This is a genomic window from Kribbella sp. NPDC050459, assembly GCF_040655315.1.
Lineage (GTDB): Bacteria > Actinomycetota > Actinomycetes > Propionibacteriales > Kribbellaceae > Kribbella.
Map to the genome: position 1 here is coordinate 337,350 of NZ_JBFAJQ010000003.1, position 54,477 is coordinate 391,826.

The window sequence follows — 54,477 nt, forward strand, 5'->3', positions numbered from 1 at the left end:
CGTCGCGCAGGGCGGCAGCGCCGGCGGCCTGCTGATGGGCGCGGTCGCGAACCTGGCCCCGCGGGCCTTCGGCGGAATCGTCGCCGAGGTCCCGTTCGTGGACGCGCTGACCACGATTCTGGACCCGTCCCTGCCGCTCACCGTGATCGAGTGGGAGGAATGGGGCAATCCGCTCGAGAACGCCGACGTCTACGCGTACATGAAGTCCTACTCGCCGTACGAGAACGTCACCGCGCAGCACTATCCGCGCATCCTCGCGATCACCAGCCTGAACGACACCCGGGTGTTCTTCGTCGAGCCGGCGAAGTGGGTGGCGAAACTCCGGGCGACCGCGGCCGGCGATCCCGACGTGCTGCTGAAGACCGAGATGGAGGCGGGCCACGGCGGCCGCAGCGGGCGGTACGACGCCTGGCGCGAGGTCGCTTTCTCGCTCGCCTGGGAGCTGGACACCCTCGGCCGGAGCTAAAAAAGCGGAATATCCGTCCCCGGACGTGTGTTGTGCAACACATCCAGGGCACCGGAACGGCGGATTTCTGTACGGATTCTCAGGTTGTGTCCCGGAGTGTTACGCCGAATAGGCCGTCAGCACCCCGGGACACCGGTTTCCACGGCGGATTCGCTGCCGGGAACTCTCAGGGAACCTTCAGGGTGTTTACACACTGGTACCGGAATCTTGAACCCTACTCGAGCGTTGCTCTCCATGTAACGACGAAGGGAGTTTCGGTGGCTCGCACGACTCGTGTCCGGAGCACGGACGACGGTATCGACGGCAAGGACAGTGTCGGTCTCTATCTCGAAGAGATCGCGCGTACACCCCTGCTGACGGCTGAGGAAGAGGTCGAGCTCGCTGAGACGGTCGAGGCAGGACTCCTCGCGGAGCAACTGCTGGCCGAGGGGCGGGTTGGACGCAAGAAGGGCGGAGCGCCCAAATATGCCACGGAAGAGGAGCTGGAGTGGCTGGCCGAAGAGGGCCGGCGCGCACAGCAGCGGTTCGTGACCGCGAACCTCCGGCTCGTGGTGTCGATCGCCCGCCGGTACGGACGTTCCCAGATGCCGCTGCTGGACCTGGTCCAGGAGGGCAACACGGGACTCATCCGGGCGGTGGAGAAGTTCGACTACCGGAAGGGTTTCAAGTTCTCGACGTACGCGACCTGGTGGGTGCGGCAGGCCATCACCCGCGGTATCGCGCAGCAGGCCCGCGTGGTCCGGCTGCCGGTGCACGTGGTGGAGCAGCTGAACCAGATCGGGTCCGCACGGCGCACGCTGGAGCGCAAGCTCGGGCGGGAGCCGGAGATCGACGAGATCGCAGCCGAGCTGAACCTGGACGCGGAGCGGGTCACCGAACTGATCCGCATCGGCCGGGACCACATCAGCCTGAACAGCCCGGTCGACGACGAGGGTGAGACCTCGCTGGGCGACCTGATCGCGGCCGAGACCGCGCCGGGTCCGGACCAGCTGGTCGCCGACGCGTCGGACCGCTCGGGACTGTTCAGTCTGGTCGACCAGCTCGACCCGCGGTCCGCGGACGTGATCCGGCGCCGTTACGGCCTGCACGACGGCCGCCAGGCCAAGCTGGCCGACATCGGCGCCGTGCACGGCATCTCGGCGGAGCGGGTGCGCCAGATCGAGCGTGAGGCGCTGGGCCGCCTGCGCCTGCTGGCCGACCCGACGCTCGCCGCGTAACACACCGACCGAAACCCCTCAGGACCCCCGGGCCACGATCTGGCCCGGGGGTCCTTCGGTTTTACCGGCCGAGCTCGATCCAGGACTCGACCGGCAGGTGGTCGCTCGGGAACTGGCCGTCCTTGCTGAAGGTGTTGATACTCGCCTTCGGGACCCGCAGGCCCGGTGTGGTGAGGATCCAGTCGATCCGGTCACCGTTGGGCGTCAGCGGCTTGTACCCGTGGAAGGTGGCGTAGAGCGCACTACGGCGCTCGGCGGTCAGCCAGGTGTCCTGGAAGGTCCCGCTCGTCACGAGCTTGTCGTAGACCGTCAGGCCGGGCTTCGCCGCCTCGTTGAAGTCGGCCGTCATGATCACCGGCAGGGCGGGGTCGAAGCCGGCGATCCGCTGCAGGATCAGGTCGGCGGACTTCGAGCGCGCCGTCGCGTCGTACGCCTCCAGGTGGGTGTTGACCGCGTAGAACTGCTTCGACGTCGCCTTGTCCTCGAACCGGACCCAGGTGACCATCCGCGGGCAGCACCCGCCCCAGGTCTTCGAACCGATCACGTCCCGGGTGTCCGACAGCCAGAAGTGGTCGAACTCGACCGGCCGGAGACGGCGCTGGTCGAAGAAGACCATCATGAACTCCCCCTTGCTGCCGCCCTCCCGCCCCAGGCCGATCGAGCCGTACGACGGACCGAGGTCCGCGGCGATGTCCTGGAGCTGGGAGTACAGCCCCTCCTGGGTCCCGAGCAGCTGCGGGCGCGCCTGCCGCAGCTGCTCCCGCATCACGGGACGCCGGTCCGCCCAGGTGTTCGGCGGGGTATTGCTCGCATACCGCAGGTTGTACGACATCACGTGCAGCGGGCCGCTGGTGGCAGCGGCCTGCTCCGAGGCTGGGGCGGCCTGCGACACCCCGCTGGCGAGCGTCAGGCCGGCAACGGCGGCCGCGACGAGCGCGGCGAGCCGACGGCGCGTGGTGAACATGTCAAAAACCTCCAAGGGCGGATGACAAGGAGGTTGGACGTTAACCAGATCCGGTGAACGGTTGCCAGCTGTAGCGCGTCGCGCACGTGAGGTCAGGCTGCCGCTTCGTTCCAGGAGTCGATCAGCGGGGGCAGCTCGGCCAGGCGCTGGACGGTCGCGTCCGGATTACCTTCGGTGTGCCCGATCTGCTCCTGCGGGATCGCGCTGTGCGGCAGGTGGGCGGCACGCATGCCGGCGTTCTGCGCGCCCCAGACATCGTCGAAGAGCCGGTCACCGACGAACAGGCACCGGGACGGCTCGGACACCCCGACCGCCCGCATCGCGGCCAGGAAGGCCTCCGGGTGCGGCTTGGTGTGCGCGATCTCGCTGGTGTAGACGGCGCCGTCGAGCAGGTCGAGCACGCCGTCGCGCGCGAACACCTCCTCGTGCCGTCGCCGCGGCCAGAGCGTGTTCGACAGGACGCCGACCTTCAGGCCGCGGTTGCGCAGCGCCCGCAGTGTGTCGACGGCGTCCGGCTCCAGCTCGGTGTGCGGGTCCCACTGCCGCTCATACTCCGCGAGGGCCGCCGGGGTCATCACGACCTCGGCCAGCGCGCACACCTCCTCGAGCGTGCTGCTGCGGTGCTCGTCGCGGGAACGCCGCCAGACCGTCCCCTCGGCCGCGACCAGCCGCGCCGCGAACTCGTCGGCGTTGCCGGGGTTGTCAGGGTGGAGCAGCGCAGTCACCGCCCGCCAGGTCTCGTACAGAGAAATGTCGTGCCAGGTCGCCAGCGTGCCGCCCCAGTCGAACAGGACGGCTTCGATCTTCGCGTTCGTCACCCGGCACAGCCTGCCAGAGCCGGCCGACAGTTCTCGCCTGCTTTTCAGCTCAGTCGGGCGATCTCCCGCCGGCGGGCCAGCCAGGCGACGGCGATCGCGTAGAACGCCAGGCACGGGATGTCCGCGACGAACAACGTCCACGGCGCGCCGCCCTGTACGTTCCACTGATCACCCCGGCCAGTTGCCGCGGGCAACAGAAAGGCGATCAGGTTGTTCAGCGCGTGCAGCGCGATCGCGGCCTCCAGTCCCCCGGTCCGGACCGTCAGCCAGCCGACCGTCACCGCGAACAAGAAGATGTCCGCCATCGCCCACCCGCTGTACCCGTGCGCCGACACGAACGCGGCGCCGCCGATCACGATCCCGGGCCACGGCGAGCGGAAGACGGTCCGCAGCCAGTGTGCCCGGCCGTTCGGGTCGTCAGGGCCGTACGCGCCGACCGCCTGGATCAGCCAGCCGCGGAACACGAACTCCTCCGCCGCCGACTGGAACGGCACCAGCAGCACGATCACCAGCGCCGGAACGACGAACGCGCTCCAGCCGATCCAGTCCCCGCCGCTGGCCCCGATCGCGTCCTCGGCCGGGAACACGGCGTCGACCAGGAACCCCATCGCGAGCGACAGCACGATGTACCCGAGCGCCGGCAGGCAGCACCACAGCAGCCAGCGCCAGCGGATCCGGTTCAGCACCGAGGCGACGCTCCAGAACGGCCGGCGCTGCACCACCCACGCGGTCAGGCCGACGAGCGGCGTCAGGACGGCGAGCATCACCAGCGTGACAGCGAGGTTCTCGGTGTCGCTCGGGAAGATGTCGGCGCCGCTCGGCGCCGGGAACGGACCGGCCAGCAAGCGGTGGGCGATCGCCCAGACGACCGCGACGAGCGACGTCACGAAGAAGCCGAGCGCGCCGAGCAGCAGCGTCCCGACGACAGGCCGCCACCAGGCGTGCTTCGGCGTCCGGGCGAGGCGGTGGAACGGCGTCCCCGCGGGCGCCGGGACGATGCGCGGCTCGCGGTACGCCGCCGGCGGGTAGCCGCCGTACGGCTGGGGGTACGGCGGCGGGTACTGCGGTGGGTACGGGGGCGGGTACTGCGCCGGATACTGGGGCGGCTGCTGACCCGGATCTTGGACCGGCCGGCCGTACGGACCCGGAGGTGGGTAGGGGCCAGGGTGGGGCGGCGGCGGTGGAGGCTGCCCCGGCTGGGAGTATGGGCCCGGTTGCGGAGACGGCCCGGGCTGCTGCGGGTCCATGACTGGACTCTAGAAGATCGGGCCAACTGGACGGAGGGAGAACACGGTGGTTACTGAACCGACGCCGGACACGAGCCGGGCGACGAGCGCGCTGCCGCAGTCCGTGCTGATGCCGTTGAGTGGATCCGCCATCTTCCTGGTAGTGCAGGTCGAGCCGGGCGGCGAGGAGCGCACCCGCGACCTGCTGGAGCGGTTGAGCGGCCTGGTCCGCTCGGTCGGCTTCCGGGTGCCGGCCGGCAACCTGTCCTGCGTCACCAGCATCGGATCGGAGGTCTGGGACCGGCTGTTCAGCGGCCCGCGCCCCGCCGAGCTGCACCCGTTCGCCGAGCTCAAGGGCGCCACCCACCACGCGCCGTCGACGCCCGGCGACCTGCTGTTCCACATCCGCGCCGCCCACCAGGACCAGTGCTTCGAGCTCGCCGCCCAGATCATGAACGCCCTGGACGGCGCCGCCACGGTCGTCGACGAGGTGCACGGCTTCAAGTACTTCGAGATGCGCGACCTGCTCGGGTTCGTCGACGGCACCGAGAACCCCGCCGGTGACGAGGCCCGCGACGCCGTACTGATCGGCGACGAGGACCCGGACTTCCGCGGCGGCAGCTACGTGATCGTGCAGAAGTACCTGCACGACCTGAAGGCCTGGAACGGGCTGACCGTCGAGCAGCAGGAGCTCGCCGTCGGGCGGACCAAGCTCGACGACATCGAGCTCGACGACGCCCGCAAGCCCGGCAACGCGCACATCGTGCTGAACGTGATCGAGGACGAGGACGGCAACGAGCTGCAGATCCTGCGCGACAACATGCCGTTCGGCACCGTCGGCACGCAGGAGTTCGGCACGTACTTCATCGGGTACGCCAAGACGCCGGCGGTGACCGAGCTGATGCTGCGGCGGATGTTCATCGGAGTGCCCGAGGGCAACCACGACCGGCTGCTCGACTTCTCGACCGCGGTCACCGGCGGCCTGTTCTTCACACCGCCGGCGGACTTCCTCGACGACCTGCCGCCGGCGCCCTGACCGCTACTCGCCGAACAAAGGCGCGTCGACGACACTGCCCCAGCTGAAGTCGACCGGGTCGCCGAAGGTCGCCGGCACCTTGCCGAGGCTGTTGATCACCGTCGCGGTTCCGTTGGCGTGCCCAACGGCGTACAGGTACCCGGAGCCGGAGTCCTTGTCGATGCCGAGCAGCAGCGTGCCGTACTGACCGCAGCGGCTCGCCATCAGCGTCTCGAACCCTTGCCAGGTGCTGGTCCGCAGCGGCTTCACGACGGGCTTCATCGGCTGACTGAGCGGAATGTGGATCGTGTAGAGCGCGCCGCCCCGCGTCGTCGCCAGCAAGGTGTCGTACGTCGACGTACGGCTGAGCAGGGTGACGGCCTTGACGGCGGAGAAGCCGGGATACGAACCGGCGGCCTCCCAGTGCTCGACGCCGTCGTTCGTCGGGTTGACGTGCCAGCGGAAGAGCGTGCCGTCGTTGCGAAGGGCGTACACCCGCCAGCTCGGATCGTCGAGCGACCAGGACTGCGTCAGCGTGCGGAACACGTCCCAGCCGCCGCCGATCCGGGTCATGCTGCTTCTGAGGACCTCGCCGCCGGTCCCCTTCTCGACCCACTGGTTCGCCTGGTACATCGCGCCGCCGCTCACGACATGGCCGTTCAGCGACATTTCGTCGCCGAAGTCGTCGTCCTACACCCACTGGCTGCTGAGCGAGATGCTGCGACCGCCGAAGGCCTGCTTGGCCATGACGGTGGCCGGACTCGCCGTGACCGGCGACGTCGCGACCACGTACCGGTTCACGGTGTCGCCGCCCGCTGTCAGCGCACCGGCCTGCACCTGACAGGTACTCGCCGTCGGTGCCGCTGACGCCGGAACCGCGCTCGTCAGGACCGGAACAGCCAGGGCCAGGCCCGCCGCTACTGCAATCATCCGCCGCATCTCGACTCCCCCTTCGACAACCGCTCTCCCAGACAACGATGCGCACCGCTCCGTGGAAGTTGCGTGATCGGGGATTGTCGGCGCGGTGCGACAGACTGGGAGCATGTTGCTCACCGAGGTGGTCCAGACGTCGGCCGCGCTGGCCGGGACCCGGTCGCGGCTGAAGAAGGCCGAGTTCATCGCCGACGTGTTGTCCAAGGCCACCGAGCCGGCCGAGATCGAGATCGTGGTCACGTACCTGTCCGGCGAGCTGCGGCAACGGCGGACCGGGGTGGGCTGGCGGACGCTGATGGAGGCGCCGGAGCCGGCCGCCGAGCCTTCGTTGACGGTCGAGGAGGTCGACGCGGCCTTCGCCGACCTCGCGGAGATGTCGGGGACGGGCGTGCAGGCTCGTCGCCGGGCGGCGGTCGACGCTCTGTTCGGGCGCGCGACGGCCGACGAGCAGCGGTTCCTGCGGCTCCTCGTGGGCGGCGAGCTACGGCAGGGGGCACTCGACGGCGTGATGGCGGACGCGGTCGCCCGCGCGACCGGCATTCCGCTGGCCGGGATCCGGGCCGCGACGATGTTGCGCGGAGCGGCTGCTCCGGTCGCCGTCGCCGTACTGACCGAGGGCGAGGCGGGGCTGGCACAGTTCGGGCTCGAGGTCGGGCGCGGCGTGCAGCCGATGCTGGCGCAGTCCGCGACGAGTGTCGCGGAGGCCCTGGCGAAGACGGGGACGCCGGCGGCGCTCGAGTGGAAGCTGGACGGGATCCGGATCCAGGCGCACCGCGACGGCGACCAGGTCGTCGTCTACACGCGGACGCTGGACGACATCACCTCCCGCGTGCCGGAGGTCGTCAGCGCCGTCCTCGCGCTCGACGCCCAGCAGGTCGTCCTCGACGGTGAGCTGATCGCGTTGCGGGCCGACGGTCGGCCGGAGCCGTTCCAGGTGACCGGTTCGCGGACGGCGACGCGCGCCGCGACGGGGCCGGATTCGGTGCCGCTGACGCCGTACTTCTTCGACATCCTGCACCAGGACGGGCAGGACCTGCTCGGGCTCGACGGGGCGGCGCGGCAGCAGTGGCTGGCGAAGCTCGTGCCCGAGGAGCGGCGGATTCCCCGGCTGGTGACCGAGGACGCCGAGGCCGGGCAGGCGTTCTTCGCCGACGCTGTGCGCCGCGGCCACGAAGGCGTGGTGGTGAAGTCGCTGACCGCGCCGTACGAGGCGGGCCGGCGCGGGTCGGGCTGGGTCAAGGTGAAGCAGACCCACACCCTCGACCTGCTCGTGCTCGCGGCGGAGTGGGGCCATGGACGGCGGACGGGCTGGCTGTCGAACCTGCATCTCGGCGCGCGGGACGAGGAGACCGGCGAGTTCGTGATGCTCGGGAAGACGTTCAAGGGGCTGACGGACGAGCTGCTGCGATGGCAGACCGAGCGGTTCCAGGAGCTCGCCGTCCGGCAGGACGACTGGGCCGTCTACCTCCGGCCGGAGGTCGTCGTGGAGATCGCGTTCGACGGCGTCCAGACCTCGCCGCGGTATCCGGCCGGGATGGCATTGCGGTTCGCCCGGGTGCTGCGATATCGCGAGGACAAGAAGCCCGCCGACATCGATACTGTCCAGACGGTGCGGGACATCCACCTGGGTACTGGGGAGAGCGTGGGCAACGATGAGTGAGGACCCCGATGTCGTCTCGCGGCGGATCGCGCGCGAGTCGCTGGACCGCGACGACCCGACCGGCTGGTTCGAGAACCTGTATGCCGCGGCCGCCGACGGCTCCGCGGTCGTCCCGTGGGATCGCGGGACGGCGCATCAGCTGCTGCGCGAGTGGATCGAGGAGTCCGAGCCCGACGGCGCCGACAAGACCGCGCTCGTCGTCGGCGCGGGCACCGGCTGGGACGCCGAGCTGGTCGCCGACCGCGGGTACGACACGACCGCGTTCGACATCTCCCCGAGCGCGATCGAGGCCGCGCATCGCAACCATCCGGATTCCAGGACGCACTATCGCGTCGCCGATCTCCTCGCGCCACCGGCAGCCTGGCACCACGCGTTCGACCTCGTCGTCGAGATCTACACCGTGCAGGCCCTGCCGATCACCCTGCAGCCCGAGGCGGTCAAGCAGGTGACGGAGTTCGTCGCCCCGGGCGGCACCCTGCTGGTGATCGCCGCGGCCCGCGCCGACGACCAGCCGGACGACGCGATCGAGGGCCCACCCTGGCCACTCACCCGAGCCACCATCGAGTCCTTCACCACCCCAGACCTGCACCGGATCCAACTGATCCAATCCCCCAGCCCTGCCGACCCCAGCGTCCTGCGGTGGCGTGCGGAGTACCTGCGCGACTGAGCCGCGGCATTACGGTGTGCCCGATGGGCGCACGCGGTCGCGATGCGCGAGGACCGACCTCGCTTGGGGGGAACAGTTGGTCAACTGGCTTACTGACGGCCGCGTGCCGGAGTGGCCCGCGCTGGTGATGCGTGCGCGGGAGGCGGCGGTCGCCGTCGGGATGTCGCTGACACGGGCCGGCGGCGGGCCTTCCTGTTGCTTGCCGGCGGTCGGGCAGTTCCTCGCGGTGCTGGCGGCCGGATGCAAGGGCGGATTGATAGGCGAGGCGGGTACAGGCGTCGGCTTCGGGACGGCATGGATGGCCGCGGCGATGCCCGCCGACTGCCGGCTCGTGACGGTTGAGCTCGACGAGACCAGGGCGGCTGCCGCACGGCAGGTCTTCGCGGACGAACCACGCGTCGAGGTGGTTAACGGGGACGCGTTCGAGGAACTGGCGCGCCGGGCGCCCTTCGACCTGCTGTTCGCGGACGGCGGCAGCCAGCCGGCGGAGATGGTCGACCTGATCCGGGTAGGCGGGCGACTGGTGAACGACGACGTGACGCCGGTGAGCCTGCTGCCGTCCGATTCGCCGTACCTGACGCACGATCCGAAGCGGGACTTCTTCTTCGACGATCCCCGGCTCATCTCGACCGAGGTGGTGCTCCCGGACCTGCGGAACTCGCTGCTGGTGGGGACCCGGGTGTGTGATGTCTCAGGACATCGGTGACACTCATGGCCGTCCACGGCATCTGCTCGGCCTGACCGGACGCGCTTGCTCAGCGGCAGATCCGGACATGTGGCGTCTCAGCACTGGTCGTTCGCCTCTGACCTCAACGCGGAAGCCGTTGAACGCTGGAGATTGAATGGAGGTGTAGGGACCATGTCATCTACGACGTCGTATCCGTCACGTGTCCAAGGCGATTCCCGGTCCGGCAACAGCGTGCGTGAGCACAGGGCTGCCGCCACGACAGCGGGAATCCTCTACATCATCGGAACAGTGGCCGGCATCCTCAGCAAGTTTGTCGCGACCTTCCCCGTGCGCAACGCGGACGACCCGCTCGCCTACGCCGCGAACCATTCCGGCACCGTCGCGACGGGGGCGCTGCTCGTGCTCGTCATGGGTCTGTCGCTCGCCATGGTCGCGGTGGTGCTGTTTCCCGTGCTGCGCCAGGTGGATGAAGTGCTGGCCACGGGCTACCTGATTATCCGAGGGGCGGTCGAGACAACCACCTACGTCATCATCGCCATCGCATTCCTGATCCTCGCGCCACTGGCCGAGACCATGGCGGCAGGACGGGGTACGGCCTCACCAGCCGGCGTGCGCATCGGCACCCTCGTGATCGACTCTGATGGCGCCAGCGTCATCCTGTCATTGGTGTTCTGCCTAGGGGCCGCCCTCTTCTACGTCCTGCTCTTCCGGTCGCGGATCGTCCCCCGCTGGATCACGGTGTGGGGCCTCGCGGGGATCCCGCTGTACGTCGCCGCCTATCTGCTGGCGATGTACGGAGTTGTCGGCACCAACTCGTCCGAGGTGAACCTGCTGTGCCTGCCGCTGGCCGTGCAGGAGATGGTGCTGGCGGTCTGGATGATCGCGCGCGGCTTCCGTCCGGCGGCCGTCTCGGAAGCGTCACCAATGTCTTGAGACATGACTGGGGCCCGGGTGAGCTGAGACTGCATGGGAACATTTGTTCGAAAATCATGTAGACTCGGGGTATGGCGGGGCGGAGTGTTGTGGGGCCGACGGCTCTGCGGATGATGTTGGGGGGTCATCTGCGGGAGCTGCGTGAGCGCGCCGGCGTCTCCCGGACCGACGCCGGCTGGGCGATTCGGGCCTCGGAGTCGAAGATCAGCCGGCTCGAGCTCGGCCGGGTCGGGTTCAAGGAGCGCGACGTCGCCGACCTCCTGACTCTGTACGGCGTGCAGGACGCGCGCGAGCGAGACCGCCTGCTGGCGCTCGCCCGCGAGGCCAACGACCCGGGGTGGTGGCATCGGTACGGCGACGTGACGCCGGAGTGGTTCGACGCGTATCTGGGGCTCGAGGCCACCGCCGAGCTGATCCGCACCTACGAGATCCAGTTCGTCCCGGGCCTGCTGCAGACCGCCGACTATGCGCGCGCCGTCGCGCAGCTCTCCCCCAGCGGCCCGCGCGCCGACAGCGAGATCGAGCGGCTCGTCGCCCTGCGCAGACGACGACAACGGGTGCTCGACCGCGAGCCGCCGCTCAAGCTCTGGGCCGTCATCGAAGAGGCCGTCCTGCACCGTCCGATCGGCGGCACCGAGGTGCTGCGCGACCAGCTCGACGCCCTGCGCCAAGCCATCACCCGGCCGAACGTGACCGTCCAGATCATCCCGCTGGAAAGTTCAGGTCACGCCGCCACCGGAGGCGCGTTCAGCCTGCTCCGCTTCCCGCAGCGCGACCTGCCCGACATCGTCTATCTGGAACACCTCACCAGCGCGCTGTACCTGGACAAGCGCGACGACGTCGAGACCTACACCCAAGCCCTGGACCTGCTGGCGTCCACCAGCCCGTCGCCGCAGCGGACCGAGCAGCAGTTGACGCGCCTGCTCGAGCGCCTGCCGGCCTGACTATTGCTCGGTCTCGTGCTCGGTCTTGCCCTTCAGATGTTCCACCCGCCCCTGGTCCTCTCCCGCGTCCAGCAGCTTGCCCCCAGGCGTCGGGTTGTGCGCGTACTCGGCGAGCGCCAGTGATGGATGGTGGAGGTCGAAGGCTGGGGACTCCGAGCGGATCCTGGGCAGTTTGACGAAGTTGTGCCGCGGCGGCGGGCAACTGGTGGCCCACTCCAGCGAACGGCCCCAGCCCCACGGATCGTCGACCTCGACGCGAGGCGAGCGGCGGGACTTGTAGATGTTGTAGAAGAACGGCAGCATCGACGCGCCCAGGATGAAGGCACCGACACTGGACACCTCGTTCAGCGTGGTGAAGCCCTCGTTGGCGCCGTACGACGCGTAGCGCCGCGGCATACCCTCGACGCCCAGCCAGTGCTGGACGAGGAACGTGGTGTGGAAGCCGATGAACAGCATCCAGAAGTGCAGCTTGCCCCACTTCTCGTCCAGCATCCGCCCGGTCAGCTTGGGCCACCAGAAATAGAACCCGGCGAACATCGCGAACACCACGGTGCCGAAGACGACGTAGTGGAAGTGCGCGACCACGAAGTACGAGTCGTTCAGCTGGTAGTCCAGCGCCGGCGAGGCCAGGATGATCCCGGTCAGGCCGCCGAAGAGGAAAGTGACGAGGAAGCCGATCGACCACAGCATCGGCGTGTCGAACGACAACGAGCCGCCCCACATCGTGCCGATCCAGTTGAAGAACTTCACGCCGGTCGGTACGGCGATCAGGAAGGTCATGAACGAGAAGAACGGCAGGTTCACCGAGCCGGTGACGAACATGTGGTGCGCCCACACCGCGATCGACAGCGCCCCGATCGCGAGGGTCGCCGCGACCAGGCCGTAGTACCCGAAGATCGGCTTGCGGCTGAACACGGGGAGAATCTCGGTGACGATGCCGAAGAACGGCAGCGCGATGATGTAGACCTCTGGATGGCCGAAGAACCAGAACAGGTGTTGCCAGAGGATTGGTCCGCCGTTGGCCGCGTCGAAGACCTGCGCGCCGAGTGTTCGGTCCGCCTCCAGCACCAGCAGCGCCGCCGCCAGGATCGGGAACGCGATCAGCACCAGGATCGACGTCACCAGCACGTTCCAGCAGAAGATCGGCATCCGGAACATCGTCATACCGGGCGCACGCATCGTAATGATCGTGGTGATGAAGTTGACGCCGCCGAGGATCGTGCCCAGACCGGCCATCCACAGGCCCATGATCCACAGGTCGCCGCCGATGCCGGGTGAGCGCACCCCGCCCGACAGCGGCGAGTACGCCGTCCAGCCGAAGTCGGCCGCGCCGCCCGGGGTGGCGAACGCGCTCAGCGTCATCAGGCCGCCGAACAGGAACAGCCAGTAGCTGAACATGTTCAGCCGCGGGAACGCGACATCCGGCGACCCGATCTGCACCGGCATGATCACGTTGGCGAAGCCGACGAACAGCGGCGTCGCGAACAGCAGCAGCATGATCGTGCCGTGCATCGTGAAGAGCTGGTTGTAGACCTCTTCGTTGACGATCTGCAGACCCGGCTTGGCCAGCTCCGCGCGGATGATCAGCGCCATCACGCCGCCGATCAGGAAGAACGCGAACGACGTGACCAGGTACAACTGGCCGATCACCTTGTGGTCGGTCGTCGACAACAGCCGGCCGATCACCTTCCCCAGCGGCCGCCGACTCTCCTGGACCGCGGCGGTTCCGGTGCGCTCGGTGACCCCGGCATGCCCGCTGACACTGGCCATGCACCCTCCCGAACTACAGCATCCCCTCGATTAGACACCTATGGTCCGAAGAGCAACACCCCGTCAGCCGAGTGCGCTCAGTAGCGATTTGCTGAAGGCCGGCAGGTCGTCGGGCTTCCGGCTGGTGATCAGGTTGCCGTCCGTGACGACGGATTCGTCCACCCAGTCGGCGCCCGCGTTGCGCAGATCCGTCCGCAGACTGGGCCAGGACGTCATCCGCCGCCCCCGCACGACGTCCGCCTCGACCAGCGTCCAGGGCGCGTGGCAGATCGCCGCCACCGGCTTGCCCGAGGCCACGAAGTCCTTGACGAATCCGACCGCCTTCTCGTCGGTCCGCAGCGCGTCCGGGTTCGCCACTCCCCCGGGCAGCACGAGCGCGACGAAGTCGTCGACCGACGCATCACCGACAGCCTGATCGACCGGTGCCGTCTCCGCGGCGGTCAAATGATTGAAAGTCTGTACCTGACCGGTCTCGGGGCTGAGCAGGACTGGCTCGTAACCCGCGTCCTTCACAGCCTTCCAGGGCTCGGTGAGCTCCACCCGCTCGATCCCCTCGGCAGCGACCAGGAACGCGATCTTCGGCATCGTGAACTCCTCTCGAGTAGCAGGGACGTCATCCGGTACCCGAGGAGCCGGCCGGCACACGCGCTATCTCGGCGGACCCGCGGCGATCAGTGCGCGGACGTCGGCGAGCTGCAGCGTCGCCGGGTCGACGTCCATCAGGCACCAGGTCGCGCCCGCATCGGCGTACGGACGCGGATCCACGTCGGGCTCCAGCGCGACCGCGATGTCGTAGCCGTCCAGGTCGCCGCGCAGTTCCCGCAGTACGGCGGCCGGTGCCGCCACCTGCTCCGGTGAGGTGAGGTTGACCGGGAAGAAGCCGTCGTACCGCGCCGCGCGCCGGACCGGCTTCGCGTTGCCCGGGAAACCCGCGAGCCACACCGGTACCCGGCCGGCGACCGGGCGCGGCAGGAACTGCACGTCGTCGACCAGGAAGTGCTTGCCATGGTGCCGCACCGGCTCGCCGGTCCACCCGGCGGTGAGGATCTCGAGCGTCTCGTCCATCCGCTCGGCGCGGATCCGGTCGTCGACCTCCTCGCCAGTCTTGGAGTACTCCTGCGCGAACCGATCGCTGCCCAGCCCGACCCCGAGGATCAGCCGTCCGCCCGAGAGCCGGTCCAAGGTCGTGGTCTCGCGCAACAGCTTGGCCGGCCGCCGGCGGGCGATCGGCGAGACCATCGGACCGATCCGCAGCTGCTCCGTGGCGGTCGCCATCGCGCTCATCGTGATCCACGGATCCGAGACCTCCCGCACCGGCGGCCGCCACCACAGCTGGTCCCAGAGGAAGAACCCGTCCCACCCGGCCTCCTCGGTCGCCGCCGCCAACTGCGCGACCAGCACCGGGTCGGACAACTCGTCGAACAGCGGCAACCAGATCGCGTACTTCATCGCGTCACCTCGTCCACGAACGTCTTCCAGTACGGCGCCGACAGCCCATGCCCCATGCCGTGCAGGACGACGAGCCGGGCCCCGGGGACCGCGTCCCGGATCGACTCACCGTGCGGCAGCGGCAGCAACGGGTCGGCGTCCCCGTGCAGGACGAGCACCGGCACCGCCAGGTCGCCGAAGCCCCCGTTGCGCGGGGCATCGAAGTCCATCGCGAAGTGGTTCGTCAGCGCGGCCTCGTAGTCCTTCGTACGAGCCATGTCCTCGCGGACCAGCGCCCGGGCAGCCGACTCGTCGAAGTGGCCTGCCGCCTCGGCCTCGATCGAGCGTACGACGTACTCCTCGACGGCGGCCGCGTCGCCGAAGTCCGGCGTACCCAGCCGCGGCATGTCCGCCGACGGCGGCGGAAGGCCCTCGTCGCCGCTGCTGCTCGACACGAACGTCAGCGACGCCACCCGCGACGAGTGATCGAGGCCGAGCATCAGCGCCGTCCCGCCCGACATCGACTGCGCCACTACGTGCGCCTTCGCGACGCCGAGCGCGTCGAGCAGGCCGACGGCGTCCGCGGCCAGATCGCTCATCGCGTACCCGGGCTCGCCGACCGGGAACGACGTCGAGCGACCGGTGTCGCGCTGGTCGTAGCGGATGACGAAGCGGCCGCGGCTCGCGAGCTCGGCGCACAGCTCGGCGTCCCACCACAGCATGGACGCCCCGGCGCCGTGGATCAGCAGGATCGCGGGATCGGCCGGGTCGCCGTACGTCTCCGCGCAGAGCTCGATGTCATGGACTCGGTAAGTGGTCATGACACGACCGTAGAATCCGGCGCATCATCGTGAAAAGCGATTGATTCTTATCAAAGCGATCGCCATTGGCGATAGAGTGCGGCGCATGTACGAGTTGCGTCATCTGGCGACGCTGGCCGCCGTCGCCGACGAGGGGTCGTTCGGACGGGCCGCGAGCCGGCTCGGGTACACCCAGTCGAGCGTCAGCCAGCAGATCGCCGTCCTCGAGAAGGCCGCCGGCGGTCCGCTGTTCGACCGGCCGGGCGGTCCGAAGCCGGTCCGGATCACTCCGCTCGGCGCCGTCGTGCTGCGGCACGGCCGCGAACTGTTGCGCCGCGCGGACGACATGCGCGACGGGATCGAGCGGTTCCGGGCGGGTGACAGCCGGATCGACATCGGCACCTTCCAGACCGTCTCGAACACGTTGCTGCCGCGGATGATCCGGGAACTGCGCGACGCGCATCCGGGCTGCGACATCCGGCTGTTCGAGGAGGAGACCGACGATCCCGATCTGACCGGGCTCGACCTGATGTTCTTCGACGGCCGGACCGGAGACAGCATCGAGGATCTGAAGCTGCTCGACGACCCGTACGTGCTCGTGGCGCGCCCCGGCGACTTCCCGGCCGGACCGATCCCGCTCGAGAAGCTCGACGGACTTCCGCTCGTCGCGCACCCCGCGATCTGCCACCAGGCGGTCGTCGAGGGTTTCCTGACCGCCCGCGGCATCCACCCGCAGTTCGTGTTCCGCACCGAGGGCAACGAGGCGCTGCTGGCGATGGTCCGGGCCGGTCTCGGTGCAGCCCTGGCGCCGCGACTCGCCGTACTCCGGGACGACGAGAGCCTGGCGTTGCACGAGCTCACGCCAGAGCTCCCGCCGCGGGAGATCTTCTTGCTGTGGCAGGCCGGCCGCACCCACTCACCGCTCGCGGCGCACGCGATCGAACTCGCGCGACGTGCGGCGGCCGACCTTGCCGGTTAGCTGACCGTCAGCACCTTCGACGCCGTCTGCGTGCCCTGGTGGTCCGCGTCGGCCAGCCACACCACGCGGTAGGTGTACGTGCCACGGGCGGTCGGCTTGAGGCTGAACGCGTACTTGCCGTTCGTCGTCAGCTTCCCGGTCGTCACGGCCACCCACGACGTACCCGAACGACGCTGCAGGTACGCCGTCGTACCGGCGTGCGCCGGGTTCAGGTAGCCGTACAGCAGGCTCGATCCGCCGAGCGTGATCGCGCCCGGAACGAGGTACGCCGACATCGCCGGGTGGACCTGCACCAGGGCCGCGGCACTCCGCGTCCCGAGCACACCGGCGGCACCGTTGTAGCCCCACATGTAGTACGTCGACACGGCTGGCTTCTGCGCCGTCTGCGCCACGCCGTTGGCGTCTGTGGTGAAGCTACCAACTGTCGCCCATTTGGAAGCATTCTTGGCCTTCGAGTACAGCACCATCGGCACGCCGGCCAGCTTGCCGCCGTCCAACCGCGTCGCGGCCGTCGACAACGTCACCGCGCCGGTGTACATGATCGACGCCGCGCTCGCGCCGATCGTGGCCCTCGACCCGACCAGCCGGACGTCGACACCCGGCCCGACCTTGCCCTTGCTGTCCTTCACCCACACGCGGTACGCGTAGCTGGCCGAGTTTGCCAGGCCGGTGTGCGTGAACATGCTCGCGGTGCCGTTGTAGATGGCCGTTCCCGTGGTCGGCAGCTGCGGCGGGGTCGAGCCCGACGCGGCGCGGACCATGATCTGGCCGAGCGTGACGTTGGCGGGCTTGGTCCAGCGCAGCGTGGCCGCGGCAACCCCACCGGACACACTGAAGCTGGTCACGGGCGGCGGCGGAGCGGTCAGGTTCAAGTAGTTCTTGTCGATGTTCAGCTTCACGCCACCGTTGGTCTCGGTCACGTTGGCGTACTGATGGACGCGCTGGTGATTGCTCCAGTACGTGGCGGGCAGACCGGAGATCGTGCCTGGCGTGTTGTTCCACTGCGCCATCCAGATGTTGTCCGGCCGCGTGTACGCCGTGCTCGTGTAGGCACTGATCAGGTCGGGGCCGCCGTGCAGCGCGTTGACGTAAGCCCCGCCGACGTACCCACGCGAGTTCAACTCCTGCGTCCAGCCGCTCAGATAGGACAGGACCGCCGCCTTGCACGCGGCAGTCGACTCGTACGCCTCGATGTCGCTGTAGATCGCGCTCCGCTGGGCGAATCCCAGCGCCTGCGCCGCCGCGACCGCGTTGATCGCCGCGTTCTTGCCCTGGATCAGCGCGGTCGACGCGACCGAGGACATCCGGCTGTTGTACGTCGTGCACGGAGCCTGCAGGCCGACGTCGATCAGCAGGAACTGCCAACCCTTGCTCGCGTTCGTCGCGACCCAGCTGGACGTCAGGTTCGGCTGCGCGCACGCCCGCAAGCCGCCGCTGATATAGATGCCGATGCCCTGGTACTTCGGGCGCCAGGCATCCATCGTGCTCTGCGACGGCGCTGCGCAGGCGTCGAAACCCTCACCCGCGTAGTTGCCCGTCGCAACAATCGTCGGCGTCACCGCAGCCTGCTGGGTGACCCGCGCCGACGAGGTCTTCGTCACCACCCGGCCGGTGGCGAGCAGGTCGCTCGCGGTCTGCTCGGTGCCCGGCGCGTAGTACGCCGTCGCCAGGACGCCGGCGTCCGCGACCGCGCGGCGGAGCAGACCGTCGGTGGACGGTTCCGCCGTGGTCAGCGGCTCCAGGATCAGGCCGGCGCTGCGGCCGACGCGGTGCGCCGGGCAGTCGGCCTGCGCCGTGCTGTGGCCGAGGTACACGGCCGGCTGGTCGAGCCGGACGCAGGCGGACGGAGTCGCGGCCAGGTCGACGACCGGCCAACTGGCCGGCACGGTCACCTGATAGCCGCGGTAGGAAACGGTCTTCGTGTCTTCAGCGGTGGCCGGTGCGCTCGCGGCGACTCCGGCGACCAGGCCGAGGGCAAGTGCCAGCACCCCAGGTCTGAACAACCTCACAATGCTCCTCAGTTCATCGATGGACGGTGCCCCCAAGTGAAGGCGAGCGCCGCCGCACTGTCGAAGAGCTTCCGGCACTCGCCTCGATGCGCAGATGCTATCGGCGGTGGGAGATCACCCGTCGGGCAGTATGTTTTGGATCACTCGGTCCAAAACATGCTAAGCTCGGTGGCATGCCGAGACCGAGGACCTTCGACGAGGACCGCGCCGTGGATGCCGCGATGCGGGTGTTCTGGAGTTCGGGCTACGAGGCCACCTCGACCCAGGACCTCTGCGCGGCGACGGGCCTCGGCCGGAGCAGCATCTACAACACCTTCACCAGCAAGCGCGACCTGTTCGACCGCGCCCTGCGGCGGTACGCCGATCGCTTCACCGCCGCCCAGCTCGAGGTCATCCAGGACGCGACGCTGCCGATCCGCGAGCGGGTCCGGCGGATCCTGTGGACCGCGGTGGAGCCGGATCCCGACGATCCGGCGGGCTGTTTCGTGATCAACACGATCGTCGAGCTCGGACCCAAGGACGCCGAGATCGTCGAGCTCCTCGACCGCGACCACAACGTCAAGCTGGCCGCGCTGACCACCGCCCTCCGGGCAGCACAGGCCACCGGCGAGCTCGACCCGGCGCAGGACGCGGCCGGCCTCGCGACGTACGTCTTCACCGTTCTCGGCGGTCTGCGTGTCGCGGCCCGGCGCGGCGCGACCCCCGAGAGCCAGCGGGTCGTCGTCGAGGCCACGTTGCGCAGCTTCTGAACCGCACCTCCCCGGGCAGACACCTGCCTCTGTTTTGCACCGATCGATCCATTATCAGCTTGATTTCCGAGAGGACCCTCATGCCTCGCGCTGTCTATCTGCTCGGGCTCGCGATCTTCGCCCAGGGCACGTCCGAGCTGATGCTCGCGGGTCTGCTGCCCGAGATCGCGACCGACCTGGACGTCTCGATCCCGGCCGCCGGGCTGCTGATCTCCGCGTTCGCGGTCGGCATGCTCGTCGGCGCCCCGATCCTGGCCGTCACCACGCTGCGCTGGTCCCGGCGCGCCGCGATGCTCGCCTTCCTGGCCGTCTTCGCGCTCACTCACGTGGCCGGCGCGCTCACCTCGTCGTACGGCGTGCTGCTCGCGACCCGCGTGGCCGGCGCGTTCGTGTACGCCGGGTTCTGGGCGGTCGCGTCGGTGACCGCGATCGAACTCGCGGGACCGGCGGCGCGGGCCAAGGCGATGAGCATCCTGGCCGGAGGTCTGACCGTGGCCACGATCGTCGGACTGCCCGCCGGCACGCTCCTCGGTCAGCACCTCGGCTGGCGGTCGGCGTTCTGGGCGGTCGCCGTACTGTCGGCCGTCGCGATCGCCGGCGTAGTCGCGACCATCCCCGGCGGACGCGCGAAGGAGGCGCCGCGGTTGCGTCTCGAGCTGCGGAGCATGGCGAACCCGCAGCTGTGGCTCGCGTACGGGACGACGGCGTTGTCGACCGGCGCGATCCTGGTGATCTTCAGCTACCTCGCTCCGCTGCTCACCGAGACGACCGGCTTGTCCGCGACCTGGGTGCCCGTGATCCTCGCGCTGTACGGCGTCGGCGCGCTGGCCGGGATCACGATCAGCGGACGGACCGCGGACCGGCGCCCGTTCCGCACACTCGTGATCAGCCTGACCGGGGTGATCACCGCCGCGGTCGTCGTCGCACTCGCCACCGCGACGCCCTGGCTCGCCGTACCGGCGATCATCGGCGTCGGCACCTTCGGCTTCGCCACCAACCCGGCGGTGAACTCGCGGGTGTTCAGCGTCGCAGGCTCCGCGCCGACCCTCGCCGCCGCGTTCAACATCTCGGCGTTCAACGTCGGCATCACGGTCGGGCCCTGGCTCGGCGGCCTGGCGCTGGAAGCCGGCGCGGGCTACTCCGCCGTCGGCTGGATCGGCGCCGCGCTCGGAGTTCTTGCCTTCGGCACCGTTCCGCTCGCCGCCCGGGCCGCCGGCAGGACACGCACCGCGGCCGATCAGCCGGCGTACGAGACGGCCAGCCCGATCACCGGCGCGTAAGCCGCGCGCCGGGCTTCGGTCCAGGTCGCGGCGCCACCGGCGAGCTCGTCGGTGGTCAGGCGATAGATCAGCGCCCGGACAAGCATCTGGCCCCACTCCGGCAGGTGCGCCCAGCGCGCGGCGAGGTCCGGTGTCGCGCCGTACCAGCACAGGGCGTCCGCGACGGCGACCGCCGCGGCCTCGGCGTCGGCGCGTTTCAGTACGACGTCACCGGACCGCCAGGTCTCCCCCTGGCCACCCGCCAGCCGGACGGCGGGCTCGGACAAACCGAACGCCGCCAGCACACGACTTCCCGGTCCATCCACAGCTCCACTCTTTCATCGCCGGGGTGCTCTAGGATTTCGCGGTGACTGATCTCGACCTGTTCGGCGACCTGGACACCGGCGCGCTCCCGGAGCGGCAGCAACGCATCCTGGTGGTGATCCGGGACTGGGTGACGCGGCACGGATACCCGCCCAGCAGCCGGCAGATCGGCGACGCGGTCGGGCTGCGCTCCTCGTCGTCGGTGTCGAAGCACCTGGCCAGCCTGGAGGAGAAGGGGTTCCTCCGCCGCAGCCCGTCGGTCTCCCGGCCGATCGACGTGCGGATGTTCCTGCAGGAGCCGGCCGCGCGCGCCACGGGCGACGACAACGTGCCGGTGCCGGTGGTCGGCGACATCGCGGCCGGTACGCCGATCTCCGCGGTCGAGCACGTCGACGACGTCCTCCAGCTCCCCCGCGGGCTGACCGGCCGGGGCACCGTGTTCGGGCTGCGCGTCCGCGGTGAGTCGATGATCGACGCGGCGATCTGCGACGGGGACATCGTCGTGGTCCGCCAGCAGTCCGAGGCCTACTCCGGCCAGATCGTCGCCGCGATGATCGACGAGGAGGCGACCGTGAAGGTCTACCGCCGCCGCAACGGCCACGCCTACCTGAGCCCCGCAACCCGGCGTACGAGATCATCGACGGCGACAACGCCACCATCCTCGGCATCGTCGTCTCGGTCCTCCGCAGCGTCTAGACCTTCTGCGCCGTCTTCTTCACGCCGAGCAGCTGCGAGACGCCCGGGACGGACGAGAGCAGCCAGGCGAGCAGTGCGGAGACGGCGAAGGCGGTGGGCAGGAGTACGGCGTACTTCGGCCCGATGCCCGCGTCCCAGGTGACGACGAAGTACGCGATCGCGAGGATCACCGGCTGGTGGACGATGAAGTAGGGCATCGCGGCCCGCGCGAGCGAGGGCGGTAGCGGGCGCTGGAGCGCGGGCGCGCGAAGACCGAGTCCAAGAACCGCGACGAGCCAGCCCCACACCGCGAGCGTGATGAGCGGCGAGTACCACAGGTACGCCCACGAGTAGCCCGGGTCCGGCCACCAGCCGTCCAGGAAGTCGATGATGCCGGTCACGACGCCGAGCACGAACGCACCGGCGCCGAGCAGCAGCCCTGGTACGGCGTCCCGTCGTACCGCTGCCAGCAGGCGCTCGTCCGACATCACCAGGTAGCCGACGACGAAGAAGTCGAAGAAGAACACGAACTCGCCCCAGCCGTGCTCCGGACCGGGCGCGGCGAGCAGCAGCAGATGGACCGGCACGAGCGGTACGGCGAGCAACAGGATCGACCCGCGCCGCCGGCAACGCCGCGCGATCCAGTCGGTCTTGCCGCGCAGCAGAAGGAACAGCGGTAGCCCGAGGACGGCGAACTGGATCAGGTAGACGAGGAACCACAGGTGGTATGTGTCGCGCAGCCACAGCGGCGCATCACCGCCGAGATCGCTGAAGAACGTCCGCACGTCGTCGAGGAACGGGGCCGTCGAACGCCCCTTGTGGTGCTCCTCGATGAAGTACTGCAACGGCGAGAGCAGCACGTACGCGACGGCGAACGGGACCAGCAGCCGCAGTGACCGTTCTCGGAGGAACTGCGGCGCGGTCCGCCACCGCAGAGCCAGCCACCCGGCGCAGCCGGAGATCAGGAAGAAGAACGCCAGCCCCCACAGTCCCAGGAACGCGATCCCGATCGAGATGCCTTCGCTGGTCTCCGCGTTCTTCACATGCCAGTCGCCGTCGTCGAACGGCCGCAGCGTGTGGAACACGAACACGCCGAACACCGCCAGCACCCGCAGCCAGTCGAGGAACCACAGCCGTTCCCCCCGCCCCTCCGCACCCATGGAGCAAGGATGCTCGGTCAGCGGGCCAGCCGCTCCTTGAGCAGCCCCAACTGTGCCGGGTTGGTGGTCAGCTCCGCCGCGCGGCCGTCGGCGGCCCGGGCCTCGCCGTCGCGGCCGAGGTCGCGCAGCAGCTGGGCCCGGGTCGCGTGGAACAGCGGGTAGTGCTCGAGATCGCCCGCCAACCCGTCGAGTTCCGCGAGAGCGTCCGCAGGCCCCCGGACGTACGACAGCGCGATTGCTCGGTGCAGTCCGGCGACGGGTGTCGGCTGCAACGTGAGCAGCATGTCGTACAGGACGAGGATCTGCGGCCAGTCCGTCTCGGACCAGGCGCGGGCCTCGCTGTGACAGGCGGCGATGGCGGCCTGGAGCTGGTAGGGGCCGGGTGCGTGGTGACGGCGTGCGGTGCGGGTGAGGAGTCCGGTCGCTTCGGTGATCGCGACGTGGTCCCACAAGGTGCGGTCCTGGTTCTCGAGCAGCACGATGTTGCCGTCCGGCGTGAAGCGCGCCGCGGTGCGGGCCCGGTGCAGGCGGATCAGGGAGAGCAGACCACCCACCTCGGGTTGGTTGGGCAGCAGGCCGTGCAGCAGTGCGGTCAGCCATTCGGAGTCGTCGACGAGGTCCCGCGAGTGCGCACGGTCCGCGGTACTCGACAGGTAGCCCTCGTTGAAGAGCAGGTAGATCACCGTCAGCACCTCGTCGAGACGTTCGGGCAGGTCGTCGGCGCGCGGGATGCGGTACGGGATGCCCGCGTCGGTGATCTTGCGCTTCGCCCGCGTGATCCGTTGCGCGACCGCGGACTCCGACGCCAGGAACGCGGCCGCGATCTGGGCGGTCGTCAGGCCGCACACCACGCGGAGCGTCAACGCGACCTGCGCTTCGCGCGCGAGCGCCGGGTGGCAGCAGGTGAAGATCAGCCGCAGCCTGTCGTCCGGCGGCGGCTGCACCGGCGGCTCGAGCGCGGCCAGCTTGGCGCGGTAGTTCTGCTGCCGGCGCAGTACGTCGAGACCGCGCCGCTTCGCGACCGTGAACAGCCAAGCGTCAGGCCGCTCCGGGATGCCTTCGACGGGCCAGCGCTTGAGAGCGATCTCGACCGCGTCCTGGACCAGGTCCTCCGCGGCGGCGAAGTCGCCGAGCAGCGTGACGAGCGCACCGGCGAGCCGGCCGGCGTGGTCCCGGACCACGCCGGCCAGCTCGTCCTCGGGACTCGTCACATCTGCTCGACCGGCCGGATCTCGACCACCGGGCAGGCCGGCCAGGTCCGCACCATCCGCAGCGCCTCGTCGAGGTCCTCGACCTCGATCTCGGTGAACCCGGACACGACTTCCTTGCCCTCGATGAACGGCCCGTCGGTGGTCATCACCCGTCCGCCGTCGAGCCGGACCGTGGTCGCGGTCTCCGGGCCCTGCAGCTTGGAGCCGCGGTCGGTGATCTTGTCCTTGTGGTCCTCGAACCACTGGTACACCCGCCGGTACGCCTCCTCCTGCTCGCCCGGTCCCAGCGCCGCGAACTCCTTCGCGAACTCCTCGGTCTCGATGAACATCAGCACGTACTTCACCCACGCACCTCCTTTCCCGACAGTCTGGCTCACGAAGCGGGCAGCGTGGCGTAGAGATCGACCCCGTTCCCGGACGGATCCGCGACGGTCGCGTAACGCATCCCCCACGGCGCGTCGAACGGTTCCTGCAGGCTCGGTACGCCGGCCCCGACCAGGTCGGCGTACGCCGCGTCGACCTCCGCCGGGCTGCCGTACTCGAAGGTCAGGAAGATCCGGCTGGTCGCCGGCGGCGTCCAGCCGGCGGTGATCTTGCCGCGGGCCTCGTCGGTGTCGAGCATCAGGTGCAGGCCGTTCGGCAGGTCGCAGCCGGCGTGGTCGTCCGGCATGTACTGATCGCGCTCGAACTCGAGCCCGAAGCGGCGGTAGAACTCGATCGCGGCGCCGAGGTCGGACACGACGACGTCGATGATCTTCACGGTGCCTGGCACGGTGGTAGGCATGGTCTTCTCCTCCTGGTGACGAACAGCGGTCACTCTGGAGACGATCGGCGGGCGCCGCGATCCGACCCTCTGAGAGGGTGGAGGGCATGAAACATCCGCTGTTCGCCCGGATCTACACGAGGGCCCGGCCGGCGCTCGACCAGCAGGGCGCCGCCGAGCACCGTCGCCGCCTGCTGGCGGGCGCCGCGGGCCGGGTGATCGAGGTCGGCGCCGGAGACGGCGGCAACTTCACGCACTACCCGCCCGGGGTGACGGGTGTGCTGGCCGTCGAGCCCGAGCCTTATCTGCGCGCCCAGGCCGAGCGGCAGGCCGAGTCCGCGCCGGTCGACGTCGAGGTCGTCGAAGGTACGGCGGACCGCCTGCCGGCCGCTGACGCGTCGGCCGATGTCGTCGTAGTCTCGCTGGTCCTCTGCTCGGTGGCGGACCAGCAGGTCGCGCTCGCCGAGGCCCGGCGGGTGCTGCGCCCGGGTGGAGAGCTCAGGTTCTACGAGCACGTCGCAGCCGAGCCTGGCACGCGGCTCGCGACCGTCCAGAAGGTCGCCGATGCGACTCTCTGGCCGTTGTTCGTCGGCGGCTGTCACACCCACCGGGACACGCCCGCCGCCATCACCGCGGCCGGGTTCGAGATCGAAGCCCTCGACGAGTTCCGCTTCCCGCCCGACCGCGTCACCCCGGCCAGCCCGCACGTCCTCGGCCGCGCGCGCCTCAGGGCATGAGGTCCATCGCGGCGGTTCCGGATTCGAAGTTGGTCGGGACGGAGACCTGGTCGTGGACGATCAGCCACTGGCCGTCGATCTTCTGCCAGGCGGCGGTCCAGCGCAGCCAGTAGTCGATCTTGCCGCCGGGCTTCAGCGCGGCGTTCATGTGGTTGAGGGAGTAGACGACGGCCAGGTCGCCGTCGACGAGGACGGTGAGGTCGCGGACCTGGTACTCCAGCGGGGTCTCGAAGACGGTGAAGACGCGCTCCCAGTTCGCCCACTTCTTCTCCGCGCCGAGGTGCCGCAGCGGCGGCTCGATGTCGAAGGAGACCAGGCCGGGCGCGAAGATGGTCTTGACGGCGTCCAGGTCGCCGGTCCGGACCGCGTCGAGCAGGACCTCGACGCGCTCGCGGATCTCGACCTCGGAGACAGCGTTGTGTGACGTGGTGTGTGTGGTCATGTTCCCTACGACGAGACGCCGCCGCGAACTGTCAGACCTCACACTTCGCGGGCCTGTTCCGTCGTATCGGGATATGGATGAGAGGACCGACATGAGTGAGCCCGGACTGAGCGCGATCATGAGCGAGCGGCGGCAGCTGATCAACCTCGCCTACCGGCTGCTCGGCTCGCTGGCCGACGCCGAGGACGTGGTCCAGGAGACGTACGCGCGCTGGTACGCGATGACGCCGGACGAGCAGCGGGCGATCGAGAACCCGGCGGCATGGCTGACCAAGGTCGCGAGCCGGATCTGCCTGGACCAGCTGCGGTCCGCGCGCGCCCGCCGCGAGCGGTACGTCGGTGAGTGGATCCCGGAGCCGCTGCCGGAGACCGCCGAGTGGCAGACCGGCCAGACCGGCACCACCGACCCAGCCGACCGCGTCACGCTGGACGAGTCGGTGAACATGGCGTTCCTGGTCGTCCTCGACGCGATGACGCCCGCCGAACGGGTGGCGTTCATCCTGCACGACGTGTTCCGCTACCCGTTCCCCGAGGTCGCCGAGATCGTCGGCCGGACACCGGCCGCCTGCCGCCAGCTGGCCTCGTCGGCCCGGCGGCGGATCCGGGACGCCGAGCACCCGGCGGCACCGTCCGCGCGCCGGGCGGAGCTGGTCCGCGAGTTCAAGGCGGCCTGGGAGGCGACCGACATCGCGGCGCTCGTCACGCTGCTCGACCCCGAGGTCACCGCGGTCGCCGACGGCGGCGGCATCGTGTCCGCCTCGCTCGCGCCGGTCCACGGCGGCGTCGACGTCGCGCAGTACTTCGCCGACCTGCCCGTCTTCCGGCTCGGCAGGACGCTCCTGGAGCGCACGGTCAACGGGCAGCCGGGCCTGGTGATCCAGTTCGACGGTGTCATCGAGACCGTGATCGCCTTCGACGTGGCCGGCGACCGCATCACCAACATCTGGGCGATCAGGAACCCGGAGAAGCTCAGCCCCTGGCAGAGCTGACCAGCGTCCGCACGGTCTCCTGGGCGCAGGCCTTGTTGACCCCGATCCCGCCGCGCGCACCGCGTTTGATCCAGCCCGCCACGTAGTGACCGGGCCGGTCGACGACGGCGCCGCGGACGTTCGGGACGATGCCGCGGTCCGCGTCGAACGGCAGCCCGTCGATCGGCCGCCCCTCGAACCCGATCGCGGTGAACAGCTGGCTCGCCGGGATCGTCTCGCCGGTGTCGAGAACCAGGCCGTCGCCGATCCAGGCGGCCGGCCTGGCGTGGTACCGGAACTCGACGCGGCGGTCACCGACCGCGGCCTGCAGCTCCTGCAGGGCGGACTGCGTGTACGCCGCCTCGTCCGGCCCGCGTCGGCCCACCAGCACGACCTTCTTCACACCGCTCGCCGCCAGCGCCGTGCGCACCCCTGACGGAACCTCCATCGAGCGCAACCGCTGCTCGTCGCTCAGCAGGATCCGGGCGACGTCGAGTGCGACGTTCCCGTTGCCGACGATCACCGCACGCGGGCCGGCCAAGTCGGCGGGAGCCGCCGCGCCGGGACATCCGTTGTACCAGGCAACGAAATTCTCGGCTGCGATGGCGGCCTCCTCACCGGCGATGCCGAGCTGACGGCTCCGCCGGGCGCCGACCGCGTGAACCACGGCGTCGTAGCCCGCCGGCAAGGCGCCGTCGTACCCGTGCAGCGCTGCCGCATCCTTCCCGGGCCGCCACCGCACGCGGCGGTGTGCGGCGATCCGCTCGAAGGTGTCGATGATCTGCTTGGTCTGCGGATGGTCCGGCGCTACGCCGTACCGCACCAGGCCGCCCACGTGCTGGAGCCGGTCGACGAGCGTGACCTCGGCCGTTGTCCACAGCAACAGTTCGCGGGTCGCGTAGATACCTGCCGGTCCGGCGCCGACCACCAGCACGCGCCGCGGCCCGCCGCCGCGCACCTCGTACGACGGCGGCTCCCAGCTGTCCAGCTTCATGGCCTCCAGCGGCTCGCGCTCCGCGAAGTACGCCGCGTTGCGCTGCACGTCCTCGGGCGCCGACCGATCGGCCGGCTTCGCGGCGTCGACGGGGCAGATGTCGGCGCACGCGCCGCAGTCGATGCACGTGCGCGGATCGATGAACAGGCCGGCACCGGTCCCGAACCCCGGCTCACCCGGCGCCGGGTGGATGCTGTTCATCGGGCAGACCGCGACGCAGCTCGCGTCCGAGCAGCACTCCCCCGAGATCGCGTAGCTCACAGCAGTCCGGTCCGCCGGTACACCCGGGCCGCTGCCGGCGTGAGCAGCCCGACCGAGCCGAGGAAGTCCATCAGGTTCGCGCAGCTGGTCCGCAGCAACGACCGGTGGTACTCGTTGTGCCGCGCCTCCCGTACGGCGCGATCGACGTCCAGCCCGACGTTCGCGTAGACCTCCCGGCCGACCATGCTCGACACGATCATGTCGGCGGCGATTGCGATCACCAGCGCGCTCACCCAGCGCCGCCCGCGTCCCGCACCGGCCAGCCGCTCGCGGGTCTCCTCGCGCGCGAACACCATGTGCCGCGACTCCTCCACGACGTGGATGTGGTTCACCGTGCGCACCAGCGGCTCGACCCGGCGGTCCCGCATCCAGTCGCGCTGCATGACGTCCAGCACTTCCTCCGCCACCAGGATCGCGGCGTACGCCGACTCGCCGGTGGCGACGGTCTTGAACATCCGGCCGAGCTCGCGCGCCGGCAGCCGCGGCCGGTACGACGGCTCGACCATCCGCTCGGTCGCGCGGGCGAACATGATCGAGTGCCGGCACTCGTCGGCGATCTCGGTCAGCGCCCACTGGAACTCGGCGCTCCGGGCCGGCTTGTCGTACACGTCGCGCAGGATCAGCTGCTGCAGGATCAGCTCGAACCAGATCCCGGTCGTCGCCACCGACGCCGCCTCGTGCCGGGTCAGCTCCCGCCGCTGCGCCTCGGTCAGCTCGTCCCAGTACGGCGTCGCGTAGAGCGTGCTCCACTCCGGCGACATCCCGTACCCGTCGCCGATCGGCGCTTCCCAGTCGATCTCCGTCTCCGGGTCCCGCGACAACCGGCCCGCCGACCCCAGCAACCGCTCAGCGGTCTCGTTCATCGAGCACACCTCCGAAGCGATATGACATCGTCTATGTAACATAACTGATGTCCCAAGCCATGTCGAGCTTCCCGGGAGCTGTAACAGCCGCTACATTTGCTGCTGTGACGGATCGCTGGCTGGTGCTTCTGGTGCGGATTCCCGCGGAGCCCTCGCGGCACCGCGTCGCAGTGTGGCGGGAGCTGCGGAAGGCGGGGGCGCTGTCGCTCGGGCAGGGCGTCTGGGCGGTGCCCCAGCTGCCCGTGTTCGAGGCCTCGCTGCAGCGGACGGCCGAACTGGTGGCCCGTGCGGACGGCGAGGTCACAGTGCTCGACGCGGCCGGCCGGAGCGCCGACGACGCGGCCCGGCTGCGCCGGCTGTACGACGAGGCGCGGCGCGCGGACTGGACCGAGTTCCTGGCGGACTGCACGAAGTTCGAGGAGGAGCTCGCCAAGGAGACCCGGGTCGAGAAGTTCACCCTCGCCGAGCTCGAGGAGGAGGAACAGAGCCTCGAGCGTCTCCGCCGCTGGCACCGCGACCTGACCGGCCGCGACGTCTTCGGTACGCCGGAATCCGCACAGGCGACCGCCCGGCTCAAGGACTGCGTCGCGCGCTGCGAGGAGTACGCAGAACTCGTGTTCCGCGCACTGCATCAGCTTCCGGGGCACGCGTGAGGACCATGTGGCCGCTGTATGCGGCCGGTTTCACGACCGCCTTCGGCGCCCACGCGGTCGCGGCGAACCTCGGTGGCTCGTCCGAGGATGCCGTCACGTCGCTGCTCACGCTCGGTCTCCTGCTCGCGCTGTACGACGGGGCGGAGGTGCTGCTGAAGCCGGTGTTCGGCACGGTCGCCGACCGGATCGGCGCGCGCCCGATGCTGTTGTTCGGGCTCGCCGGCTTCGCCGTTGCCTCAGGCACCTATGTGCTCGTGGACCGGCCGGGCTGGTTGTGGGTCGCGCGCCTCGGCCAGGGTGCCGCGGCCTCGGCCTTCTCCCCCGCCGCCTCCGCACTGGTGGCGCGCCTGAATCCTTCGGCCAAGCACGGACGCGCCTTCGGGAGCTACGGGTTCTACAAGAGCATCGGCTACACGGCCGGCCCGCTGCTCGGTGGTGGGCTGGTATGGCTCGGCGGCTTCCGGTTGCTGTTCGCGGTGATGACAGTGCTCGCCGTGGGCGTTGCCGTTTGGGCGCTGATCGCCGTACCGGTTGTGCCCCCGTTGCCGCGGACGCGGCAGACCGTGCTGGACCTCGCGCGCCGAATCACCGATCCGCAGTTCCTTCGTCCGACGACGGCACTCGCTGCCGCGACGGCCGCGTTGTCCGTCGGCGTCGGGTTCCTGCCGGTGACCGGCGCCGCGGACGGGCTCGGCACCATCGCGACCGGGGCGGCGGTGTCGCTGCTCGCCGCGACCGCGGCCGTCGTACAGCCACGCAGCGGCCGTGCGCTCGACGCCGGCCGGCTGACGACCCGCGCCGGCATCGCACTCGGATTGATCCTCGCGGCGGCCGGTTTTGTGTGCGCGGCCCTGCCCGGCGTCGCGTTCCTCCTGATCGCTGCTGCGTTGATCGGTGCGGGGACCGGCGTGATCACGCCGCTCGGGTTCGCGGCACTGGCGGCGAGTACGCCGCCGGAGCGGCTCGGTCAGACCATGGGAACGGCCGAGCTCGGCCGCGAGCTCGGCGACGCGGGCGGTCCGCTGCTCGTCGCCGCGATCGCGACGGTCGCCGTACTCGACGCCGGATACCTCGCGCTCGCTGTACTGCTGCTGCTCGGGCTGCTCATGCTCCGCCCGGGACGAAGCTGAACAGGCTCTGCCCCGTCACCAGCGGCTCCGCTACGCCGGTGAAGCGGTGCACGCCGACGCCGAAGCCGGCGTCCCGGTCGGACAGCCAGACCCTTTCGAAGCCGCGCGCCTCGAACCAGTCGCAGATCGTCGGCACCAGATCCGGGTCCTCCCGATGACGGGTCCAGATCACGGTGCCGCCGGTCCGGCAGAACTGCGGCATCGCCTGGACGGTCCGCTTGATGTCCGCGTCGGACACGTTGCCGAAGATCCCGCACAGCAGTACCAGCTCGGCCGGGACCATGCCGTCGTACTGATCGGTCAACGACGCATCACCCGTGATCACGTCGACCTGGTCCGGCGCCCGCTCCCGAGCGGTGGCTGCGAGCTCAGGGTCCAGCTCGACGAGCCGCGCGTGGACGTCCGCCCCGCGCGGGTGGTCCTCGATCACCTCGAGGAGGTCCCTGCCTTGTCCTGCGCACAGGCTGACCACGGGCACCGGCCCGGCCGGAGCACGGTCGAGCGCCGCCCGCACCTGTTCCTGCACCGCCGCCAGCCGCCGCGACAGCTCCGACCCCGGGACGTCGTACTTCGCATGCCACGCTCGCCAGTCCATAGCGCGCAACACTAGAGACGACCTGAGGTCAGGTGCCGATCTGCCGATCTGTAACCTCTCGGTGACGGAGAGGCAGGAACTTCCGGGCCTGATGGATAGTTGATCTTCAGGAGCACGGGCACGATCAGAGGAGAGTCATGGCACGGCGCGTCGAACAGAAGGCTGCGGCCCGCGAGCGGATCGCGGCGCAGCTGGCCGCCCAGCAGCAGGCGGAGCGACGACGACGCCTCCTGTTCGCGGTCGGTGCGGTCGTCCTGGTCCTCGTGATCGTCGGCGGCCTGGTGACGATCCGCCTGGTCGGCGGCGGCAAGAAGACCGCGACCGGTCCGTCCGGCGCGGCCGACTCCGGGCTGGTCACGGCGCTCTCCTCGATTCCGGACTCGACGTTCGCCGCCGTCGGGAGCGCGGATGTGAAGGCCGCGCCGTCGGCGATCACCGCCCCCGCGCTGACCGCGGGCGGCAAGCCGAAGGTGCTGTACATCGGCGCCGAGTTCTGCCCGTACTGCGCCGCGGAGCGCTGGCCGGTCACGGTCGCGCTGTCCCGCTTCGGGACGTTCAGCAACCTCGGCACCACCCACTCGGCGTCCGAGGACGTCTTCCCGAACACGGCGACGCTGTCCTTCCACGGCGCGACGTACACGAGTCAGTACCTGGCGTTCACCGGCGTCGAGACGACCACGAACGAGATGGTCGGGAACGGATACAAGCCGCTCGACACCCCGACCGCCGAGGACCAGAAGACGTTCGACACCTACAACAAGCCGCCGTACGTCGAGAGCGACGGGTCGATCCCGTTCATCGACCTCGGCGGCAAGTTCGTCAACTCCGGGGCGACGTACAGCCCGGAGGTGCTCGCCGGGAAGACGCAGACGCAGATCGCCGACGCGCTCAAGGATCCGTCGAGCCCGATCGCGAAGGCGGTCCTCTCCTCGGCCAACGTCTACACCGCGGCGATCTGCAAGCTGACCAACAACCAGCCGGCTAAGGTCTGCTCGACCGACACGGTGACCGCCGCGGCGGCGAAGCTCGGCAGCGCGAAGGGCTGAGGCGTGGCCAGCACTGCACAGCAGTCCGCCCGGACGTCGCTCGGCGTGATCCCGTGGGCCACGCTGGCCGTCTCGGTCGCCGGGCTCGCGGTCGCGGCGTACCTCACCTACGAGCACTTCACCGCCGGTTCGACGCTCGCCTGCCCGGACACCGGGGTGGTGAACTGCGCCAAGGTGACCAGCAGCCAGTACTCGAAGCTGTTCGGGATCCCGGTCGCGCTGCTCGGCCTCGCGTTCTTCGTCGGCATGACCGCGCTGTCGGTGCCGCCGATGTGGCGTACGGCGTCCCCGTGGCCGGGGCGCCTGCGGCTGGCCGGCGTACTGACCGGTGTCGTGTTCGTCTGCTACCTGATCTGGGCCGAGTTGTTCCAGATCAACGCGATCTGCCTGTGGTGCACGGTCGTCCACGCGCTGACGCTCGTCCTGTTCGCCCTCGTCATCGTCCGCCTGGCGCTGGTGCCGCCGGCGTCATGAACGAGGCTGCGTGAGCGTGTAGTCGACCAGCGACACGGTCGTCACGACCCGGCCGTCGGTCCGGGTCTCTTGCTCGATCGGCATCCCCGGCAGGCTGGTGGCGAACCAGAACACCTCGTCGGCCGCGCCGTCACGCACGGTGTAGCGCAGGCAGTCGAGGTCACCGATCGCGGTCCGGATCCGCTCCGGCTCGATCGTCGTGTCCGCGGCCGGGAACGAGGCGTGGCCCTGCAGGTCCAGCCAGGTCGTCGTGTGGCGAGGAATGGAGCCACTGTAGACGTCCTGTGCCGCGTCATGAAACGAGTCGGCAGGGGTACCGGAGCGGCATGCGATGGCTACGACCGCGAGCGTTGCTGCTGGCCAACCTGGCACTTTTCTTCGGGTTCCTGGTCGGACTGGCGTTCGTGGGTCACGCGCAGCAGAACTCCGAGCTCGCCGACCACGGCCGGCCAGCGGAGAGCTTCGGGCAGTACGTCGGCTCCTCCTCCTTCGGCGAGGCGCTCTTCGAGAACTGGGAGTCCGAGTTCCTGCAGATGTTCATGTACGTGCTGCTCACGGCGTACCTGGTGCAGAAGGGCTCGGCGGAGTCCCGGCCGCTCGACGAACCGGCGCCGCAGGACGAGGACCCGCGCGAGCACCGCACCGACCGGAACGCACCCTGGCCGGTACGGCGCGGCTCCGAGCTGATCCTGAGGCTGTACGAGAACTCGCTGGCGATCGCGTTCGGGGTGGTGTTCCTGCTGTCACTGTGGTTGCACGCGGCAACCGGTGCCGCGGCGTACAGCGAGGAACAGGAACTGCACGGCGGCGCCGCGGTCACGACCTGGTCCTATCTCGGCACGAGTCAGTTCTGGTACGAGTCGCTGCAGAACTGGCAGAGTGAGTTCCTGGCCGTCGCGGCGATCATCGGCGGCTCGATCTACCTGCGGCAGCGGCGCTCGGCCCAGTCCAAGCCCGTCCACGCGCCACACTCGGAGACAGGTGGCTGATGACCAAGTACCCGGGAGCGCAGGAATGGGTCCCGCACGACGGCGGGATGCGGAAGGTCCGTGCCGTGCTCGGCGACTGCCGGGGCTGCGACCTCTGGGAGGACGCCGAGCAGGCGGTGCCCGGCGAGGGGCCGGTGCGGGCCCGGATGATGCTCGTCGGCGAGACCCCCGGTGATCACGAGGACAAGGAGGGGCACGTCTTCGTCGGGCCCGCGGGTCACCTGCTCGACAAGGCGCTCGTCGAGGCCGGGATCGACCGGTCGGCGGTGTACTTGACGAACGCGGTGAAGCATTTCCGTTTCGAGCGGCAGGGAAAGCGGCGGATCCACAAGACGCCGGCCGCCAGTCAGATCACCGCGTGCCATCCGTGGTTGCGGCGCGAGCTGGAGATCGTGAAGCCGTCGCTGGTGGTCGTGATGGGGTCGGTGGCCGCGAAGGCCCTGCTCGGCTCGACGTTCCGGGTCACGCAGGAGCGGGGAAAGCGGTTGGAGCTTCCGGGCGGCGGCCTCGCGGTGGCGACCGTGCATCCGTCCGCGGTGGTCCGGTCGGACGAGTTCCGGCGGGACTTCGCTCGGTTCGTCGACGATCTCCGGGTCGCGGTCGGCCTACTGGACTGACCACCGCCAGCCCCGCACCTCCGGCAGGTCCTCGCCGTACCGGGTGACATAGGCGTGATGCCGCGTGCGCTGGTCGATGAAGTACTGCCGCGCAGACGCCGCGCGCGACCGCAGCGACGGCACCCGGTCGATGACGTCCATCGCCAGGTGGTACCGGTCCAGGTTGTTGCGGACCGCCATGTCGAACGGCGTGGTCGTCGTCCCTTCCTCGAGGTACCCGCGGACGTGCAGGTTGGCGTGGCCGTGCCGCCGGTAGGTGAGGCGGTGGATGAGCCACGGGTAGCCGTGGTAGGCGAAGATCACCGGCTTGTCCGTGGTGAACAGCGCGTCGAAATCGGCGTCAGGCAGCCCGTGCGGATGCTCGGCGGCGTCCTGCAGGCGCATCAGGTCGACGACGTTCACGACCCGGATCCGCAGGTCCGGGACGTGCTCGCGGAGCAGGTCGACCGCGGCCAGCGTCTCCATCGTCGGTACGTCGCCCGCGCACGCCATCACCACGTCCGGGTCGCCGTCGTCGTTGCCGGCGAAGTCCCACACGCCGACGCCCCGGGCGCAGTGCACCGCGGCCTCGTCCCAGTCCAGCCAGTTCGGCTGCGGTTGCTTGCCCGCCACAACGACGTTGATGTAGTTCCGGGTCCGCAGGCAGTGGTCCATCGTGGACAGCAGCGTGTTGGTGTCCGGCGGCAGGTAGACGCGGACGACCTCGGCCTTCTTGTTCACGACATGGTCGATGAAGCCCGGGTCCTGGTGCGAGAACCCGTTGTGGTCCTGCCGCCAGACGTGCGACGTGAGCAGGTAGTTCAGCGACGGGATCGGCCGCCGCCACTCGAGCTGGTTGATCGTCTTCAGCCACTTCGCGTGCTGGTTGACCATCGAGTCGACGATGTGGACGAACGCCTCGTACGACGAGAACAGGCCGTGCCGCCCGGTGAGCAGGTACCCCTCCAACCAGCCCTGGCAGGTGTGTTCGCTGAGGATCTCCAGCACCCGGCCGTCCGGCCCGAGGTGGCGGTCGGTGTCGCGCCGCTCGGCGAGCCACAGCTTGTCCGTCTCCTCGTAGACCGCGCCCAGCCGGTTCGACTCGGTCTCGTCCGGCCCGAACAGCCGCAGGTTGTCCGGGTTCCGCCGGAAGGCGTCCCGCAGGAACGTGCCGAAGACCTTCGTCGGCTCCCCGTCCTCGGCGCCCGGCGCCTTCACCGGCACCGCGTACTCCTCGACCGGCGGCAGCTCGAGGTCGCGGCTCAGGAGGCCGCCGTTGGCGTGCGGGTTCGACCCCATCCGCAGCCGCTCCCCCGGCGCCAGCTCGATCAGCTCCGGGACCGGACGCCCGTCCTCGTCGAACAACTCCTCGGGCCGGTAGCTGTGGAGCCAGTCCTCCAGTTGCCGGAGATGGTCCTCGTTCGTCCGTACGCCGGACAGCGGCACCTGATGCGACCGCCACGTGTCCTCGACCGGCTCGCCGTCCACGGTCTGCGGGCCGGTCCAGCCCTTCGGCGTCTTCAGCACGATCATCGGCCAGACGGGCCGCGGCGGCGCGTCGCTCGCCGATCGTGCCTCGCGCTGGATCTCGTCGATCCGGTCCAGGCACACGTCCAGGGTCGCCGCCAGCGTCTGGTGGACCGCGGCCGGCTCCGACCCCTCGACCAGGTACGGCTCGTACCCGTAGCCCCGCATCAGGGCGGTCAGCTCCTCGTCGCCGATCCGGGCGAGCACCGCCGGATTCGCGATCTTGTATCCGTTCAGGTGCAGGATCGGCAGGACGGCGCCGTCGCGCGCCGGGTTCAGGAACTTGTTCGAGTGCCAGGACGCCGCGAGCGGACCGGTCTCCGCCTCGCCGTCGCCGACGACGCAGGTCACGACGAGGTCCGGCTTGTCGGCGGCCGCGCCGTACGCGTGACTCAGCGAGTAGCCCAGCTCGCCGCCCTCGTTGATCGACCCCGGTACGTCGGCCGCCACGTGACTCGGGACACCTCCGGGGAACGAGAACTGCTTGAACAGCCGCCCCATCCCGGCCTCGTCCACCGTGGTGTTCGGGTACGCCGCGGTCCAGCTCCCCTCCAGCCAGGTGTTGGCCACCAGGGCCGGACCACCGTGGCCGGGGCCGGTCACGAACAGCATCTCCCGGTCCCGCTGCCGGATCACCCGGTTCAGATGCGCGTAGATCAGGTTCAGGCCGGGCGTCGTACCCCAGTGGCCGAGTAGCCGCGGCTTGATGTGCTCGGGTCGCAGCGGCTCCCGGAGCAGCGGATTGGCGAGCAGATAGATCTGTCCGACGGACAAAAAGTTGGCCGCACGCCAGTACGCGTCGATGCCCTCGAGTTCGTCGTCACTCAGTGCCTTGGCCTCGATCCGCTCCACGGTCGCCCCTCGGGATTCGCCGACGATCTTCGTGCGCCAGCACTGGTACCCGGTGCCGGTCTCCAACATTCGGCAGAGTGCGGGTAGCATGGTTTCTCGATCGCGCACACAGGAGCGGTGCATTCTGAGCCGCGTTCCTGGAGGACCCTCTGAACGGCCCTCTGGACGACACCGGGTGGCATCTCGTCGGCGGGTCGGTCCTCGCGCGGTCCGGTATTCCGTCACGGCCCCCCGTGGCACGACACAGGAGGAAATGTTGGCCCGACGAGGTCAGCGCCAGCCCGGCGCTACCCGTTCCGCTCCCCGTCGCCGGCGCCGTGTCCGCGACGGCGAGTCCGACGGTCTGATCCAGGTCCTCGCGCAGGCCGTGCGCGAGGTCGAGGCAGCGGTCACCCGCGCCGCGATCAAGCCGTCGACCCGGACGAAGTTCCAGGTCGTCGCCCTGCTGGTCCGCGAGGAGCGGGCCCGGGTGAACGGCGCCGAGTCCGCCACCGAGGCGTACCGCACCGAGCAGCTCCGGCGACTCGACGGGATCGCGACGATCCTGGCCAAGACCGCCGCCCTGGAGCCCTCGCTGCTCGGCCTGCTGGCCGAGGACGCGGTGATCTCCGAGGCCGCGGCCGCGCTCCGGCGGCAGATGCTCGAGGACGCCGGTCTGGAGGCGCCCGAGGAGCCGGAGCCGGAGCAGCCGGTCGCTCCCCCGGAGACCCAGACCCGGCGGGTCGTGCCGCAGGCGGTCGTCTCCCGGCAGCTCGCCAACCCGTTCCTGGCCCCGGACTTCTCCAGCGCCCCGTCCCGGCCGGCCAGGCCGAGCCGGCTCGGCGGCTGGGAGCTGATCGGCCCGCTGCTGCGGTCCTTCGAGCATGCCGCGGCCTCGGCCAGCATGACCCTGCCCGACCCGACGTCGCTGCGGCTGACCGGCGGCATCGACTCGCTCCGGCTGCGCGGTCTGGAGCTGATGCCGCACCAGGCCCGGCTGATCGCCGCCGCTGCGGCCGGTCACCGGACCTTCCTGCTCGCCGACGAGCCCGGCCTCGGCAAGACCGCCCAGGCGCTGCTCGCCGCCCAGGCCGCCGACGCGTACCCGCTGCTGGCCGTCGTGCCGAACGTCGTCAAGACGAACTGGGCGCGCGAGGCCGGCCTCTGGACCCCGCGCCGGACGCCGACGGTGATCCACGGCGACGGCGACACGATCGACGGGTTCGCCGACATCGTCGTGGTGAACTACGAGGTGCTCGACCGGCACGTCGGCTGGCTCGGCGAGCTCGGCTTCCGCGGCATGGTCGTCGACGAGGCGCACTTCATCAAGAACAAGAAGTCCCAGCGGTCGCGGAACGTGCTCGAGCTGTCGGACCGGATCCGGTCGCGGACCGCGCGGCCGCTGCTAATGGCGCTCACCGGTACACCGCTGATCAACTCGATCGAGGACTTCACCGCGATCTGGGAGTTCCTCGGCTGGATCGACGAGAAGGCGCCGCGCGCCGAGCTGATGGACAAGCTCGACGACACCGACCTGACGCCGGCCGACCCAGGCTTCGCCGCGGCCGCGCGGGCCAGCGTGATCGACATGGGCATCGTCCGGCGCCGGAAGGTGGACGTCGCCGCCGACATCCCGGCCCGCCGGATCGCCGACCTCCCGGTCGAGCTGGACGGCGCCCTCGGCCGCTCGATCCGGGACGCCGAGCGCGAGCTCGCCGACCGGCTCGTCGCGCGCTACCGGACCGCGCTCGAGACGCGCCGGCTGGGCATCGTCGTGGACGGGATCGACCACGACCTGGTGCGCCAGGTGGCCGGCTGGGAGCGGGCCGAGATGGCAGGAAAGAAGACCGGCGACAACGTGTTCAGCCTGTTCCGCCGGATCGGTCAGGCCAAGGCCGGCCTGGCCGCCGACTACGCGGCGCAGCTCGCGCAGAACGTCGGCAAGGTGGTGTTCTTCGCCCGCCACATCGAGGTGATGGACACCGCCGAGGAGCTCTTCGCCGAGCGCGGCATCCGGTACTCGTCGATCCGCGGCGACCAGACCGCGCGCACCCGGCAGAAGAACATCGACGCGTTCGTCAACGATCCGGACGTGGCGATCGCGGTCTGCTCGCTGCTCACCGCCGGCGTCGGCCTGAACCTGCAGGTCTCGTCGAACGTCGTCCTCGCCGAGCTGTCCTGGACGAACGCCGAGCAGACCCAGGCGATCGACCGGGTGCACCGGATCGGCCAGGACGAGCCGGTCACCGCGTGGCGGATCATCGCCGCGCAGACCATCGACACCCGGGTCGCGGACCTGATCGACGCCAAGGCCGGGCTGGCCGCGATGGCACTCGACGGCTCCGACGAAGAGGTCGGCTCCTCGGCCGACTTCCAGCTCGAGGCGCTGGTCGCCCTGCTGACCCGGGCGCTGGAAGCCGCGGCCTGATTCAGCCTGCCATCTCCCCCACCGGCAACTCGGCACCCAGCGTGTTGGTTGCCGGTGCGAGGGGGCAGGTCCAGTCCGGGCTGTAGGCGCACGACGGGTTGTAGGCGAAGTTCAGGTCGACGACGAACCGGCCGGTGGCGAGGTCACCGCCCAGGTCGGCGCCCTTGACCGTGTCGATCAGGTAGCGGCCGCCACCGTACGTCGCGCTGTTCGGGTCCTTGACCGGGACGAACAGGCCGCCGCCGTACGACTCCAGCCACCAGACGTCAAGGTCGCCGATCGGAAGGCGCAGGACGCCGACGCGGGAGAACGGAATCACGCCGTCGGTCGCCGAGAGGAACTCCCAGCTGTGGGGTTTCACGTCGGTGTCGATGGTCGCTTCGAAGCGGTACTGCGGGTCGTACGGCGCGACGGGTGCGCCGGAGTATCCCTCGCGCTGTTCGACCGGGACCGGTGAGGCGGGGTGATTTCTCAGCAGGTCGTCGCGGGTGGCCTGCCACCGGGCGTGCGCCGCGGCGGGGTCGGTCTCGGCGCGGACGGCTCGGTACAGCGCGAAGACCTGCTGGCGCCAGTCGGCGACGGCCAGCGTGGGTGCTGCGAAGGTCACAGGGGCTCCTGTCAGCTCTCGAGGGCTTCGGCGGACTTCGCCCAGTTGCCGTGCAGGCGGTCGAGGTACGACTGCGCCTGCGCACCGGCCTTGCGGCCGCGGGCGAAGATCCGCATGTTGCCGCCGCCCGCGTTGTAGCCGAGGGCAAGCAACTCGTCCTTGGTGTAGAGGTCCGCGCGGTCGGCCGGCAGCCGTCGCGCGAGGTCGTGCAGGTGCCAGGCCGCCGCCTGGATCGCCAGCGCGGGGTTGTCGGGCAGCTCCTCCCACTTCCGCTTCGCGAAGGGGCGGCCGCGTTTGGTCTCGTCGAACGCGGGCTTGTGCATGTTCGCGATCCCGAACGCCGGGTCCGAGTCGACCTCGGCCCACTGCCGCTCGAACTTCGGGTCGTGCGGCTTGTACGACTCGTTGTACAAGATTGCCATCAGCAACTGTGGGTTGATCCCGGCCTGCTGGGCGTAGCGCCGGACGTCGGCGGCGAAGTGTGCCGGGTCGTAGTCGTCGTACCAGGGTTTCGAGGTCGTCGCCGTCGGCTTGGCGGGAACCGTCGTGCTGACGGTGGGTACCGGTGCGGTCACCGGTTTGGTGGTGGCGCCGTCGTCCGAGCAGGCCGCCCACACCCCCGCCACGAAGACCCCGACCGCGACCCACGCCCACCGCTTCGCCACCTGCACCCCTCAAACCTAGCCGTACGGCGAACACCGGCCTGTCCGCAGAACGCAAATTGTGCGGGAAACGGGACAGATCGCGGCGAAACCGGTCATAGCACCCGCATGATGTGAGCACGGCAGGCCCGACGGCGGCCAACCCCCGCCGGACCGCCAGGAGACGATGAACAGATGGCCATGATCGACCCGATGAGCGACATGACGGCCTCGGCCTTCGCGCGCCTCGCCCTCGAGCTCCACGACGCCGCGAGCGTCGAGGAGACCGTCGACGCCGTGGTGCAGTTCGCCCTTCAGGCCCTGAACTGCACCTACGCCGGAGTCGCGTTCGCGACCCGCGGCGCGCGGGCGCAGGTCGCCGCCGTCACGGACCCGGTGGTCGCCGAGATCTTCGAGCTCCAGATCGGCAGCCAGAACGGTCCCCTGGTCGAGTCTTTGCAGAGTCACGCGTCGGTCCTGATTCGCGACACCGGCTCCGACGACCGCTGGCCGGTGTGGGCCGCCAAGGTCACGGCGCTCAACGTCCGCAGCGTCCTCGACGTGCCGCTGGTGACTGGGGCGGAGTCCCGCCGCGCGGTCGGTGTGCTCGGGCTGTACAGCCCGGACCCCGACGCGTTCGGGCCCGACGACGAGGCGGTCGCGCACATCCTGGCCCGGCACGCGTCCGTCGCGCTGGCGTCGGCGCGGCACGAGGCGTCGCTCGCCCAGGCGATCGACGCCCGCAAACTCGTCGGGCAGGCGATGGGCATCCTGATGGAGCGCTTCGACATGGACGCCGACCGCGCCTTCGCCGTCCTCAAGCGCTACTCGCAGGACACCAACACCAAGCTCCGAGACGTCGCCCAGCAGCTCATCGACACCCGCAAGCTTCCCTAACGCGCCAGGGTCGTGCTCGGCAGTTCGCCGTACTGCTCGCGGTACGCGGCGGTCATCCGGCCGTGGTGGTGGAATCCCCACCGGGCGGCCACTGCCGCAACTGTCTGCTGCGACGGGTCGGCGGCCACGAGCTCCGCACGCACCTCCTCCAGTCGCAGCCGGCGCAGATAGGCCAGCGGCGTCGTACCGAGGTGCCGCTGGAAGGCCGTCTGGAGCGCACGCACGGTGACCCCGGCCGCCGCCGCGATATCGGCGATCGCGAGCGCCTGGTCGAGGTTCGACTCCATGAACGTGAGCGCCCGGCGGACCGTCGTGGGCCGCGCGTCCCGGCTGTCGGCGCCGATCTGCTGAGGGTCGGCGTCGGCCGTGTTCGGGAACGCGGCCAGGACGCTCGAGGCGAGCAGCTGCGAGATGGACGCGAGCACGAGCGGCGAGTTCTGGACGGCCGGGTTGGGCAGCGTGTCGGCGAGGTAGGCGATCGTCTGCGACAGGTGGCGGGCGGCCTGGCGGGACCGCGGCCGGTGGGCGAGAAGTCGCACCGGCCCGTCGATCTTCCGGCCGATGCCGGCCACCCGGGTCAGCAGCGCCGGGTCGAACATCGTGATGCTGTACGACGACGTGCGGATCTTCCCGGCGTACGGCCGGTCCGGCGGCGCGAACGACACCACGTCCCCCGGCTGGAACGCGTCCTCCCAGCCGTCGGTCGCGTGATCCGTGATGCGGCCGGTGTACACCTCGCACAGGCAGATCTTGCCGAGCGGGTCGGCGTCGTAGCTCATCTCGAACCCGATGTCGATCCGGTCGACGGTGATCGACTCGGCGGCCGCCCGCGCGATCCGCGTGTGCACGCCGGCCGGGCCGCCGCCGATCTGCATCTTCGTGTACGCCCGGTTCAGGAATTCCTCGGTCCGGCCGAGGTCCTGGCTCTCGAACACCAGTGACTCCATGGCCCCATCCTGCACGCCACCGGCACTCGTTGGCGACCAGCAGCCTCGGAAAACGCTTGCTACAGTGCTGGGGTGATCTACGAGCTGAACCATGTCGGCGGTCGGGTGCGGGATCTCGAGGCGAGTCTGGCCTTCTACGGCGGGCTCGGGGCGAAGGTGGTCGACCGGTTGTTCATGGCCGGTCCGCGCGTGCATCGCGTGCACATCCAGCTGGCGACCGGCCTGGTCGAACTGCTGCACCACGAGGAGCCCGACGCGCAGGCGTCGTACGGGCTGAACCACATCGGCTTCATGACCGACGACCTCGACGGCGACTACGCGCGGCTGACGGCGCTCGGGTACGCCGAGATCTCGTCGCCGCGAGTGGCCGGCAGCGGGCAAGGGCGGCTGGCGTTCCTGTCCGACCCGAACGGCGTGCGGGTCGAACTGCTGCAGCGCTCGGAGGAGTTCCGCGTCCCGCCGATCACGGCAGGGCCGGTCCAGGCGTTCACCCACGTCGCTGTCGCGGCCCCCGACCTCGACGCGGCGGCCGAGTTCTACGGCACGCATCTCGGCATGGAGCACGTCGGCGAGAACACCTTCCGCCTCGGCGCCGACACACTCGAACTCGCATCCCCGCCGGCCGCCTCGATCGCCCACCTGGCCTTCGCAACGACCACCCCGGGGCCCGACACCCAGGACCCCGACGGCAACTCGATTCGCTTCGTCCCTGCCTGATCTAGCCTTGGCGGCGTGTTCGACTACGACGCCGAGATGCGGTTCCTGCAGGCGCGTTTCCGGGCCGCCTGCGGCGTGCAGAGCGGGGACCGGGTTCTGGATGTCGGGTGCGGGGGTGGTCAGACGACGCGGGCGGCAGCCGCGGACGCCCGGCCGGGGCGGGTGGTGGGGGTGGATGTGTCCGAGCGGATGCTCGCGCACGCCCGGCGGCACACCTCCGAGGGGCACGTCAGCTATCTGCTGGCCGACGCGGCGACGTACGACTTCGGGCCGGCGGCGTTCGAGGTGGGGATCAGCCGGTTCGGCGTGATGTTCTTCGACGACCCGGTGCGCGCGTTCGCCAACTTGCGGCGGGCGTGCGAGCGGCTCGTGGTCATGGTCTGGCAGCCGCGGGCCGCCAACGAGTGGGCGCGGGTGATTCCGGAGACGATCGGCGGCGCCTTCCGCGACGAGTCGCCGTTCACGCTCGGCAGCCGCGATGTCGCGCGGGACGTGCTGACGTCCGCAGGTTTCGCCGATCCCACCTTCACCGCGGTCCACGAACGGCTGTACTACGGCCCCGACGTCGAGTCGGCGTACGAGAACGCGCTCCGGCTCCGCGAGCCACAGGCCCTTCTCGCCGAGCTCGCTCCCGCTCAGGCCGACCGGGCCCGGGAGGCGTTGCGTGCGATGCTCTCCGCGCGCGACAGCGACGACGGAATCCTGTTCGACTCCGCGGCCTGGATCATCCAGGCTGTGTGACCGGCGTCACATTCAACGCATGTCGAGCCGCTCGGCACCCGCACGACGCACAGGCACAAGCACCAGACACCACTGAGCACCACTGATCCAAGGAGCACCAGATGCGTACCCTCATCAGCACCGCGTTCATCTCCCTCGACGGCGTCGTGGAGGGCCCCGGTGGCGAGCCCGGCTACCGCAACTCCGGCTGGACCTTCAAGGACATCGCGTTCGAGGAGGCGGCCTACGCGCTCAAGGGCGAGGAGCAGACCGAGGCCACCGCGCTCCTGCTCGGCCGGGTCAGCTACCAGGCGTTCTCGCCGGTCTGGCCGGGGATGACGCAGGAGTTCGCCGGCTACAACGCGATGCCGAAGTACGTCGTCTCGACCACGCTGCAGGACAGCGACCTCGTGACGAACTGGGGCGAGACCACCATCCTCCGGTCCCTCGACGACGTCGCGGCGCTGAAGGAGACCGACGGCGGCCCGATCATCATCAACGGCAGCGCGACGCTTAACCGCAACCTGTCCGACGCGGGCCTGATCGACCAGTACAACCTGCTCGTGTTCCCGGTCCTGCTCGGCGCCGGCAAGCGCCTCTTCAGCGACGCCGACCGCGACAAGACCAACCTCGAGCTCGTCTCCAGCGAGTCCTACAAGAACGGCATCCAGAAGCTGGTGTACTCCGTCCAGCACTGATCGCTGTACTACGGTTCGGGGCATGGGTGTCGACGTCGTAGCACTCGCCCGCGAGCGGCTGGGGTTCGAGTCCCTGCGGGCCGGCCAGGAGGACGCCGTACGGGCTGTGCTCGACGGGCGGGATGTGCTCGCCGTCCTGGCCACCGGCACCGGGAAGACCGCGATCTACCAGTTGGCCGGCCTGGCGCTGGGCGGGGTGGCTGTGGTGGTCAGCCCGCTGGTGGCGTTGCAGCGGGATCAGCTACGGGCACTGCGTCCGGCCGGTGTCGAGGTCGCGGAACTGAACGCGACCGATCGCGCCGGCCGGCACGCCGCCCACGAGTTGCTGACGAGCAACCGGCCCGGCTTCGTCCTGCTCTCCCCCGAGCAGCTGACGCATCCCGACGTACTGGAGTTGCTCGCCGCGTCCCGGCCGACGCTGGTGGCCGTCGACGAGGCACATCTGGTCGGCGAGTGGGGTGAGGACTTCCGGCCGGACTACCTGCGGCTCGCGACCGCGATCCGCGCGATGGGACGGCCGCCGGTCCTCGCGCTCACGGCGACCGCCGCGCCGCCGGTCCGCAAGGAGATCGTGCATCGCCTGGAGCTGAACGAACCCGCCGTCGTGGTCGGCGGGTTCGACCGCCCCAACCTCAACCTCGCCGTGTTCGCCTTCGCCGACGACGACACGAAGAACCGCCGGCTGCTCAGCCACGTCCGCTCGTCGCGCGGGCCGGGCATTGTGTACGTCGGCACGCATCGGCATGCCGAGGAGCTCGCGCACGAACTCGACACGGCCGGCGTCGCTGCACAGGCGTACCACGCCGGGCTGCCGGCGAAGCAGCGCCGTGAGGTGCAGGACACCTTTCTCGCCGGCGGCTGCCGGGTCGTGGTCGCCACGATCGCGTTCGGGATGGGGATCGACAAACCGGACATCCGCTGGGTCAGTCACGCCGAGGCGCCGGCGTCGGTCGACGCCTACTACCAGGAGATCGGCCGCGCCGGACGGGACGGCGAACCGGCCGACATCGAACTGTTCTTCCGGCACGCCGACCTCGGTCTGAACCGTTTCTTCGCCTCTGGCGGCGTCACCGACGAGGACCTGCTCGCCGTCGCCACCGCGATCCACGACCACCGGCCGCAGGACGTCCCCGCGCTGGCCCAGGCCACCGGTCTGAGCACCGCCCGGGTCGAGCGTGCTCTCGGCCGGCTGACCGACGCCCGAGTCGTTGCCGTCGGCCACCAGTTCCGGCTGACCCGCTCGGTGGACGCCGCCGTCGCCGCGGCCTCGGCGGTCGAGCACGACCGTCGCGAGGTGGCCCGCTCCCGGGTGGAGATGATGGCCGGCTACGCGGAGTACGGCGGATGCCGGCGCGAGTGGCTGCTCAGCTACTTCGGCGAGCGGTACGACGGCCCGTGCGGCAACTGCGACAACGACCTCGCGGGCCGGACCGCGGCGCCGCCCGAGGACCAGCCGTTCCCGGTCGGCAGCCGGGTCGTGCATCGCGCCTTCGGAGCCGGGCTGGTCGAGCACTACGACGGCACGGCAATGACGGTCCTGTTCGACCGGGTCGGCTACAAGGAGCTCCGCACGGCGTTCATGATCCACAACCAGCTCCTGCAGGCCGAGGTGGCGCCATGAGTATCGACGTACGGCCGGCCAGTGTCTTCGAGGACGTGCGGGCGGTGATCGGGCCGAAGTCGCCGACGGCCAACGTCTGCTTCTGCCTCAGCTACCGCATCCCGTCCAAGCTCAACAACGCGCTGCGCGGCCCGGAACGCGCCGAGTACGTCGCCGGCCTGTGCGCGGCGACCCCGGCGCCCGGCGTGCTCGCGTACGACGGTGACACGCCGGTCGGCTGGGCCGCCATCGCACCGCGCGCGGAGACGACGTTCGCCCGCAACCGGAAGATCCCGCACGTGGACGACCTGCCGGTGTGGTCGTTGTGGTGTATCCGGGTCCGGCCGGGTCATCGCGGTCAGGGGATCTCGCACGCGCTGATCGCCGGTGGGGTCGACTTCGCCCGCGCGAACGGAGCGCCCGCCGTCGAGGCCTACCCGCTCGACAACGGCGGCAGCAAGGTCGATCTGACGATGGCGTACGCCGGTATCCGCAAGAACTTCGAGCGCGCCGGGTTCGCCAAGGCCGCGGACACCACGTCGACACTGGCCGGGCATCCCCGCATCCTGATGCGCCTCGACCTCAGCTGAGATCGAAGCGCAGCAAGGTGATGCTGTGCGGCGGGAAGTCGTAGTCGCCGTCCGCCAGCTCGGCGGTTCCCAGATCCCGCAGGCTGACGGCGTCCGGTGTGGTCAGGGTGTTGGTCGCGAGCACCTCGTCCGCGCTCAACTGCGTCACCGCCGCCCGGGCCGGAAGCCGGCCGCCGTCGAGCGTCAGGGCGGCACGGATCGCCGTGTCGCGGTGACGGTTGATGACGGCGACGCGGAGCGAGCGGCCGTCGGTCGTCTGCGTCGCGGAGACGTCGAGGTCCGGCACGGTCGCCGGGTAGCTGCGGAGCTCGCCCCGGCGGTCGCGCTCGTCCCCCTGCCGTACGGCGGTCAGCCTGCCCGGCGACCGGACGTCGGCGGACAGTGCGACCGGGCCGAGGTGGTTCTGGTACAGATCCCAGACGTGGTACGTCGCCGCGCGCACCGCACCGCCGGGCCGCGCGACGATGACGCCGTTCGCGTTGAGCAGGTTCACCGTGTTCGCCATCGCGACCGGGACCTGACGGCCGCCGGCGCGGTGCAGGGCGTGGAAGACACCGGCGTAGAAGAGCGCATCGGCGAGCGTTCTCGGGCTCCACCGGTTCACCCGGTGCGCCGGCGCGGTCGGCAGGCCGTCGACGTCGCGCGCGACGGTGCCGCCGTCGGCCGACGGTTGCGGGTCCGGCCAGGCGGCCGGTTCGACGTGCCGGATGTTCCACTCGTCGAGTGACAACGCGAGCGGGCGGTCCCCCGGCGAAACGTTCGACCAGGTCGGAGTACCCGGCGATCTGCTGCTCGAAATAGAGCGACTGGGCAACGATCGCTTCGTACTCCGCGGCGCCGTCGGCCAGCTGCGTCGTCGCGCCGTACAGGTGGAACGACAGGTAGTCGATCTGGTTGCCGACAGCCCCTAGTACGGTCTCGGTCCAGCCGTCGCGGTCGTCGGCCTTCCCGACCGCGACGAACTTCAGCGCCGGGTCGACGGCTCGCATGAAGCGGGCGTGCTCGGCTGCGTCGGCGGCGTACGCGGCGGCGCTGCGGTGCCCCATCTGCCAGTCGCCGTACACCTCGTTCCCGAGGCCCCAGTACTTCACGCCGTACGGCGCCGGGTGGCCGTTGCGGGCCCGCTGCCGGGTGTACTCGGTGTCGCCGCCGTAGTTGGTGTACTCGACCCAGCGGACCGCGTCGTCGACGTCCCGGCAACTGTGGGCCAGATACGGCTGGGTGCCGACCTCGGCGCACCAGGCGAGGAACTCGTCCGTGCCGAAGCGGTTGGTCTCCTCCGAACCCCAGGCCAGCTCGAGCCGCCGCGGCCGGGACTCCCGCGGGCCGACGCCGTCCTCCCAGCGGTACGGCGACGTGAAGTTGCCGCCCGGCCAGCGGACCACCGGGAGCCCGAGTTCGCGGCAGAGCTCGATCACGTCGCTGCGCAAGCCGTTGCGCGCGCCGCCTCCGCCGTACGCCAGCGGCGAGCCCTCGTCGAACACGCCGCCCTCGATGTTGCCGAAGAACGCGGACTCCAGGAAGTGCCCGTAGATCATCGGGTCGATGGTGTGGCGCCGGTCGCGGTGGATGTCGATCGTGGCGGCGGATGTCACGGGCGGGAGGCCTCCGGTGGCGTTGTCGTGAGGACGAGGGCGATGCCGCCGCGGGCCGCGGCGTCGGGACCGAGCGCCGCGTGGGTGATTCGCGCGGTCCGGCGGACCTGGCTGTGGGTGTACCGGCCGAACGCCGCCCGCAGCGGCTCGAACAGGGGGTCGCCGGTCTCGGCCAGCTCCCCACCGACCACGACGACCTCCGGGTTGACCGTGTTGCAGGCCGCCGCCAGCACCTCACCGATCCGCGTGCCGGCTTCGGCCAAGACCTCGTGAGCCTCGGCGTCGCGCGCTTCGAGGACGGCTGCGCAGCGCTCTTGCAGGGTCGTCAACGAGACGTACCGTTCGAGGCAGCCCCGGCCGCCGCACGGGCATGCCGGTCCGTCGCGGTCCACGCTGATGTGCCCGAGCTCCCCCGCCGCGCCGCCCGCGCCCGCGAACAGCCGCCCGCCGAGGACCAGCCCGCCGCCGACGCCGTACGACAACCGCAGATACAACGCGCTGCTCACACCCGCGCCGGCACCCCAGACCGCCTCGGCCAGCGCCGCCAGGCGGGTGTTGTTGTCGACGAACACCGGTACGCCGAAACGCGCGCCGAGAGTGTCGCGCACCAAGTCCGCACCCGGCTCGGGCCGGCTCGCATCGGCCGTGACGGGCCCGACGATGCCGACCCCGATGCCGGCGAGCGCGGCCAAGGAGATCTCGTGCCTGCTGGTCAGGTCGTCGACCAGATCGAGCGCAAGCTCCAGGCGGCGCGCCGACGGCGTCCGTTCCGCGCAGGCGACCGCACCCGAGGCGACCACCTCGTGCGCGACGTTCGCGATCGTCACCTGGACGCCGCGGTGGCCGAGGTCCAGACCGAGTGCGAGCCCGCCGGCCGGGTTCAGCGTGAGCATCGAGACGGGCCGTCCACGCCCCCGACCGGTGGTCGCCTCCTCGCTCGTCTCCGTCAGGGCCTGCCGGCCGAGCAACGTCTGGACGATCGACGAGAGCGTCGCGCGCGACAGGTTCGTCTGCTCGACGAGTTGGGCACGGGTCAGCGCGCCCCGGGTGCGGAGTGCGGTGAGCACTCGTTCCTCGTGTGTCTCCCGGAGCAGCCGCAGCGGCCCGGACGGTTCCGTCCCCACGGCATCCGACTCTGACCGGCACGCCCTCTTTTTGTCAATGTTCCAGATTTAATAGACTGGTCCGCATGCCGCCCAACGTCCTGGTTCTCTGCACCGACCAGCAGCGGTTCTCCGCGCTGGGTGCCGCCGGCAACGACGAGATCGACACGCCGAACCTCGACCGGCTCGCGAGCCAGGGCGCGCTGTTCGGCAACTGCTACGTGCAGAACCCGGTCTGCGCTCCCTCCCGCGCCAGCCTGATGACCGGCCGTTACGTGCACCAGCACGGCCTGTGGGCCAACGGCGTCGGCCTGCCCGAAGCGGCGCGGCTGTTCAGCAAGGACCTCGCCGACGCGGGCTACGACTGTGGCCTGGTCGGCAAGTTCCACCTCAACGCATGCTTCGGCGGCCGCTCCGAGAAGCGGCACGACGACGGCTTCCGCGTCTTCCGCTGGGCCCACGATCCGTACCCCGGCTCCTCCGAGAACGAGTACCACCGCTGGCTCCGCACGCTGCGCCCCGACCTCGCGGGCGCGGACATCGACTACGACACGCTGCCCACTGAGCTGCACTACAGCCACTGGATCGGCGAGCAGACGATCGACTTCCTCACCCACTCCCGCGAGCGCGGCAAGCCGTTCCTGTTCGTCGCGAACTTCTTCGATCCGCATCACGGCTTCGGCGCCCCGGAGGAGTACGTCCGCCGGTACCGCGACCGGGAGCTCAGCCGCCCGCTGCCCGACGACCTGACCGGCAAGCCGCCGATCCAGACCGAGGCGTCGCACGCGTCGTACGCCGGCCACGCGCGCGGCTTCACGTCGTACAGCCCGGAGGAGTTGCAGGAGGTCAAGGCGGCGTACTACGCGATGGTGACGCTCGTCGACGACGAGGTCGGCCGGGTCCTCGCCGCGCTCGACGCCGAAGGGCTCACCGAGGACACCTTGGTGATCTTCACCAGCGACCACGGCGAGATGCTCGGCGACCACCGGCTGATGCTGAAGGGCCCGATGCTGTACGAGCAGGCCGTGCGGGTTCCACTCGTCGTGCGCTGGCCCGCGGCCGTCCCGGCCGGCACCCGCTGCGACGAGCTCGTCCAGTGGATCGACCTGTCCGCCACGGTCCTCACCGCCGCCGGGCTGCCCGTCCGCGGTGAAGGGCAGGATCTGTTGCCGCTGGTCACCGAGCGTGCCGCGGGCCGCGGTTGGGCGCTGAGCGAGTACCGCAACAGCGGGCATCCGTACACGCCGCCGGTGCACCTCACGATGCTCCGGCGCGATCGCTGGAAGCTCGTCGTCCAGCACGGCTCCCCCGCCACCTCCAGGGAGCGGACCGGCGAGCTCTACGACCTCGCCGCGGACCCGGACGAGGTGCAGAACCTGTGGGACGACCCGCTGCACCGGGACATCCGCACCGACCTCCAGGAGTTCCTCCTCGACGTCCTGGTCGCCACCGAGGACCGCAGCCAGGAGCGCGTCGCGGACTGGTGAGGCTCAGGCGGTCGTGAAGCGCTGTTCGACCGTGTCCAGGAAGCCTTCGACCTGGCGGTACGTCTCGGAGCTGTAGGCCCCGATGCTGCGTTCGTTCCCGAGCGCCTCCCGCATCGCGTCGAGGTAGCGGCGCTGCAGGATCTCCATCTGTTCCCGGGTGTCCGCCTTGGTCTCGCGCAGCTGCCGGCTGCCGGAGACGAGGCGCGGCACGATCCGGTCCTTCAGCGTGCTGACCACGACCGAGTCGAGCGGTTCGCCGTCGACGGTCTGCTCCTCGAGCGGGCCGACCGCGTCGATCGCGGACTCGCCGATCCGCCGCATCAGCGCCTGCACCGAGTCGCGCTTGTCCTCGGCGCTCTCCGGGCGGAACCGCATCCGCGCGATCACCGCGGGCAGCGACAGCCCGAACAGGACCAGCGTGATCAGCGCGACGATGAACGCGGCGAGCACGACGGTCGCGCGGTGCGGCGTACCGGCGGGAATCGTCTGCGCGGCGGCGACCGTCACGACGCCCCGCATCCCGGCCCAGGCGAGGACCAGCAGGCCGCGACCGGTGATCGGCTCCCGCTCCTCGAAGTCGGCGTCCGCACGGCCCCGCGCGAGCCGCTTGCGGGCCCAGGCGAGCCGGTTCTCCTCGCGCGCACCGGACGGCTCCATCGAGTCCAGATGCTCCTCGAACTGATCCAGCTGCGCGCGGACCTGCTCGGTGCGGTCGTTCCGCCCGAGCCGGCCCTGCAGCCCCGGCCACGCCAGACCGAGGAACCGCAGCACGATCAGCAGGCCGACCACCAGCAGGACGAGCGCGGTGATCTCGCCGAGCGTCGTCTCCGCACGGGCGTCGTCGACGAGCTCCGGCAGCTGGTATCCCATCGCGAGGAAGACGCCGCTCTCCAGGATGAAGCTGATGGTCGTCCAGGTGGTCGCCTGCGTCTGCCGGTCCCGGGCGCTGAACTTCCGGCTGCCGAGCGCTCCGGTCAGCAGCCCGGCGATGACCACCGCGAGTACGCCCGACGCGTGTGCTTCCTCGGCCGGGAAGTACGCGAGGAACGGCACGGCGAACGAGATCGTCGTGTTCAGCACCGGGTCGTCGAGCCGCTGCCGCAGGACGGCCGTGAGCAGCCCGACGGCTGCCCCGATCAGGATCGCGCCGACGACCGCCCAGGCGAAGTCGAGGACGGTGTGGCCGAGGCTGAAGTGGGCGGTGACGGCGAGCGCGGCGACCGCCGTCCGCAGCACGACCAGCGCCGAGGCGTCATTGACGAGACTCTCGCCTTCGAGCACGGTCATCAGGCGCGGCGGGAGTCCGACCCGGTGGCCGATCGCGGTCGCCGCCACCGCGTCCGTCGGGCTCACGACCGCGCCCAGCGCCGTGGCGAGCGCGAACGAGATGCTCGGGAACAGCGCGTGCACCAGCGCGCCGATCACCAGCGCCGACACGATCACCATCACGATCGACAGCCACGCGATCAGCCCGAAGTTCCGCCGTACGTCGAGCACCGGGAGCTGCACCGCCGACGCGTAGAGCAGCGGCGGGAGGACCCCGGCGAGGATGATCTCCGGCTCGAGGTGGATGGCCGGCGTACTCGGCAGGTAACTCGCCCCGATCCCCAGCGCGACCAGCAGCAGCGGCGCCGCGACGCCGGTCCGCCGCGCGAACACCGAGGCCGCGATCATGATCGCGAGTCCCGCTCCGGCAATCAGAACGATCTGGTGGTCCACATGACAGCACTCTAGGTCCGGGCACCGGGGTGCCCTGGTAATGACCAGGGATTCTCACTGGTGTCACGGGGGCCGCGGAGCGGCAGATTGGTGATCAGCGAGAAACGTCGATCCCAGGAGGAAGTCATGAGCAGCACCGACCTGAAGCTCGAAGCCGTCGTCGTCCCGGTCGCCGACACGGATCGTGCCAAGGAGTTCTACACCGGCCTCGGCTGGCGGCTGGACGCGGACTTCGCGTTCGACAACGGGTTCCGGGTCGTCCAGTTCACCCCGCCGGGCTCCCCCGCCTCGGTCCAGTTCGGCACCAACATCACGACGGCCGCACCGGGCACCGCGCAGGGCCTCTACCTGGTCGTCACGGATGTCGAGGCGGCGCGGGCCGAGCTGCTCGCGCACGGCGCCAAGGTCAGCGACGTCTTCCACCCGGCCGCGCCGGGCGCCCAGTTCGAGCCCGGCGACAGCGGCGCGCGGGTGACCGGTCCGGCCGACGAGCGGTCCAGCTACGGCTCGTTCGCGACGTTCAGCGACCCCGACGGCAACACCTGGCTGCTGCAGGAGGTCACCAAGCGGCTGCCCGGGCGCGTCGAGGACGCGACGTACAGCTCGGTCGACGACCTCGAGGCCGCCCTCAAGCGCGCCGCCGCAGCCCACGGCGAGCACGAGGCCCGCACCGGCAAGGCCGACGAGAACTGGCCGGCTTGGTACGCCGCCTACATGGTCGCCGAGCGCACCGGCTCCGAGCTTCCGGAGTAAACCTGTCCGTGGTCGCCCCTAGCCTGCGGGTATGAACCGGATCGATCGGCTGTACGCGCTCGCGGAGGAACTGCGCGCGGCGGGGCCACGAGGGCGGACGGCGCGGCAGCTGGCGGCGCGGTTCGAGGTGAGCGTGCGGACCATCGAGCGCGATCTCAGCGCGCTCGGGCAGGCCGGCGTTCCGCTGGCGACCAAGCAGGGCCGCACCGGAGGGTATTCGGTGGACCGTTCGATGAGCCTCCCGCCGCTCAACTTCAGCGCGCGGGAGGCGATGGCGGTCGCGGTCGCGCTGAGCCGCGGCGACCACGTGCTGTTCGCGCGGGACGCACGGACCGCGCTGCAGAAGATCGTGGCCGCGATGCCGCAGCGCGATCTCGACGAGGCGCGGGCCGCGGCGGCCAAGGTTCGGCTGCTGGTGCGGCCGGTCCCGGATCCGGACGTCGCGATCGCAGAGCAGGTCTGGCGGGCGGTGCGCGACAACCGCGTCCTGCGGATCCAGTACACGAACGGCGACGGCGTCGAGACGCTCCGGGAGATCGAGCCGCAGCACCTCGTCGTCGGGCCCAACGGGTCGTACCTGACCGGCTGGTGTCAGCTGCGTCAGGAGGAGCGGGTGTTCCGGATGGACCGGATCACCAAGGCCGAGCCGTCGGCGACGCTGCCGCAGCGGCCGCCGGCGTCGGGCCGCCTGCAGGTGGACGGGTACGAGACCAAGCTCCCGGCCGCCGCGCTGCGTCCCGAGGATCTTTTTCCAACACCGACATAGGGCTGTCGCGAACCGCTGGGAGCGTGGTTCTCGTTGACACGTTCTACGTCGAAGGAGAGATCCATGAGTACTCCCGCCCCTGGCACGCTGGCCTGGTTCGAGGTCGCGAGCGACGACCCGGAGACCGCCGAGAAGTTCTACGGCGGGTTGTTCAACTGGTCGTTCGAGTCGTCCGGGAGCCTGACGTCCGGCGGCCTCGACTACCGCAACATCACGGCACAGGGCGCGCAGCAGCCGATGGGCGGCCTGTTCGCCACCAACGGCGAGCTGCCCAACCACGCCGTCTTCTACATCCTGGTCGCGGACGTCGAGACGACCTGCGCGGAGGCCGAGCAGCTCGGCGGCACCGTGGTGAACAAGCGCATCGGCACCGGCGGCGGCACCCCGGACTTCGCCTACCTCCGCGACCCGTCCGGCAGCCAGTTCGCGGTCTTCACCCCTCGCCC

At 70.2% G+C, this 54,477-nt stretch carries 59 protein-coding genes and 1 pseudogene (2 of these 60 running past the window's edge); 33 read left to right on the plus strand and 27 right to left on the minus strand.

What is annotated here, in order from left to right; translation table 11 throughout:
* Both AB0I12_RS12780 and AB0I12_RS12785 read left to right on the plus strand, forming a co-directional pair.
* On the plus strand, positions 1-466 hold the end of the coding sequence (locus tag AB0I12_RS12780; RefSeq protein ID WP_359928598.1) for a S9 family peptidase. 1,616 nt of this gene lie to the left of the window's left edge; the window shows 466 of its 2,082 coding nt (coding positions 1,617-2,082); its start codon lies beyond the left edge, outside the window; the stop codon is at positions 464-466.
* A gap of 257 nt (positions 467-723) precedes the next feature.
* On the plus strand, positions 724-1,683 hold the full coding sequence (locus AB0I12_RS12785; RefSeq protein ID WP_359928601.1) for a sigma-70 family RNA polymerase sigma factor: 960 nt from the start codon (positions 724-726) through the stop codon (positions 1,681-1,683).
* Between the two features lie 61 nt (positions 1,684-1,744).
* On the opposite strand, the gene AB0I12_RS12790 is transcribed toward AB0I12_RS12785, so the two are convergent.
* From AB0I12_RS12790 to AB0I12_RS12800, 3 genes are all read right to left on the minus strand, one after another.
* On the minus strand, positions 1,745-2,647 hold the full coding sequence (locus AB0I12_RS12790; protein WP_359928604.1) for an endonuclease/exonuclease/phosphatase family protein: 903 nt from the start codon (positions 2,645-2,647) through the stop codon (positions 1,745-1,747).
* Positions 2,648-2,739: 92 nt separating this feature from the next.
* Positions 2,740-3,465 carry an HAD family hydrolase gene (locus tag AB0I12_RS12795; RefSeq protein ID WP_359928606.1) on the minus strand — a complete coding sequence of 242 codons (726 nt, stop codon included), beginning with the start codon at positions 3,463-3,465 and terminating at the stop codon, positions 2,740-2,742.
* A 44-nt stretch (positions 3,466-3,509) separates the two neighbouring features.
* Positions 3,510-4,712 carry a CPBP family intramembrane glutamic endopeptidase gene (locus AB0I12_RS12800; protein WP_359928609.1) on the minus strand — a complete coding sequence of 401 codons (1,203 nt, stop codon included), beginning with the start codon at positions 4,710-4,712 and terminating at the stop codon, positions 3,510-3,512.
* 46 nt (positions 4,713-4,758) lie between these two features.
* On the opposite strand from AB0I12_RS12800, the gene AB0I12_RS12805 reads away from it, so the two are divergent.
* The gene (locus AB0I12_RS12805; RefSeq protein ID WP_359928612.1) at positions 4,759-5,727 is read left to right on the plus strand and encodes a Dyp-type peroxidase; all 969 of its coding nucleotides are present in this window, start codon (positions 4,759-4,761) and stop codon (positions 5,725-5,727) included.
* Positions 5,728-5,730: 3 nt separating this feature from the next.
* On the opposite strand, the gene AB0I12_RS12810 is transcribed toward AB0I12_RS12805, so the two are convergent.
* Both AB0I12_RS12810 and AB0I12_RS12815 read right to left on the minus strand, forming a co-directional pair.
* Positions 5,731-6,375, minus strand: a complete 645-nt coding sequence (locus AB0I12_RS12810) for a hypothetical protein (protein ID WP_359928614.1) — start codon at positions 6,373-6,375, stop codon at positions 5,731-5,733.
* Between the two features lie 21 nt (positions 6,376-6,396).
* Positions 6,397-6,636 (minus strand): hypothetical protein, encoded by a 240-nt coding sequence (locus tag AB0I12_RS12815; protein ID WP_359928617.1) that lies wholly within the window; start codon positions 6,634-6,636, stop codon positions 6,397-6,399.
* Positions 6,637-6,748: 112 nt separating this feature from the next.
* On the opposite strand from AB0I12_RS12815, the gene AB0I12_RS12820 reads away from it, so the two are divergent.
* The 5 genes from AB0I12_RS12820 (at position 6,749) to AB0I12_RS12840 (ending at position 11,531) form a co-directional block, all read left to right on the plus strand.
* Positions 6,749-8,299, plus strand: a complete 1,551-nt coding sequence (locus AB0I12_RS12820) for an ATP-dependent DNA ligase (protein WP_359928620.1) — start codon at positions 6,749-6,751, stop codon at positions 8,297-8,299.
* The gene (locus AB0I12_RS12825; RefSeq protein ID WP_359928623.1) at positions 8,292-8,966 is read left to right on the plus strand and encodes a methyltransferase domain-containing protein; all 675 of its coding nucleotides are present in this window, start codon (positions 8,292-8,294) and stop codon (positions 8,964-8,966) included. The genes AB0I12_RS12820 and AB0I12_RS12825 overlap by 8 nt, the downstream gene beginning before the upstream one ends.
* 103 nt (positions 8,967-9,069) lie before the next feature.
* Positions 9,070-9,672 carry a class I SAM-dependent methyltransferase gene (locus AB0I12_RS12830; protein ID WP_359928625.1) on the plus strand — a complete coding sequence of 201 codons (603 nt, stop codon included), beginning with the start codon at positions 9,070-9,072 and terminating at the stop codon, positions 9,670-9,672.
* 153 nt (positions 9,673-9,825) lie between these two features.
* A complete protein-coding gene (locus AB0I12_RS12835) occupies positions 9,826-10,587 on the plus strand; it encodes a DUF4386 domain-containing protein (RefSeq protein WP_359928627.1) in 762 nt (253 codons plus the stop codon).
* A 71-nt stretch (positions 10,588-10,658) separates the two neighbouring features.
* Positions 10,659-11,531 carry a helix-turn-helix transcriptional regulator gene (locus AB0I12_RS12840; RefSeq protein WP_359928630.1) on the plus strand — a complete coding sequence of 291 codons (873 nt, stop codon included), beginning with the start codon at positions 10,659-10,661 and terminating at the stop codon, positions 11,529-11,531.
* On the opposite strand, the gene ctaD is transcribed toward AB0I12_RS12840, so the two are convergent.
* The 4 genes from ctaD to AB0I12_RS12860 form a co-directional block, all read right to left on the minus strand.
* Positions 11,532-13,301: a cytochrome c oxidase subunit I gene (gene ctaD, locus AB0I12_RS12845; protein WP_359928633.1), complete on the minus strand. Its 1,770-nt coding sequence runs from the start codon at positions 13,299-13,301 to the stop codon at positions 11,532-11,534.
* A 63-nt stretch (positions 13,302-13,364) separates the two neighbouring features.
* Positions 13,365-13,886, minus strand: coding sequence for a type 1 glutamine amidotransferase domain-containing protein (locus tag AB0I12_RS12850; protein WP_359928635.1), 522 nt, complete (start codon positions 13,884-13,886; stop codon positions 13,365-13,367).
* A 63-nt stretch (positions 13,887-13,949) separates the two neighbouring features.
* A complete protein-coding gene (locus AB0I12_RS12855; protein WP_359928638.1) occupies positions 13,950-14,750 on the minus strand; it encodes an LLM class flavin-dependent oxidoreductase in 801 nt (266 codons plus the stop codon).
* Positions 14,747-15,550, minus strand: a complete 804-nt coding sequence (locus AB0I12_RS12860; RefSeq protein ID WP_359928641.1) for an alpha/beta hydrolase — start codon at positions 15,548-15,550, stop codon at positions 14,747-14,749. Before AB0I12_RS12860 ends, AB0I12_RS12855 begins: the two co-directional genes overlap by 4 nt.
* Before the next feature lie 85 nt (positions 15,551-15,635).
* On the opposite strand from AB0I12_RS12860, the gene AB0I12_RS12865 reads away from it, so the two are divergent.
* Positions 15,636-16,508, plus strand: coding sequence for a LysR family transcriptional regulator (locus tag AB0I12_RS12865; protein ID WP_359928644.1), 873 nt, complete (start codon positions 15,636-15,638; stop codon positions 16,506-16,508).
* Here the strand turns inward: AB0I12_RS12865 and AB0I12_RS12870 are convergent.
* Complete coding sequence (locus AB0I12_RS12870; RefSeq protein WP_359928646.1) at positions 16,505-18,517, minus strand: DUF1906 domain-containing protein; 2,013 nt, start codon at positions 18,515-18,517, stop codon at positions 16,505-16,507. The two genes, AB0I12_RS12865 and AB0I12_RS12870, sit on opposite strands and share 4 nt — an antisense overlap.
* Positions 18,518-18,690: 173 nt before the next feature.
* Here AB0I12_RS12870 and AB0I12_RS12875 point away from each other — a divergent pair, with 173 nt between their 5' ends.
* A complete protein-coding gene (locus tag AB0I12_RS12875) occupies positions 18,691-19,266 on the plus strand; it encodes a TetR/AcrR family transcriptional regulator (RefSeq protein ID WP_359928649.1) in 576 nt (191 codons plus the stop codon).
* Between the two features lie 80 nt (positions 19,267-19,346).
* Positions 19,347-20,546 carry a Cmx/CmrA family chloramphenicol efflux MFS transporter gene (locus AB0I12_RS12880; RefSeq protein ID WP_359928652.1) on the plus strand — a complete coding sequence of 400 codons (1,200 nt, stop codon included), beginning with the start codon at positions 19,347-19,349 and terminating at the stop codon, positions 20,544-20,546.
* Here the strand turns inward: AB0I12_RS12880 and AB0I12_RS12885 are convergent.
* Positions 20,504-20,851, minus strand: a complete 348-nt coding sequence (locus tag AB0I12_RS12885) for a hypothetical protein (protein WP_359928654.1) — start codon at positions 20,849-20,851, stop codon at positions 20,504-20,506. The genes AB0I12_RS12880 and AB0I12_RS12885 overlap by 43 nt on opposite strands.
* A gap of 128 nt (positions 20,852-20,979) precedes the next feature.
* On the opposite strand from AB0I12_RS12885, the pseudogene lexA reads away from it, so the two are divergent.
* Positions 20,980-21,423: pseudogene (lexA, locus tag AB0I12_RS12890) on the plus strand (transcriptional repressor LexA); the annotation flags it as partial.
* 118 nt (positions 21,424-21,541) lie between these two features.
* On the opposite strand, the gene AB0I12_RS12895 reads toward lexA, so the two are convergent.
* Genes AB0I12_RS12895 through AB0I12_RS12910 form a run of 4 tightly spaced genes read right to left on the minus strand, consistent with a single transcriptional unit; the run spans position 21,542 to position 24,679 of the window.
* Positions 21,542-22,684, minus strand: coding sequence for an acyltransferase (locus AB0I12_RS12895; RefSeq protein WP_359928657.1), 1,143 nt, complete (start codon positions 22,682-22,684; stop codon positions 21,542-21,544).
* A 17-nt stretch (positions 22,685-22,701) separates the two neighbouring features.
* Complete coding sequence (locus tag AB0I12_RS12900) at positions 22,702-23,895, minus strand: DUF6596 domain-containing protein (protein WP_359928660.1); 1,194 nt, start codon at positions 23,893-23,895, stop codon at positions 22,702-22,704.
* Positions 23,892-24,239, minus strand: coding sequence for a YciI family protein (locus AB0I12_RS12905; RefSeq protein WP_359928662.1), 348 nt, complete (start codon positions 24,237-24,239; stop codon positions 23,892-23,894). The genes AB0I12_RS12900 and AB0I12_RS12905 overlap by 4 nt, the downstream gene beginning before the upstream one ends.
* 29 nt (positions 24,240-24,268) lie before the next feature.
* Positions 24,269-24,679, minus strand: a complete 411-nt coding sequence (locus tag AB0I12_RS12910) for a VOC family protein (protein ID WP_359928664.1) — start codon at positions 24,677-24,679, stop codon at positions 24,269-24,271.
* Positions 24,680-24,765: 86 nt separating this feature from the next.
* On the opposite strand from AB0I12_RS12910, the gene AB0I12_RS12915 reads away from it, so the two are divergent.
* Positions 24,766-25,395 (plus strand): class I SAM-dependent methyltransferase, encoded by a 630-nt coding sequence (locus tag AB0I12_RS12915; RefSeq protein WP_359928666.1) that lies wholly within the window; start codon positions 24,766-24,768, stop codon positions 25,393-25,395.
* Here AB0I12_RS12915 and AB0I12_RS12920 read toward each other — a convergent pair.
* Entirely contained in the window at positions 25,385-25,837 is a 453-nt protein-coding gene (locus tag AB0I12_RS12920) for a nuclear transport factor 2 family protein (protein WP_359928667.1), read from the minus strand. The genes AB0I12_RS12915 and AB0I12_RS12920 overlap by 11 nt on opposite strands.
* Before the next feature lie 91 nt (positions 25,838-25,928).
* Between AB0I12_RS12920 and sigJ the strand changes: the two genes are divergently transcribed.
* Positions 25,929-26,825 (plus strand): RNA polymerase sigma factor SigJ, encoded by an 897-nt coding sequence (sigJ, locus tag AB0I12_RS12925; protein ID WP_359928669.1) that lies wholly within the window; start codon positions 25,929-25,931, stop codon positions 26,823-26,825.
* Here sigJ and AB0I12_RS12930 read toward each other — a convergent pair.
* On the minus strand, positions 26,806-28,059 hold the full coding sequence (locus AB0I12_RS12930) for an FAD-dependent oxidoreductase (protein WP_359928671.1): 1,254 nt from the start codon (positions 28,057-28,059) through the stop codon (positions 26,806-26,808). The two genes, sigJ and AB0I12_RS12930, sit on opposite strands and share 20 nt — an antisense overlap.
* Positions 28,056-28,922, minus strand: coding sequence for a diiron oxygenase (locus AB0I12_RS12935; protein ID WP_359928673.1), 867 nt, complete (start codon positions 28,920-28,922; stop codon positions 28,056-28,058). Before AB0I12_RS12935 ends, AB0I12_RS12930 begins: the two co-directional genes overlap by 4 nt.
* A 104-nt stretch (positions 28,923-29,026) precedes the next feature.
* Here AB0I12_RS12935 and AB0I12_RS12940 point away from each other — a divergent pair, with 104 nt between their 5' ends.
* A complete protein-coding gene (locus AB0I12_RS12940) occupies positions 29,027-29,575 on the plus strand; it encodes a Chromate resistance protein ChrB (RefSeq protein WP_359928675.1) in 549 nt (182 codons plus the stop codon).
* A 5-nt stretch (positions 29,576-29,580) separates the two neighbouring features.
* Positions 29,581-30,705: an MFS transporter gene (locus AB0I12_RS12945; RefSeq protein ID WP_359928676.1), complete on the plus strand. Its 1,125-nt coding sequence runs from the start codon at positions 29,581-29,583 to the stop codon at positions 30,703-30,705.
* On the opposite strand, the gene AB0I12_RS12950 is transcribed toward AB0I12_RS12945, so the two are convergent.
* A complete protein-coding gene (locus AB0I12_RS12950; protein WP_359928678.1) occupies positions 30,680-31,300 on the minus strand; it encodes a class I SAM-dependent methyltransferase in 621 nt (206 codons plus the stop codon). The genes AB0I12_RS12945 and AB0I12_RS12950 overlap by 26 nt on opposite strands.
* 137 nt (positions 31,301-31,437) lie before the next feature.
* On the opposite strand from AB0I12_RS12950, the gene AB0I12_RS12955 reads away from it, so the two are divergent.
* Positions 31,438-32,346, plus strand: coding sequence for a DUF929 family protein (locus AB0I12_RS12955; RefSeq protein ID WP_359928680.1), 909 nt, complete (start codon positions 31,438-31,440; stop codon positions 32,344-32,346).
* A 3-nt stretch (positions 32,347-32,349) separates the two neighbouring features.
* Positions 32,350-32,820, plus strand: a complete 471-nt coding sequence (locus AB0I12_RS12960; RefSeq protein WP_359928681.1) for a vitamin K epoxide reductase family protein — start codon at positions 32,350-32,352, stop codon at positions 32,818-32,820.
* On the opposite strand, the gene AB0I12_RS12965 is transcribed toward AB0I12_RS12960, so the two are convergent.
* Positions 32,815-33,192: a hypothetical protein gene (locus AB0I12_RS12965; RefSeq protein WP_359928683.1), complete on the minus strand. Its 378-nt coding sequence runs from the start codon at positions 33,190-33,192 to the stop codon at positions 32,815-32,817. The genes AB0I12_RS12960 and AB0I12_RS12965 overlap by 6 nt on opposite strands.
* Between AB0I12_RS12965 and AB0I12_RS12970 the strand changes: the two genes are divergently transcribed.
* Positions 33,171-33,809, plus strand: coding sequence for a DUF6766 family protein (locus tag AB0I12_RS12970; protein WP_359928685.1), 639 nt, complete (start codon positions 33,171-33,173; stop codon positions 33,807-33,809). The two genes, AB0I12_RS12965 and AB0I12_RS12970, sit on opposite strands and share 22 nt — an antisense overlap.
* The gene (locus tag AB0I12_RS12975; RefSeq protein ID WP_359928687.1) at positions 33,809-34,426 is read left to right on the plus strand and encodes a UdgX family uracil-DNA binding protein; all 618 of its coding nucleotides are present in this window, start codon (positions 33,809-33,811) and stop codon (positions 34,424-34,426) included. The genes AB0I12_RS12970 and AB0I12_RS12975 overlap by 1 nt, the downstream gene beginning before the upstream one ends.
* On the opposite strand, the gene AB0I12_RS12980 is transcribed toward AB0I12_RS12975, so the two are convergent.
* A complete protein-coding gene (locus AB0I12_RS12980; RefSeq protein WP_359928689.1) occupies positions 34,415-36,853 on the minus strand; it encodes a phosphoketolase family protein in 2,439 nt (812 codons plus the stop codon). The two genes, AB0I12_RS12975 and AB0I12_RS12980, sit on opposite strands and share 12 nt — an antisense overlap.
* Positions 36,854-37,037: 184 nt before the next feature.
* On the opposite strand from AB0I12_RS12980, the gene AB0I12_RS12985 reads away from it, so the two are divergent.
* Complete coding sequence (locus AB0I12_RS12985) at positions 37,038-39,191, plus strand: DEAD/DEAH box helicase (protein ID WP_359928691.1); 2,154 nt, start codon at positions 37,038-37,040, stop codon at positions 39,189-39,191.
* 1 nt (position 39,192) lies between these two features.
* Here AB0I12_RS12985 and AB0I12_RS12990 read toward each other — a convergent pair whose 3' ends face one another.
* A complete protein-coding gene (locus AB0I12_RS12990; RefSeq protein WP_359928693.1) occupies positions 39,193-39,798 on the minus strand; it encodes a DUF1684 domain-containing protein in 606 nt (201 codons plus the stop codon).
* Positions 39,799-39,809: 11 nt separating this feature from the next.
* Positions 39,810-40,469: a transglycosylase SLT domain-containing protein gene (locus tag AB0I12_RS12995; protein WP_359928695.1), complete on the minus strand. Its 660-nt coding sequence runs from the start codon at positions 40,467-40,469 to the stop codon at positions 39,810-39,812.
* A gap of 171 nt (positions 40,470-40,640) precedes the next feature.
* Here AB0I12_RS12995 and AB0I12_RS13000 point away from each other — a divergent pair, with 171 nt between their 5' ends.
* Entirely contained in the window at positions 40,641-41,336 is a 696-nt protein-coding gene (locus tag AB0I12_RS13000; RefSeq protein ID WP_359929755.1) for a GAF and ANTAR domain-containing protein, read from the plus strand.
* Here AB0I12_RS13000 and AB0I12_RS13005 read toward each other — a convergent pair.
* The gene (locus AB0I12_RS13005; RefSeq protein ID WP_359928697.1) at positions 41,333-42,283 is read right to left on the minus strand and encodes a helix-turn-helix domain-containing protein; all 951 of its coding nucleotides are present in this window, start codon (positions 42,281-42,283) and stop codon (positions 41,333-41,335) included. The two genes, AB0I12_RS13000 and AB0I12_RS13005, sit on opposite strands and share 4 nt — an antisense overlap.
* A gap of 72 nt (positions 42,284-42,355) precedes the next feature.
* Here AB0I12_RS13005 and AB0I12_RS13010 point away from each other — a divergent pair, with 72 nt between their 5' ends.
* The 5 genes from AB0I12_RS13010 to AB0I12_RS13030 all read left to right on the plus strand — a co-directional run bounded on the left by AB0I12_RS13010 (position 42,356) and on the right by AB0I12_RS13030 (position 46,608).
* Positions 42,356-43,000 carry a VOC family protein gene (locus tag AB0I12_RS13010; protein ID WP_359928699.1) on the plus strand — a complete coding sequence of 215 codons (645 nt, stop codon included), beginning with the start codon at positions 42,356-42,358 and terminating at the stop codon, positions 42,998-43,000.
* A 15-nt stretch (positions 43,001-43,015) separates the two neighbouring features.
* Entirely contained in the window at positions 43,016-43,741 is a 726-nt protein-coding gene (locus AB0I12_RS13015) for a class I SAM-dependent methyltransferase (protein WP_359928700.1), read from the plus strand.
* Between the two features lie 101 nt (positions 43,742-43,842).
* Complete coding sequence (locus AB0I12_RS13020) at positions 43,843-44,418, plus strand: dihydrofolate reductase family protein (protein ID WP_359928702.1); 576 nt, start codon at positions 43,843-43,845, stop codon at positions 44,416-44,418.
* A 22-nt stretch (positions 44,419-44,440) separates the two neighbouring features.
* A complete protein-coding gene (locus AB0I12_RS13025; RefSeq protein WP_359928704.1) occupies positions 44,441-46,039 on the plus strand; it encodes a RecQ family ATP-dependent DNA helicase in 1,599 nt (532 codons plus the stop codon).
* On the plus strand, positions 46,036-46,608 hold the full coding sequence (locus AB0I12_RS13030; protein WP_359928706.1) for a GNAT family N-acetyltransferase: 573 nt from the start codon (positions 46,036-46,038) through the stop codon (positions 46,606-46,608). The genes AB0I12_RS13025 and AB0I12_RS13030 overlap by 4 nt, the downstream gene beginning before the upstream one ends.
* Here AB0I12_RS13030 and AB0I12_RS13035 read toward each other — a convergent pair.
* Positions 46,601-47,338 carry an alpha-L-arabinofuranosidase C-terminal domain-containing protein gene (locus tag AB0I12_RS13035; RefSeq protein ID WP_359928708.1) on the minus strand — a complete coding sequence of 246 codons (738 nt, stop codon included), beginning with the start codon at positions 47,336-47,338 and terminating at the stop codon, positions 46,601-46,603. The two genes, AB0I12_RS13030 and AB0I12_RS13035, sit on opposite strands and share 8 nt — an antisense overlap.
* A gap of 164 nt (positions 47,339-47,502) precedes the next feature.
* Here AB0I12_RS13035 and AB0I12_RS13040 point away from each other — a divergent pair, with 164 nt between their 5' ends.
* Positions 47,503-47,763 carry a hypothetical protein gene (locus AB0I12_RS13040; RefSeq protein WP_359928710.1) on the plus strand — a complete coding sequence of 87 codons (261 nt, stop codon included), beginning with the start codon at positions 47,503-47,505 and terminating at the stop codon, positions 47,761-47,763.
* A 102-nt stretch (positions 47,764-47,865) separates the two neighbouring features.
* Positions 47,866-48,141, plus strand: a complete 276-nt coding sequence (locus AB0I12_RS13045; RefSeq protein WP_359928712.1) for a hypothetical protein — start codon at positions 47,866-47,868, stop codon at positions 48,139-48,141.
* Between the two features lie 58 nt (positions 48,142-48,199).
* Here the strand turns inward: AB0I12_RS13045 and AB0I12_RS13050 are convergent, their stop codons facing one another.
* The gene (locus AB0I12_RS13050; RefSeq protein WP_359928714.1) at positions 48,200-49,327 is read right to left on the minus strand and encodes an ROK family protein; all 1,128 of its coding nucleotides are present in this window, start codon (positions 49,325-49,327) and stop codon (positions 48,200-48,202) included.
* Positions 49,328-49,392: 65 nt separating this feature from the next.
* Here AB0I12_RS13050 and AB0I12_RS13055 point away from each other — a divergent pair, with 65 nt between their 5' ends.
* Positions 49,393-50,793 (plus strand): sulfatase-like hydrolase/transferase, encoded by a 1,401-nt coding sequence (locus AB0I12_RS13055; protein ID WP_359928716.1) that lies wholly within the window; start codon positions 49,393-49,395, stop codon positions 50,791-50,793.
* 3 nt (positions 50,794-50,796) lie between these two features.
* Here the strand turns inward: AB0I12_RS13055 and AB0I12_RS13060 are convergent, their stop codons facing one another.
* Positions 50,797-52,512 carry a sodium:proton antiporter gene (locus tag AB0I12_RS13060; protein WP_359928718.1) on the minus strand — a complete coding sequence of 572 codons (1,716 nt, stop codon included), beginning with the start codon at positions 52,510-52,512 and terminating at the stop codon, positions 50,797-50,799.
* Positions 52,513-52,638: 126 nt separating this feature from the next.
* Here AB0I12_RS13060 and AB0I12_RS13065 point away from each other — a divergent pair, with 126 nt between their 5' ends.
* The 3 genes from AB0I12_RS13065 to AB0I12_RS13075 all read left to right on the plus strand — a co-directional run.
* Positions 52,639-53,265, plus strand: a complete 627-nt coding sequence (locus AB0I12_RS13065) for a VOC family protein (protein WP_359928720.1) — start codon at positions 52,639-52,641, stop codon at positions 53,263-53,265.
* A 31-nt stretch (positions 53,266-53,296) separates the two neighbouring features.
* Complete coding sequence (locus AB0I12_RS13070) at positions 53,297-54,031, plus strand: YafY family protein (RefSeq protein WP_359928722.1); 735 nt, start codon at positions 53,297-53,299, stop codon at positions 54,029-54,031.
* A 63-nt stretch (positions 54,032-54,094) separates the two neighbouring features.
* Positions 54,095-54,477 carry the 5' portion of a VOC family protein gene (locus AB0I12_RS13075; RefSeq protein WP_359928724.1) on the plus strand. 7 nt of this gene lie beyond the right edge of the window, so 383 of the gene's 390 nt are visible here — the first part of the coding sequence; the start codon lies at positions 54,095-54,097; its stop codon lies beyond the right edge, outside the window.

Coding starts and splice junctions, on each gene's coding strand:
- AB0I12_RS12815 (WP_359928617.1), bottom strand. CDS start 6,636: ATGATTGCAGTAGCGGCGGGCCTGGCCCTGGCTGTTCCGGTCCTGACG.
- AB0I12_RS13025 (WP_359928704.1), top strand. CDS start 44,441: ATGGGTGTCGACGTCGTAGCACTCGCCCGCGAGCGGCTGGGGTTCGAG.
- AB0I12_RS12975 (WP_359928687.1), top strand. CDS start 33,809: ATGACCAAGTACCCGGGAGCGCAGGAATGGGTCCCGCACGACGGCGGG.
- AB0I12_RS12910 (WP_359928664.1), bottom strand. CDS start 24,679: ATGCCTACCACCGTGCCAGGCACCGTGAAGATCATCGACGTCGTCGTG.
- AB0I12_RS12835 (WP_359928627.1), top strand. CDS start 9,826: ATGTCATCTACGACGTCGTATCCGTCACGTGTCCAAGGCGATTCCCGG.
- AB0I12_RS12955 (WP_359928680.1), top strand. CDS start 31,438: ATGGCACGGCGCGTCGAACAGAAGGCTGCGGCCCGCGAGCGGATCGCG.
- AB0I12_RS13005 (WP_359928697.1), bottom strand. CDS start 42,283: ATGGAGTCACTGGTGTTCGAGAGCCAGGACCTCGGCCGGACCGAGGAA.
- AB0I12_RS12980 (WP_359928689.1), bottom strand. CDS start 36,853: ATGTTGGAGACCGGCACCGGGTACCAGTGCTGGCGCACGAAGATCGTC.
- AB0I12_RS13065 (WP_359928720.1), top strand. CDS start 52,639: ATGAGCAGCACCGACCTGAAGCTCGAAGCCGTCGTCGTCCCGGTCGCC.
- AB0I12_RS12920 (WP_359928667.1), bottom strand. CDS start 25,837: ATGACCACACACACCACGTCACACAACGCTGTCTCCGAGGTCGAGATC.
- AB0I12_RS12850 (WP_359928635.1), bottom strand. CDS start 13,886: ATGCCGAAGATCGCGTTCCTGGTCGCTGCCGAGGGGATCGAGCGGGTG.
- AB0I12_RS12915 (WP_359928666.1), top strand. CDS start 24,766: ATGAAACATCCGCTGTTCGCCCGGATCTACACGAGGGCCCGGCCGGCG.
- AB0I12_RS12935 (WP_359928673.1), bottom strand. CDS start 28,922: ATGAACGAGACCGCTGAGCGGTTGCTGGGGTCGGCGGGCCGGTTGTCG.
- AB0I12_RS12860 (WP_359928641.1), bottom strand. CDS start 15,550: ATGACCACTTACCGAGTCCATGACATCGAGCTCTGCGCGGAGACGTAC.
- AB0I12_RS12875 (WP_359928649.1), top strand. CDS start 18,691: ATGCCGAGACCGAGGACCTTCGACGAGGACCGCGCCGTGGATGCCGCG.
- AB0I12_RS12855 (WP_359928638.1), bottom strand. CDS start 14,750: ATGAAGTACGCGATCTGGTTGCCGCTGTTCGACGAGTTGTCCGACCCG.
- AB0I12_RS12865 (WP_359928644.1), top strand. CDS start 15,636: ATGTACGAGTTGCGTCATCTGGCGACGCTGGCCGCCGTCGCCGACGAG.
- AB0I12_RS12820 (WP_359928620.1), top strand. CDS start 6,749: ATGTTGCTCACCGAGGTGGTCCAGACGTCGGCCGCGCTGGCCGGGACC.
- AB0I12_RS13055 (WP_359928716.1), top strand. CDS start 49,393: ATGCCGCCCAACGTCCTGGTTCTCTGCACCGACCAGCAGCGGTTCTCC.
- AB0I12_RS13030 (WP_359928706.1), top strand. CDS start 46,036: ATGAGTATCGACGTACGGCCGGCCAGTGTCTTCGAGGACGTGCGGGCG.
- AB0I12_RS12880 (WP_359928652.1), top strand. CDS start 19,347: ATGCCTCGCGCTGTCTATCTGCTCGGGCTCGCGATCTTCGCCCAGGGC.
- AB0I12_RS13000 (WP_359929755.1), top strand. CDS start 40,641: ATGATCGACCCGATGAGCGACATGACGGCCTCGGCCTTCGCGCGCCTC.
- AB0I12_RS12800 (WP_359928609.1), bottom strand. CDS start 4,712: ATGGACCCGCAGCAGCCCGGGCCGTCTCCGCAACCGGGCCCATACTCC.
- AB0I12_RS12840 (WP_359928630.1), top strand. CDS start 10,659: ATGGCGGGGCGGAGTGTTGTGGGGCCGACGGCTCTGCGGATGATGTTG.
- AB0I12_RS12895 (WP_359928657.1), bottom strand. CDS start 22,684: ATGGGTGCGGAGGGGCGGGGGGAACGGCTGTGGTTCCTCGACTGGCTG.
- AB0I12_RS12790 (WP_359928604.1), bottom strand. CDS start 2,647: ATGTTCACCACGCGCCGTCGGCTCGCCGCGCTCGTCGCGGCCGCCGTT.
- sigJ (WP_359928669.1), top strand. CDS start 25,929: ATGAGTGAGCCCGGACTGAGCGCGATCATGAGCGAGCGGCGGCAGCTG.
- AB0I12_RS13020 (WP_359928702.1), top strand. CDS start 43,843: ATGCGTACCCTCATCAGCACCGCGTTCATCTCCCTCGACGGCGTCGTG.
- AB0I12_RS12950 (WP_359928678.1), bottom strand. CDS start 31,300: ATGGACTGGCGAGCGTGGCATGCGAAGTACGACGTCCCGGGGTCGGAG.
- AB0I12_RS12810 (WP_359928614.1), bottom strand. CDS start 6,375: ATGTCGCTGAACGGCCATGTCGTGAGCGGCGGCGCGATGTACCAGGCG.
- AB0I12_RS13070 (WP_359928722.1), top strand. CDS start 53,297: ATGAACCGGATCGATCGGCTGTACGCGCTCGCGGAGGAACTGCGCGCG.
- AB0I12_RS12825 (WP_359928623.1), top strand. CDS start 8,292: ATGAGTGAGGACCCCGATGTCGTCTCGCGGCGGATCGCGCGCGAGTCG.
- AB0I12_RS12985 (WP_359928691.1), top strand. CDS start 37,038: ATGTTGGCCCGACGAGGTCAGCGCCAGCCCGGCGCTACCCGTTCCGCT.
- ctaD (WP_359928633.1), bottom strand. CDS start 13,301: ATGGCCAGTGTCAGCGGGCATGCCGGGGTCACCGAGCGCACCGGAACC.
- AB0I12_RS12945 (WP_359928676.1), top strand. CDS start 29,581: ATGTGGCCGCTGTATGCGGCCGGTTTCACGACCGCCTTCGGCGCCCAC.